The 57,671-nt window shown below is 60.4% G+C and carries 41 protein-coding genes and 3 pseudogenes (1 of these 44 running past the window's edge); 14 read left to right on the top strand and 30 right to left on the bottom strand.

Going from position 1 to position 57,671, the window contains the following annotated elements; translation table 11 throughout:
* Together B3I26_RS18165 and B3I26_RS18160 are read left to right on the top strand one after the other, a co-directional pair.
* Window positions 1-613 carry the 3' end of an amidohydrolase family protein gene (locus B3I26_RS18165; protein ID WP_296259616.1) on the top strand. Its footprint begins 722 nt before the window's first position, so only the last 613 of its 1,335 coding nucleotides appear in the window; its start codon lies beyond the left edge, outside the window; it ends in the stop codon at window positions 611-613.
* A 65-nt stretch (window positions 614-678) separates the two neighbouring features.
* The gene (locus B3I26_RS18160) at window positions 679-1,008 is read left to right on the top strand and encodes a hypothetical protein (protein WP_296259615.1); all 330 of its coding nucleotides are present in this window, start codon (window positions 679-681) and stop codon (window positions 1,006-1,008) included.
* Window position 1,009: 1 nt separating this feature from the next.
* Here the strand turns inward: B3I26_RS18160 and B3I26_RS18155 are convergent, their stop codons facing one another.
* Complete coding sequence (locus tag B3I26_RS18155; RefSeq protein ID WP_296259613.1) at window positions 1,010-1,642, bottom strand: cysteine hydrolase family protein; 633 nt, start codon at window positions 1,640-1,642, stop codon at window positions 1,010-1,012.
* A 114-nt stretch (window positions 1,643-1,756) separates the two neighbouring features.
* Here B3I26_RS18155 and B3I26_RS18150 point away from each other — a divergent pair, with 114 nt between their 5' ends.
* A complete protein-coding gene (locus B3I26_RS18150; RefSeq protein ID WP_296259611.1) occupies window positions 1,757-4,069 on the top strand; it encodes an acyl-CoA dehydrogenase in 2,313 nt (770 codons plus the stop codon).
* Between the two features lie 171 nt (window positions 4,070-4,240).
* On the opposite strand, the pseudogene B3I26_RS18145 reads toward B3I26_RS18150, so the two are convergent.
* From B3I26_RS18145 to B3I26_RS18100, 10 genes and pseudogenes are all read right to left on the bottom strand, one after another.
* Window positions 4,241-4,564: pseudogene (locus tag B3I26_RS18145) on the bottom strand (DHCW motif cupin fold protein).
* A gap of 161 nt (window positions 4,565-4,725) precedes the next feature.
* Entirely contained in the window at window positions 4,726-7,221 is a 2,496-nt protein-coding gene (locus B3I26_RS18140; protein WP_296259610.1) for a phosphoketolase family protein, read from the bottom strand.
* A gap of 39 nt (window positions 7,222-7,260) precedes the next feature.
* Window positions 7,261-8,511 (bottom strand): acetate/propionate family kinase, encoded by a 1,251-nt coding sequence (locus tag B3I26_RS18135; RefSeq protein WP_296259609.1) that lies wholly within the window; start codon window positions 8,509-8,511, stop codon window positions 7,261-7,263.
* A 46-nt stretch (window positions 8,512-8,557) separates the two neighbouring features.
* On the bottom strand, window positions 8,558-9,595 hold the full coding sequence (locus B3I26_RS18130) for a zinc-dependent alcohol dehydrogenase family protein (RefSeq protein WP_296259608.1): 1,038 nt from the start codon (window positions 9,593-9,595) through the stop codon (window positions 8,558-8,560).
* 115 nt (window positions 9,596-9,710) lie between these two features.
* Window positions 9,711-10,742, bottom strand: coding sequence for a DUF4105 domain-containing protein (locus B3I26_RS18125; protein ID WP_296259607.1), 1,032 nt, complete (start codon window positions 10,740-10,742; stop codon window positions 9,711-9,713).
* Complete coding sequence (locus tag B3I26_RS18120) at window positions 10,739-11,125, bottom strand: hypothetical protein (protein ID WP_296259606.1); 387 nt, start codon at window positions 11,123-11,125, stop codon at window positions 10,739-10,741. Before B3I26_RS18120 ends, B3I26_RS18125 begins: the two co-directional genes overlap by 4 nt.
* Window positions 11,080-12,618, bottom strand: coding sequence for an esterase/lipase family protein (locus B3I26_RS18115; RefSeq protein WP_296259605.1), 1,539 nt, complete (start codon window positions 12,616-12,618; stop codon window positions 11,080-11,082). The genes B3I26_RS18120 and B3I26_RS18115 overlap by 46 nt, the downstream gene beginning before the upstream one ends.
* 128 nt (window positions 12,619-12,746) lie before the next feature.
* Complete coding sequence (locus B3I26_RS18110) at window positions 12,747-13,871, bottom strand: ABC-2 transporter permease (protein ID WP_296259603.1); 1,125 nt, start codon at window positions 13,869-13,871, stop codon at window positions 12,747-12,749.
* Window position 13,872: 1 nt separating this feature from the next.
* The gene (rbbA, locus tag B3I26_RS18105) at window positions 13,873-16,629 is read right to left on the bottom strand and encodes a ribosome-associated ATPase/putative transporter RbbA (RefSeq protein ID WP_296259601.1); all 2,757 of its coding nucleotides are present in this window, start codon (window positions 16,627-16,629) and stop codon (window positions 13,873-13,875) included.
* Window positions 16,626-17,696 carry an HlyD family secretion protein gene (locus B3I26_RS18100; protein ID WP_296259599.1) on the bottom strand — a complete coding sequence of 357 codons (1,071 nt, stop codon included), beginning with the start codon at window positions 17,694-17,696 and terminating at the stop codon, window positions 16,626-16,628. Before B3I26_RS18100 ends, rbbA begins: the two co-directional genes overlap by 4 nt.
* Window positions 17,697-18,016: 320 nt before the next feature.
* On the opposite strand from B3I26_RS18100, the gene B3I26_RS18095 reads away from it, so the two are divergent.
* The gene (locus tag B3I26_RS18095; protein WP_296259597.1) at window positions 18,017-18,655 is read left to right on the top strand and encodes a TetR/AcrR family transcriptional regulator; all 639 of its coding nucleotides are present in this window, start codon (window positions 18,017-18,019) and stop codon (window positions 18,653-18,655) included.
* A gap of 38 nt (window positions 18,656-18,693) precedes the next feature.
* Here B3I26_RS18095 and B3I26_RS18090 read toward each other — a convergent pair whose 3' ends face one another.
* Window positions 18,694-19,356 carry a TetR/AcrR family transcriptional regulator gene (locus B3I26_RS18090; RefSeq protein WP_296259596.1) on the bottom strand — a complete coding sequence of 221 codons (663 nt, stop codon included), beginning with the start codon at window positions 19,354-19,356 and terminating at the stop codon, window positions 18,694-18,696.
* A gap of 191 nt (window positions 19,357-19,547) precedes the next feature.
* On the opposite strand from B3I26_RS18090, the gene B3I26_RS18085 reads away from it, so the two are divergent.
* The 4 genes from B3I26_RS18085 (at window position 19,548) to B3I26_RS18070 (ending at window position 26,478) form a co-directional block, all read left to right on the top strand.
* Window positions 19,548-21,146 (top strand): MFS transporter, encoded by a 1,599-nt coding sequence (locus tag B3I26_RS18085; protein WP_296259594.1) that lies wholly within the window; start codon window positions 19,548-19,550, stop codon window positions 21,144-21,146.
* Between the two features lie 5 nt (window positions 21,147-21,151).
* A complete protein-coding gene (locus B3I26_RS18080) occupies window positions 21,152-22,303 on the top strand; it encodes an HlyD family secretion protein (RefSeq protein ID WP_296259593.1) in 1,152 nt (383 codons plus the stop codon).
* Window positions 22,300-23,724, top strand: a complete 1,425-nt coding sequence (locus tag B3I26_RS18075) for an efflux transporter outer membrane subunit (RefSeq protein ID WP_296259592.1) — start codon at window positions 22,300-22,302, stop codon at window positions 23,722-23,724. The genes B3I26_RS18080 and B3I26_RS18075 overlap by 4 nt, the downstream gene beginning before the upstream one ends.
* Window positions 23,725-24,096: 372 nt before the next feature.
* A complete protein-coding gene (locus B3I26_RS18070; RefSeq protein WP_296259591.1) occupies window positions 24,097-26,478 on the top strand; it encodes a TonB-dependent siderophore receptor in 2,382 nt (793 codons plus the stop codon).
* 39 nt (window positions 26,479-26,517) lie between these two features.
* Here the strand turns inward: B3I26_RS18070 and B3I26_RS18065 are convergent, their stop codons facing one another.
* Both B3I26_RS18065 and B3I26_RS18060 read right to left on the bottom strand, forming a co-directional pair.
* Window positions 26,518-28,920 carry a membrane-bound PQQ-dependent dehydrogenase, glucose/quinate/shikimate family gene (locus B3I26_RS18065; protein ID WP_296259590.1) on the bottom strand — a complete coding sequence of 801 codons (2,403 nt, stop codon included), beginning with the start codon at window positions 28,918-28,920 and terminating at the stop codon, window positions 26,518-26,520.
* 327 nt (window positions 28,921-29,247) lie between these two features.
* Entirely contained in the window at window positions 29,248-30,762 is a 1,515-nt protein-coding gene (locus B3I26_RS18060; protein ID WP_296259589.1) for an MFS transporter, read from the bottom strand.
* 387 nt (window positions 30,763-31,149) lie between these two features.
* On the opposite strand from B3I26_RS18060, the gene B3I26_RS18055 reads away from it, so the two are divergent.
* Both B3I26_RS18055 and B3I26_RS18050 read left to right on the top strand, forming a co-directional pair.
* On the top strand, window positions 31,150-31,668 hold the full coding sequence (locus tag B3I26_RS18055; RefSeq protein ID WP_296259588.1) for a MarR family winged helix-turn-helix transcriptional regulator: 519 nt from the start codon (window positions 31,150-31,152) through the stop codon (window positions 31,666-31,668).
* Window positions 31,668-32,879 carry an FAD-dependent monooxygenase gene (locus B3I26_RS18050; protein WP_296259586.1) on the top strand — a complete coding sequence of 404 codons (1,212 nt, stop codon included), beginning with the start codon at window positions 31,668-31,670 and terminating at the stop codon, window positions 32,877-32,879. The genes B3I26_RS18055 and B3I26_RS18050 overlap by 1 nt, the downstream gene beginning before the upstream one ends.
* A 76-nt stretch (window positions 32,880-32,955) precedes the next feature.
* Here B3I26_RS18050 and B3I26_RS18045 read toward each other — a convergent pair whose 3' ends face one another.
* A complete protein-coding gene (locus tag B3I26_RS18045) occupies window positions 32,956-33,954 on the bottom strand; it encodes an NAD(P)H-quinone oxidoreductase (RefSeq protein ID WP_296259585.1) in 999 nt (332 codons plus the stop codon).
* A 289-nt stretch (window positions 33,955-34,243) separates the two neighbouring features.
* Between B3I26_RS18045 and B3I26_RS28925 the strand changes: the two genes are divergently transcribed.
* The 3 genes and pseudogenes from B3I26_RS28925 to B3I26_RS28915 all read left to right on the top strand — a co-directional run bounded on the left by B3I26_RS28925 (window position 34,244) and on the right by B3I26_RS28915 (window position 36,133).
* Window positions 34,244-34,486 (top strand): hypothetical protein, encoded by a 243-nt coding sequence (locus tag B3I26_RS28925; RefSeq protein WP_409521986.1) that lies wholly within the window; start codon window positions 34,244-34,246, stop codon window positions 34,484-34,486.
* Between the two features lie 48 nt (window positions 34,487-34,534).
* Window positions 34,535-35,278 (top strand): annotated as a pseudogene (locus B3I26_RS28920) (HAMP domain-containing protein); the annotation flags it as partial.
* 15 nt (window positions 35,279-35,293) lie between these two features.
* Window positions 35,294-36,133, top strand: coding sequence for a methyl-accepting chemotaxis protein (locus tag B3I26_RS28915; protein ID WP_414707635.1), 840 nt, complete (start codon window positions 35,294-35,296; stop codon window positions 36,131-36,133).
* A 74-nt stretch (window positions 36,134-36,207) separates the two neighbouring features.
* Here B3I26_RS28915 and B3I26_RS18035 read toward each other — a convergent pair whose 3' ends face one another.
* The 15 genes from B3I26_RS18035 to B3I26_RS17965 form a co-directional block, all read right to left on the bottom strand.
* Window positions 36,208-36,561 (bottom strand): gamma-glutamylcyclotransferase family protein, encoded by a 354-nt coding sequence (locus tag B3I26_RS18035; protein ID WP_296259584.1) that lies wholly within the window; start codon window positions 36,559-36,561, stop codon window positions 36,208-36,210.
* Between the two features lie 142 nt (window positions 36,562-36,703).
* Entirely contained in the window at window positions 36,704-38,305 is a 1,602-nt protein-coding gene (locus tag B3I26_RS18030) for an ABC transporter ATP-binding protein (protein ID WP_296259582.1), read from the bottom strand.
* Between the two features lie 31 nt (window positions 38,306-38,336).
* A complete protein-coding gene (locus B3I26_RS18025) occupies window positions 38,337-39,359 on the bottom strand; it encodes an ABC transporter permease (protein WP_296259580.1) in 1,023 nt (340 codons plus the stop codon).
* Entirely contained in the window at window positions 39,359-40,423 is a 1,065-nt protein-coding gene (locus B3I26_RS18020) for a microcin C ABC transporter permease YejB (protein ID WP_296259579.1), read from the bottom strand. Before B3I26_RS18020 ends, B3I26_RS18025 begins: the two co-directional genes overlap by 1 nt.
* A complete protein-coding gene (locus B3I26_RS18015; protein WP_409521987.1) occupies window positions 40,410-42,263 on the bottom strand; it encodes an extracellular solute-binding protein in 1,854 nt (617 codons plus the stop codon). Before B3I26_RS18015 ends, B3I26_RS18020 begins: the two co-directional genes overlap by 14 nt.
* A 73-nt stretch (window positions 42,264-42,336) precedes the next feature.
* Window positions 42,337-45,249, bottom strand: a complete 2,913-nt coding sequence (locus tag B3I26_RS18010) for a TonB-dependent receptor (protein ID WP_296259577.1) — start codon at window positions 45,247-45,249, stop codon at window positions 42,337-42,339.
* Window positions 45,250-45,409: 160 nt separating this feature from the next.
* A complete protein-coding gene (locus B3I26_RS18005; protein WP_296259575.1) occupies window positions 45,410-48,367 on the bottom strand; it encodes a TonB-dependent receptor in 2,958 nt (985 codons plus the stop codon).
* Window positions 48,368-48,610: 243 nt separating this feature from the next.
* Window positions 48,611-49,564 (bottom strand): FecR domain-containing protein, encoded by a 954-nt coding sequence (locus B3I26_RS18000; RefSeq protein ID WP_296259574.1) that lies wholly within the window; start codon window positions 49,562-49,564, stop codon window positions 48,611-48,613.
* Window positions 49,561-50,073, bottom strand: a complete 513-nt coding sequence (locus tag B3I26_RS17995; RefSeq protein WP_296259572.1) for a sigma-70 family RNA polymerase sigma factor — start codon at window positions 50,071-50,073, stop codon at window positions 49,561-49,563. The genes B3I26_RS18000 and B3I26_RS17995 overlap by 4 nt, the downstream gene beginning before the upstream one ends.
* 270 nt (window positions 50,074-50,343) lie before the next feature.
* The gene (locus tag B3I26_RS17990) at window positions 50,344-50,883 is read right to left on the bottom strand and encodes an HIT family protein (protein WP_296259570.1); all 540 of its coding nucleotides are present in this window, start codon (window positions 50,881-50,883) and stop codon (window positions 50,344-50,346) included.
* An 87-nt stretch (window positions 50,884-50,970) separates the two neighbouring features.
* The gene (locus B3I26_RS17985; RefSeq protein ID WP_296259569.1) at window positions 50,971-52,569 is read right to left on the bottom strand and encodes a GNAT family N-acetyltransferase; all 1,599 of its coding nucleotides are present in this window, start codon (window positions 52,567-52,569) and stop codon (window positions 50,971-50,973) included.
* A gap of 250 nt (window positions 52,570-52,819) precedes the next feature.
* A complete protein-coding gene (locus B3I26_RS17980; RefSeq protein WP_296259568.1) occupies window positions 52,820-53,410 on the bottom strand; it encodes an AAA family ATPase in 591 nt (196 codons plus the stop codon).
* A 316-nt stretch (window positions 53,411-53,726) separates the two neighbouring features.
* A complete protein-coding gene (locus B3I26_RS17975) occupies window positions 53,727-53,942 on the bottom strand; it encodes a hypothetical protein (protein ID WP_296259567.1) in 216 nt (71 codons plus the stop codon).
* A 10-nt stretch (window positions 53,943-53,952) separates the two neighbouring features.
* Complete coding sequence (locus B3I26_RS17970) at window positions 53,953-54,552, bottom strand: histidine phosphatase family protein (protein ID WP_296259565.1); 600 nt, start codon at window positions 54,550-54,552, stop codon at window positions 53,953-53,955.
* A 66-nt stretch (window positions 54,553-54,618) separates the two neighbouring features.
* The gene (locus B3I26_RS17965; protein ID WP_296259564.1) at window positions 54,619-56,727 is read right to left on the bottom strand and encodes a TonB-dependent receptor family protein; all 2,109 of its coding nucleotides are present in this window, start codon (window positions 56,725-56,727) and stop codon (window positions 54,619-54,621) included.
* A gap of 623 nt (window positions 56,728-57,350) precedes the next feature.
* Between B3I26_RS17965 and B3I26_RS17960 the strand changes: the two are divergent.
* A pseudogene (locus tag B3I26_RS17960) lies at window positions 57,351-57,671 on the top strand (energy transducer TonB); the annotation flags it as partial.

Raw genomic sequence — 57,671 nt, 5'->3', positions numbered from 1 at the left:
CAATTCAGCTGCAGACTGGCTGCACCTCAAGGCGTTACAACGCTACCCTGACCTGAAGATCGCGTTGTCCGAAGGCGGGATTGGCTGGATTCCTTACTTCCTCGAACGCGCCGATTTCGTGCATGAGCATCACAAGGCCTGGACCTATGCCGATTTTGGCAAGAAAAAGCCAAGTGAAGTGTTCCGCGAGCACTTCCTGACCTGCTTCATCGATGATCGATTCGGCATCAAGAACCTGGAAGAAATCGGCGAAGACAACGTTGCCTATGAGTGTGACTATCCGCACTCGGACACGATCTGGCCGGAGTCGGCAGACATGCTGGTCAAATCGCTGCAGGGCCTGTCTGAAAGCGCCATCGACAAAATTACCCATGCCAATGCCCTGCGCCTTTATAACTTCGACGCCTTCGGCATGATGGGTGGACGCGAGAATTGCACCGTCAGCGCACTGCGCAAACAGGCGACACACGTCGACACCCGCGAAAAATCCTATGGCGGCCCGGCACCGCTGGCAGAGGGCGAGACCCGTCGCAGCGTAACCTCCGGGGACATCATCGCGATGTTCACCAAGGTCTCTCAGGACGATGGCAAGCTCACCGCGGAAAACGTCTGAGGCTGCTCGCTAAAGGAGCCGCAATCAAACGCGGCTCCTTCGATTTTTCGCTGTTGGAGGCTGACATGCTTTACGACTATCAGCGTCATCTGGCGCAATGCAAATCAAAAAAGACACCACCGACTCCCTTGACGCCCGAACAAGCGCAACAACTGATTCGACTTCTGGAAAATCCTCCAGCGTTTGAAGAACCGACACTGCTCGAACTCTTCGAGCGGCACATCCACGGCAACCCGCAAAGCGAAGCACATGCACGCCACTTTTTATTCGCTGTGATCAACGGCGTCTCGGCTTGCAACTTGATCGGCCCTGCGCGCGCCCGCCGTTTGCTTGACAACCTGTCTGAACCTGCAGATCAATCAGGCACTGGCGAGGGCGTGCATAAACAGTCATAGGTTATGAAGTGGTGCCGGATCGCGCTTCCAGGGTAGCGATTAGCGTCTGGCTGTCCGTCAAAGTGCTGTAGAGCGGCAGTTGGTTTTTCACGATGAAGTCGTGAGTTTCCGCGCTCGCGCCGGCTATACAATCCACCGGAATCACAACCTGATAACCCAGATCAGACCCGCATAGCGCCGTGCCGGAAATCGCCACGTTGGTGGATACACCCACCGGCACCAGCGTTTTCACACCCATGTGACGCAGCATCGCATCCAGCTCCGTTCCGTGAAATCCCACAAGGCTAAAGCTTCGAGCGTGCACGACGTCCCCCGGATGAGGTCGCATCTGGCCGGCAGGCTCGACGTCCGCCGAGCCTTCCAGCATTCGCGCCTGGCGCATGGATCGGACGATGATCGCGCTGGTTTCAGGCACGTCGATATAGCCCGCCTTGTGAACCACATGCAGATGGATGACAGGCAGCCCGGCAGCCCTGAACGATTGTGCCAGTCGACTGATGCGACCCAGGATGTCTCGTTGCTGAACCTGCTCGACAAGCCCCGGAAAAGCGCTCAGTTCCGGGTCGATCACACCCCGCTGGCATTCACTGATCAGCAACGCCGGTCGCCTCTCCTGATCGAACCCCCTCACCATATATTTTTCCCCTCGTCAGGCGTCCATGATGGACGCTGGTAGCCCGATTAAAAACAATTGCAAGAACACTATAGCTGACATACTGTCAGCTAAATACGTTTTCTTTCGAGGGATATGATGGCGACCGAATTGGATGGATCTCTGATTACGATGCTGCGCGATTCCGCACAAGACGTGCTGCAACATCATTCTTTGTCTAGGTTGCGCGGCTGGATTGCAAAGCCTCGTCCGGTCGATATGTCCGTGTGGAAGGCAATAAGCGACATGGGCTGGACCGGTCTGATGCTGCCCGAGGCCCTCGGCGGCAGTGGGCTGGACGTGCGCTACGCCTGCGAACTCTGCGAGATCATGGGCCAGCATCTGCTGTGTGAGCCGTTTATCGCGTGCAGCGTGATGCCCTCAGTCGTTATCGGATATCTGCCGCAAGAGGATGCGTGCCTACTGTCCGAGGTTCTGAGGTCAGGTGAACGTTTGATCGCCCTGGCCTGGCAGGAAATGCCTGGACAGGTCGATACCTTGCCTTGCGGCGCTGAGTTGAAGAATGGACGTCTGTATGGCCGGAAAGTCTTTGTCGTCGGGTATGAAGCGTCGTCGATCCTGCTGGTATCGGCAACGGAGAATGGCCAACCCGTGTGGGTAACGTTAGAAGCCAACGCCCCTGGCGTGTCTGTCCGGCACTACGCCGTGGGCAACGGCAAACAGACTGACATTACATTCAGCGGCGCTCCGATGCTCTGCGCGACGCCGCTGCTCAAAGGGGATGCCGCTTTGACGGCATGGCAGGAATGCCTCGCCGTCGGCCGGATTACACAAGCAGCGTACTCGAATGGACAAACCACTGGCTGCCTGCAGAAAACCCTCGATTATGTGTCTGAGCGCAAGCAGTTCTCCCGGCCCATCGGCGCTTTTCAGAGCGTCCAGCATCGCTGTGTGGACATGAGCATAGGGCAGCACCTGGGGGACGCCGGTTGGCGCCACGCGGCGCAACAGCATGTTCAATCACCGCTCACAGCCATGACCGAATCAGCGATCAGCGCGGCCAAAGCGCGTAATGCTCAGGTAGCTCTCGACACGGCCCGGTTAGCGGTGCAGCTCCATGGCGCGATGGGCTTTGCGGAAGAGTCGAACATCGGCCTGTATCTGCGCGCTGCAATCAGCGACAGTGCCTGGCTGGGGTCCGTCTGGGCCCATCGTCGGAGATTCGTCTCGCGGCGCGAACACCTTGTCACGCCCATTCCGGCCGCTGAACCATTCGCCACCGAAGACCCGAGAGACTGGAGCGACACCTATTTTCGCGCACGCCTGCGAGCCTGGCTGGTGGATCACTACCCCGCCTCCTTACGTCAGGATGACCGACGCCCGTTCCTGCGTCTGCGCGGCGAAGACCAGGTGAACTGGCTCCGGTGCCTGCTACAGCACGGTTGGCGTGCCCCGGCTTGGCCCAGAGAATATGGCGGCATGGGTATTTCTTTCGCCAAGCAAATGATCTATCAGCAGGAAATGGAGCGAGCCGGTGTGGCACGCATCATCGATAATGGCGAAACCCAGCTTGGCCCAACGATCATCAAATACGGTACTCAAGCGCAGAAAGACTGGTACCTGCCGCGTATCCTCTCCTGCGACGACATGTGGTGCCAGGGATATTCAGAGCCGGGCGCGGGCTCGGACCTCGCCAGCCTGGGGACTCGCGCGCGCCGGGCGGGAGACGAATTCGTCGTCGATGGCCAGAAAATCTGGAGCACTCACGCCAAAGACTGCAGCCATATTTATGCTCTCGTGCGCACTGGCACCTTCGAACGCAAGCAGCAAGGCATCAGTTTTTTGCTGATCGACCTCAACAGTCCCGGCGTGACGATTCGTCCCATAGCCAATATCGCGGGAGAAGACGAGTTTTGCGAAGTTTTTTTCGACAGTGTTCGTGTTCCCGTCACCCAACTGGTCGGACCTTTGGATGAGGGGTGGTCCATCGCCAAATCGCTACTGGGTCATGAACGAATCTGGCTTGGTAGCCCTGCAATGGCTCTGCGAGCACTGGACCTGAGCGAGCGACTGGTCGCCGCGCTGGCCTTGCAAAATGATGCCGGGATCACCGACCGGCTCGCGATCCTGCAAGTCGATATGCACGACTACCTGCGGTTATATAACAGCATTTGTGATCAGGTCAGCCAGAACGGGCGGGACCCTGGGCCAAGCGTGTCGATGCTCAAGGTTTACGTAGGTGAGTTACTGCAAAGGGTGACCGAGTTCTGCATCGAGATTGCCGATGAGGCGGGGGCAGTCGTCGGCGATACCAACATCTGCGGGATCGCCACCGATTTGCACTGGATGCGGATGATGAGCCTACCGGTGACGATCTACGCGGGGGCCAATGAGGTCCAGCGGGACATCCTCGCCCGTACCATTCTTGGCATGCCATCGATCAGATAACCTGCGCGTAAGCCTTCGTTTCACGCGGGAAGCATATGACGCTGGAACGGGTTGACGCTTGTTGTCGCTAGCCGCAAAACCGCGATTGCCCGCTCGCATATGAGGCCGCTTGCTTGAGGCTGCTAACCACAAACGAATGGTGGGACATGTTATGCGGGTGCGCGGCCAGGATTAGTCCACAATGAACAACTTCGCCCCAGAGCTGGTGAATGACCGATGTCCCTCGGCGTTATTCCCGACCTGATAACGCATGCCCGGCGATAACATGAACTGACGACCATCTTCCATTTCGGTATGCAACTGCCCCTCAAGGCAAACCAGGATGTGCCCCCTCCAAAACCGATGATTGGCAAAATACCCAAGGCTGTACCGACCAGCCGCGCACGGGTTGAAGCGAGTGGGCAGTTACGCCGCTGAGCTGTGCCTGTCCGCCTGCGCCACCGGCTCTATCGTCGCCCAATCGAGGGTACCGAATGGGATTGCAGCAAGATCCACGGTCGTTCTCCCGAAACCCGATAAATGCAAACCGTCTCCGAGCGACGATGTGAGGCGATGGACACAGAGGGCTCGCATTTATGGGATACACGTGCCGCGCAAATCGAAGACCAGTGGCCGCGCCCTCCTCCTAGCGACCACTTATGCCGGCCGGTTCGCCGTTAGGCATCCGTGAACGTCTGCCCGCGCGCCTGGCCCTTGGCCAACGGCGGCGGGGACTGCGGTTGCGTGAAGTCGGCGGTCCAGTGCCAATTGCGAATCTCTGGCATGTCTTCGAAATGTTCGCGGATATACGTGTGGTGCCGGCGCAGCTGGTCTTCGAAGTAGCTCATCGCGTCCAGGCTGCTGGAACGTAATCGCGGCACGTGTGACAACGCATCGATGGCAAGCTGATAACGGCTCATGTTGTTCAGCACGACCATGTCGAACGGCGTGGTCGTGGTCCCACGATCAGAGAACCCGCGTACGTGAAAACGCGCTTCGTTCGCGCGCCCATGCACCATGGAGTGAATTACCCAGGTGGAACCATGGAAGGCAAACATCACCGGCACCTCGCGGGTGAACAGCGCTTCGAACGAAACGTGGTCCATGCCGTGAGGACGGTCGTCGGGGCTGGCCAGGATACTCAAATCGACCACGTTCACCAGGCGAACACGAATACCGGGTACGTGTTTCTGTAGCAACCAGGAGGCCGCGACCGCTTCGGTGGTTGGCACATCTCCGGCGCAGGCGAGCACGATATCCGGCTCTGCCCCGCCATCGTTGGTGGCGAAATCCCAGACCGATGCGCCCTGCGAGCAATGCTTGAGGGCCTGATCGAAATTCAGCCACTGGAAATCCGGTTGCTTGCCACAGGTGACCACGTTCACGTAATTGCGACTGCGCAAACAGTGGTCGAAAACGTTAACCAGGCAGTTGGAATCCGGCGGGTAATACACGCGCACCACGTCAGAGCGGCGTTGCAGCACATTGTCGACGAAACCGGTCGATTGGTGGCTGAAACCGTTGTGGTCATTGCGCCATGCATGACTGGTCAAGAGGATGTTGAGCGAGGCCAACGGCCGCCGCCAGGCGAAATCGCGGCATTGTTGCAGCCATTTGGCGTGCTGCGTAACCATGGAGTCGACCACTTGCGCAAAGGCTTCGTACGTCGACCACATGCCGTGGCGGCCCGTCAGCAAATAGCCTTCTAGCCAGCCTTCGCACAGGTGCTCGCTGAGCACTTCCATGACCCGACCGTCGCGGGCCAGATGGTCGTCGATGTCCAGCAATGGGCCTGCGGCGGTTCGCTGGGTGGCTTCGAACACTGCATTCAGGCGGTTGGAATTGGTTTCGTCGGGGCCGAAGAGTCGGAAATTATGCGGGTTGGCGCGAATGACATCGCGTAAATATTCACCCAGCTTGCGCGGCGCTTCGGCGATCACTTCGCCAGGGCCCGGAACGTGCAGGCCATAGTCGGCGAAATTGGGCAGGTCCAGCGCCGTGAGCAGTCGACCGCCATTGACGTAAGGAACCGCACCGAGACGTAGCTGCGCAGGAGGCGTCAAGGCCTGCAGTTCAGCGACCAGGCTGCCTTTGTCGTCAAACAGCTTATCCGGCTGGTAGCTGCGCATCCATGCTTCCAGCTGCGCCAGATGATCGGGGTTCTGCACGACGTTAGCCAAGGGCACCTGATGCGCGCGGAAGGTGCCTTCCACCGGCAGGCCATCGACCACCTTAGGGCCGGTCCAGCCTTTGGGGCTGCGCAGGATGATCATCGGCCAACGCTGGGCAGAGGTATCGCCCTGCTCCCGGGCCTGCTGTTGGATCTGCCGGCCCTTTGCATACGCCGCGTCCAGGGCTGCGGCAAAGCGCTGATGCATGCCAGGCACGTCATCCCCGGCGACAATCAGCGGCTCGTACCCGCGCCCACGGTAGAGATCAATCAGGTCGGCATCGGTGGTCCGCGCCTCAACCGTGGGGCCGGATATCTTGTAGCCATTGAGGTGCAGGATCGGCAGGACCGCTCCGTCGCGACGCGGGTCCAGGAAGCGCACGCTCTTCCAGCTGCCTTCCAGCGGACAGGTTTCGGCCTCGCCGTCACCAATCACGCATGCCACCCACAGGTCGGGGTTATCGAAGACCGCACCGAACGCGTGCACCAGGGAGTAGCCCAGTTCGCCCCCCTCATGCAACGAGTTGGGCGTATGCGGGCCACAATGGCTGGGCACCCCACCGGGCGTCGAGAAACTGCGGAAGAAGCGCAGCATGCCGGGCTCGTCCGGGGTGATGTCCGGATGCACGTCGCTGTAGGTCCCTTCCAGCCACGCACACGCGTTGAGCGTCGGCCCGCCGTGGCCCGGCCCCGAGATGTAAACCATCGATACCCGCTGTTCGCTGATCAGCCGGTTCAGGTGCACATAGATAAAGTTCTGCCCTGCCGATGTGCCCCAGTGCCCCAGCAGCCGTGGCTTGATGTGCTCGGCTTGCAGAGGCTCACGCAACAGCGGATTGGCCTTGAGGTAGATCTGCCCGACACACAGATAGTTGGCGGCTTGCCAATATCGGTGCATCCGGTCGAGCAAGTCGGTCGACAACGGGCCGTCTGCCACGGGCGTTTGCGGGCTGACTGGGCTTGCGTTATCGGCGCTGGAAAATGCGGGATTGAAAGTGTACATAGCGACTCCACGAAAAGGTGACGATGGAAAGGACCCGGCTCAGGCCGGGAATTCATGGTCAATCGGGGTGACTGGCGAGCACGGTCTTGGTAGAAGCTTTAAGGTGTGTCGCGCAATGACCCGATCTTCATCGGTGGGGATCATCCAGGCCCTGACTGGGCTGCGCGCTGACGAAAGACGCGAAGCGGATGACTGGTTAGCCGCTTCGTCAAATTCCAGCCCCAGCCAGGCGCAACCGCGCATGATCGCGGCGCGCACCGGGGCTGCGTGTTCACCAGTGCCGCCAGTGAACACCAAGGCGTCCAGGCCACCCAGTACGGCGGCGAAGCTGCCTATCTCCCGCACCACGTTGTGAACATACAGCGACACCGCTTCATGGGCCGCTGCGTGATCGCTGGCCAGCAAGGTGCGCATGTCGCTGGAAATGCCGCCTGACACACCCAGCAGACCACACTCGTGATACAGCAAGTGTTCGAGCGCTTGCGCGGACATCCCGCGCTCGCGCATCAGGTACAGCAGGATGCCAGGATCAAGATGGCCGGGGCGGCTGCCCATCAGCAACCCGTCCAGCGTCGTGAAGCCCATGCTGGTGGCGCGACTGCGCCCGGTGTGCAAGGCGCACAGGCTGGCGCCATTACCCAGATGCGCGACGATGGTTCGTCCCGCTGCAGCGGCAGGGTCGTATTGGCCCAGCACGCCAGCGATGTACTCGTAGGAAAGCCCATGAAAACCGTAACGACGCACGCCGTCCTCGGTCATTTGGCGAGGCAGGCCATACAGGGTTTCAAGGGGGTCGAGCGTGTGATGAAAAGCGGTGTCGAAACAGGCCACCTGGGGTAATCCGGGGTGCCTGGAGGCCAGAAAGCGAATCGGCGCCATGCACAGCGGCTGATGCAGCGGCGCGATAGGCGTCAGCGCTTGCAGTTCGGCCAGCAGGGTCCCATCGACCAGAGCGGCAACGTCTCGACGCGAGCCCCCATGCACCACACGGTGTCCGGCTGCGATCAGCGGCCCCCCGGTGTGCGCCTCGATCCAAGGCAGCAAATGCTCAAGGGGGTCGCTGTCTTCCGCCGGGAGTGGCCAGTGCTCCTCGATAACCTGGCCCTGTGCGTCGGTAAACGCCAGGACCGACTGCCCTGCCCGCCATTCCACACTACCCTGCCCCAGCGCCACTGGCTCACCCCGTTCAATGGCGATAGCGTGATACAGCGAGAATTTCAGGCTGGAGGAACCAGCGTTGAGCACCAATAACGAACCGTTGATCTGGGCGGGTGAAGTCGGGGTTGCCATTCACAGCTCCTGGTATCCGGGGTGGGCACGCTTGTTGGCTCACGTCTTACTGGCTGAGGATCACCTTCATTGCTTTCTCCTGAGCCGCATTGCCGAAAATCTCGTACGCCTGAAGGATGTCATCAAGGGCAAAGCGATGAGTGATCAACTGACGTGCATCGATCTTGCCGGCCTGCACGGTCTTGATCAGCATTGGAGTGGTATTGGTGTTGACCAGCCCGGTGGAGATGTTGATGTTTTGAATCCACAGCTTCTCCAGATGCAGCTCGACACTCTTGCCATGCACCCCGACGTTGGCAATGTTGCCACCGGGCGCGATCACCGCCTGGCAGGTATCGAACGACGCCGGAATACCCACCGCCTCGATGGCAACGTCCACACCTACGCCATCGGTCAATTCAAAGATACGCTCAATGGCATTCTCGGTCTTGATGTCGATCACGTCAGTGGCGCCAAAGCGCTTGGCCACCTCAAGTCGATTGCTGTCACCGTCGACCACGATCAGCGTAGCCGGTGAATAGAACTGGGCGGTCAGCAACGCAGCCATGCCTACCGGCCCGGCGCCGACGATGACCACGCTGTCGCCAGGCTTGACCTTGCCGGCAAGCACGCCGATTTCGAAGCCGGTCGGCAGGATATCGCTGAGCATCACCAGCGCTTGCTCGTCCGCCCCGGCTGGAACCGGATAAAGGCTATTGTCGGCATGCGGGATGCGTACGTATTCTGCCTGAGTGCCGTCGATCAGATGGCCCAGGATCCAGCCGCCGTCAGCGCAGTGGGAATACATCTGTCGGCGGCAATTGGGACAGCTGCCGCAGGACGTGACGCAGGAGATCAGCACGTGATCGCCAGGCTTGAAATTGCGTACAGCCGATCCTACCGTTTCGACGATACCAACCCCCTCATGACCCAGTGTCCGGCCCGGCGTCACGGCAGGGACATCGCCCTTGAGAATGTGCAGGTCAGTGCCGCATATCGTCGTGTGCAACAGGCGAATGACGGCATCAGTGGGTTTGTCGATGAGCGGGACGGGCTTGTCGGTCCAGACTTTAACGCCTGGGCCTTGATAGACGAGGGCTTTCACATTCTCTTCCTTTATCCGATGGGACATCAGTATGGGATGCACGTGCTGGACCGGTGGCCTTCTTCGAGGCGCTGATTATTCCCTGACCCGCAGAGTGAAGGCTGGACCGATTAAATCATCGACCGTTGAATAAATCAAAGCCTGACCAACCCGGTACGCCCTCGCGAATGCGCGCAGAAAAAGCCTTGCCGGATTGCGACTGGGCACGCTCGGTAATTCGACCTGCATCACGCAACGCCTGAAGCGAATAACCTGGCTGCAAGCCCCCGGCATCATAAACGTAGCCCGGCAGGTAACCGGTCAGAAGCAAACGGTAGTCCATCGGCAGGCCTGTGACGATGGCGTTCATCATGTCGAAGACAATGCTGGTGCAGTTGGCGGTGACGGTGTTGTAAAAGCGCGGGTGATTCAACAAATCATTGGTCTGTTCAACATAGGACAACAACAAAGCCTTGCGAGCAGAGGCCGATAATGCCACGCGATAGAGATAATCGTCCTCGTCGCGCACATTGGTTCTAACCCGCAGCGCATCACGCTCATCAGTCGCCAGGATGCTGACTTCATACTGTTTGAAAAAACCGGCGATCGCAGAATAACTCTCGCCTTTTTCTTTGCGCGTTTCGACGCTGAATAAAAGAAACCGACCGTCATCGAAACCGAACGACACCATGACGTGAGCGATAGCGGGCATGCCCCAGTACGACGTGATCAGGTCCACCGAAGCCAGGTGATCCAGGTCGTACTCACGTGTCTCCCACCGTATCTGGTAATCGTCATCCGTGTGCCACTCGAAATTGCGCACATTGCGAAGGGTGAGCTGGTTGCCGTTGATTTCCCCTGAGGTCATTTGCGCAACGTCATCGGCCCAGATGCGCGCGTTCGACGGTGTGAGCGTGCTCCACCATACGCCGATACCGGCCAGGAGTACGGCGTAACCGAGAATGGCGCGCAAGGGCCGTGCGCTCCACGTCAGAAGGACCAGACCCACGCCGCATAAGCACCAGACAAAGACAGCTGCATGATTGGCCCACGGCGGCAGCGCAAGGCGATAACTCAGTGCCAATGCGCCCCAGGCGAGCAACACGCCACCTGTCACGGTTCCCAGGCCGCGCAGAAGTGTGCCGATAACCTTGCTGGCGAGGCTCATGGTTGACTCCCTGTCGGCGCTTGCAGATCGTGAAGATGCTGCTGGAGAATTCGCCGGATCTCGATAATCGCCTGCGGTGTGTCCTGAACACTGTGCCCGGAGGGCACTATTTTTTCCGATTCGGCACCCGCCAGATGACTACTGCCGTAGGGCACTACCCCATCATCGGACAGGGTCAGTGCAAGGGACGGCGTGTGATTACCGATAATGCTGTGATAGCGGACCTGAGGTGAGATGGGCAGGTCTGCGACTGCCATGACGAACGGATCGCGGTTGCTCAAGTTGTCGATGCTGTTTAATGGCCGGGCCACGGCCGCAGAGGACGCGCTGCCTGGCACTACCAGCAACTGCGCGAGCTGCTTGAACCGGTCGAGCACCGACACCGGCAACGCACCAACCCGGCAGCCCAGCGCGAAACACGGTTCTCGGCAAAGGGCGTTCCCCGGTGCGGCGCGGCGACGAAAACCGCGCGGCTGACCTGCGGCAAAGGATTGAATTGCAAATACGGGTCAAGGTGGTTTCGCGCGGCCGCCAACTGTTGATTATTCATCTTGTACCTGGCGAGCAAGGTGTCGCGTATCCCGGCCCCGGAAGTCGACACCATTAGACGGGACAGCACACCGCCCATGCTATGCCCCACCAGGACCACATCGTGACTGGCCCGTGCGGTTTGATCGGGATCGAAGTGCTGCAGCGTCTGTTCGATGACCTTTCGGATCGTGGCGTTGTTCAAGGCCAGCGGCAGGTTGGTCGGATAGTACAGCTGCCAGACCTGGTAGTTGCGCCTGAGGTTTTCGTCACCGAGCACCTCATTGGCAACGTTGATCCAGGCCTCGGGACTGCTCGCCAGACCGTGCAACATGATCACCACATGACGGTTGGGATCATAGGGCTGCAACAGATACAGATGAGGCTTTTTCAGGACTTCACCCCTGCCTACCAGCGTCAACAACGACTGGCGGGCAAATCCGGAGCGCGCAAGCCACAGACCATAGCCCGAGGTAAAGTTTGCCGCCAACGGTGTTTCGTTGCCGGCAAGCGTGACAGCGTCCTGACGATAGGGGTCATAGGCCAGCACTTCGACTTCGTCGGTGGCGAGTACTTGCTCAAGGGTTTGGCCGGGAAAGCGCGCAACGGCAGTCAGGGCCGGAAAAGGCGTCTCGCTCCAGGGCTGTTCATCGCTATCGCTGTCAACCACCTTTTTCGCCGTCACCGCAACCAGCTCGGCACCGATTCCGTCACGGCGATACTGGTTGCGCAGGCCAGCAAAGGACAGGGATGAGGCCGGAATGAGTGCCTGAGGCAACGAACGCGCGTTGGCCAGACGCACATTCTCCATGCGCCCGAACACTGTCCAGCGACCTGTTCGCAGTCGGAAGTTTGCGTGGCCGTCCTCGGCCTTCGGCGGGTGCCCCCGATACCGTTCGAACAACTCGCCGAGCGCTTGCTGAACGGAGAAATTGTAGTAATCGCGGACTTGGGACTGGCGATCTTCCAATGCTCGCTGACTCGGTGTTCTTGCGGTCATGAACAGGTAGGCGTAGGCATAACGCGCGCTTTCCAGAAATGCGTCGGTACGCTGTTCGGCAGTCAATGGACCGTGGGCATGCTGAGCCTCTTGCAGCCACAATTCAGACAGCGTGGCAAGCCGCTGTTCCTCGCCCAACCCGGTGTTATTACGCACCTGTTCACGACAGTCCTGTGGCGCCTCTTCGCAGTGTGTTTCTTCGACACCCGCAACCTGCAACGCGGTGCGCGCGGCTGCGCTGAGTTGCCCAGACGTCAACACGTCGCCGCGCCGAAGCGCGAGATAATCGCGATTATCAATGGTGTTGACCTTAACCCCGGCACAACCTGCGACACCCGCCACCAGCATGATCAATATGGCGCCTTGGCAAGCGCAAGAGGTCCCCTTCAACTGATGCAACGACACAAAAACCCCTGACCGATGAAAAATGACAACTTCACAACTTCACAACCTGCCCGCCTGAGTGGACAGCGTTATCACGCCATCTGACTGATCGTTTTACGAAAGCGCGACAGCGAAATCACAAACAGGGCCGAGCCGATGACGAGCAGCGTCAGGAACGTCGGCCACACCACCATCACCCCTGCCCCGCGATAAAGAATCGCCTGACTGAGCTCCACGAAGTGGGTGGTCGGCGCGACCAGCATAATGTTCTGCACCAGTTCGGGCATGCTTTCGCGCGGCGTGCTGCCGCCGGAGAGCATCTGCAGCGGCAGCAGCACCAGGATCATCAACATGCCGAACTGCGGCATGCTGCGTGCCAGCGTCGCGAGAAATATCCCCATGGACGTGGTCGCGAACAGATGCAGCGCAGCGCCGGCCAGAAACAGCAGGATAGAGCCCTCGATCGGCACATGCAGCAAGCCCTGGACAATGAAGACCAGCGACAGCGCGGCCGCCGTCAGCACCACCAGCCCCATGGACCAGACCTTGACCAGCATGATTTCCCGAGGGGTCACCGGCATCACCAACAGGTGTTCGATAGTCCCGTGTTCACGCTCGCGAATCAGCGCCGCGCCAGTCAGCACGATGGACAGCATGGTCACGTTGTCGATGATCTGCATCAACGCGCCAAACCAGGCGTGCTCAAGGGAGGGATTGAAACGCATGCGGGTCACCAGCTCGACAGGCAGGGCTTGGGCGCCGCGGTATCGCTGCACAAATTCAGTGATTTCGTCATTGACCATCTGCTGGATATAGCCGCTGCCGGTAAACGCCTGGGACATGCGCGTCGCATCGACGTTGAGCTGGATTTCCGTTACCCGGTTCGCCAGCACATCGCGTTGGAAATTCGGCGGAATGGTCAGCGTGAAGGTGTAGTCACCCGCGTCCAGACCCGCATCCACCTGCTCCAGAGAGATCATCATCGGCGTGGTGAATTGCGGTGGGAAGAACGCCGAAGCGATGCGCCCGGATAGCGGCGACTGGTCTTCGTCGACAATAGCGATGGGTGCCATGTGCAGCACGTCCGGCTGGGCCGTTGCGGCGGTGTAGACCGAAAAGGTGAAGGTATAGATGATCAGCACCAGCATCGTCGGATCGCGGGCCAGGCTCCACAGTTCCTTGATGCCCAGCCGGTAGATATTCTTGAGCGATTGCATGTCAGCGATCCTGTTTCTTGAGCAGCGCAACCGTCAGCATCAGAATCAACGGCACGGCGGCCAACAGCGGCCAGAACTCGTTACGCAGGTCGTCGAACCCCAGGGATTTACCGAACACGCCGCGGCTGATATTGAGCATGTGCGTCGCCGGATACAGCTCACCGACGAATCGGGCTGCGCCTTCCAGCGAGGACACCGGGTTGAGCAGCCCGGCGAACTGGATCGCAGGGATCATGGTGCCGATCATGGTAAAAAACATCGCCGCGATCTGGCTGCTGGTCAGGGTCGATGCCAGCAGGCCGATGCCGGTGGCGATGACGTTATAAATCAACGCAGCCAGCAGCAAGGTCATGAAACTGCCTTTGACCGGTACATCGAACAGCGTCACCGCCATCAAGGTCATCAGCAAAAAGTTGATCATTGCCAATGCCACGTACGGCAGCTGTTTACCCAACAGGAACTCGGTCCGCGTCACCGGCGTGACGTATAGATTGATGATCGAGCCCAACTCCTTTTCCCGCACCACCGACAGCGCGGTGAGCATGGCGGGCAGCATGAGCAGCAGCAAGGGGATGATCGCCGGAACCATGGCAGGCAAGCTCTTTACATCCGGGTTGTAGCGAAAGCGGGTCTGGATGCTGAATGAACTGTCGGTGCTGGCAGCCCCCAGGCGATGCAACGCCTGATCCTGCAACCAGGTCTGGTGCATGCCCTGGACGTAGCCGAGTATGGTTTCGGCCCTGGACGGCATGGCGCCGTCGATCCACGCCGCTATCTGCACCGGCGCGCCCCTTTGCAGGTCGCGAGCAAAACCCGGCGGTATCTCGATGGCCAGGGTGATCTTCGAACTGCGCATGCGCTGGTCCAGATCCTCGTAACCGGCCAATGGCGGCATCTCCTTGAAATACCGCGAGCCGGAAAGGTTAAGCGCGTAGTTGCGGCTCAGCTCTGTCTGGTCGTGGTCCAGCACCGCGTAACTGAGGTTTTCCACGTCCATGCTAAGACCAAAACCCATCACCAGCATCAACACCAGTGACCCGATCAGCGCCAGCGTGGCGCGCACGGGGTCACGTTGCAGCTCCAGGGCTTCGCGCCACAGGTAACTGAACATGCGATTGAAGCTGAACCTGGGTTCGCCCGCTGAACCGGAAGGCTTGAGCTCGATTGCGGGTGAAGGCGTCTCGCTCGGCGCTTCGTCGGGCTTGCCGGCAGCCTCTTGCAGGTAAGCGATGAAGGCCTGTTCCAGCGAACTTGCGCCCCGCTGCTCAACGATATGTGCAGGGGTGTCGCTGACCAGAACCCTGCCTGCGTGCATAAGCGAAATGCGGTCGCAGCGCTCAGCCTCATTCATGAAGTGGGTGGAGATAAAGATGGTCACGCGATCACGTCGCGACAGCTCGATCAGCAAGTTCCAGAAGCCATCGCGGGCGATGGGATCGACGCCAGAGGTCGGTTCATCGAGGATCAGCAGCTCGGGCCGGTGTACCGTCGCCACCGCCAGGGACAGACGCTGACGAATCCCCAGCGGCAGGCTTTCCGGGAGACTCTCCAGCACATCGGCAAGATTGAAGCGCTCGGCAAGTTCGTTGATCCGCGGGCTGATCTGTTGTTCCGGCATCTGAAACAGCTGCGCATGCAACACCAGGTTTTGCCTAACGGTCAGCTCGCTGTAAAGGGAAAACGCCTGGGACATGTAACCCACCCTGCGCCGGGTCCCGATGTCGTCGGGGTCGACTTCGCGCCCAAACAGGCTGGCGGTGCCCTCACTGGCCGGCAAAAGGCCGGTCAGCAGCTTCATGGTGGTGGATTTGCCGCAGCCGTTGGAACCAAGAAAGCCGAAGATTTCCCCACGACGAATGCGGAAACTGACGTGATCCACTGCCACGAAATCACCGAAGCGGATGGTCAGGTCCCGGGCTTCGATGGCGATCTGCGGTTCAGCGACATCCTCCAGCGGGTCGATATGCACCGGTTGGTGACCACGGCGCTTTTCCTCCGGCAGCAAGGCGATGAAGGCTGCCTCCAGATCGTGGGACCCGGTGCTGGTCAGCAGCTGCGCAGGCGACCCTGTGGCCAGGACCTTGCCAGCGTCCATCGCCACCAGCCAGTCGAAACGCTGCGCTTCATCCATGTAGGCGGTGGCAACGATGACACTCATGCCCGCCCGTTGCTGCCTTATGCTGCCGATCAGGTCCCAAAACTGAGCCCGCGCCAGAGGGTCCACGCCAGTGGTGGGCTCGTCCAGAATCAGCAGGTCAGGGTCGTGAATCAATGCGCAGCACAGGCCCAGTTTCTGTTTCATGCCGCCGGACAATTTGCCGGCGGGCCGGGTCAGAAACGAGAACAGCCCGGTGCTGCGGGTCAGATCATCGATACGACGGCGGCGCTCGGCAGCGTCATGGCCAAACAGGCGGGCGAAGAACTGCAGGTTTTCTTCGACCGACAGGGTCGGGTAGAGATTCTTGCCCAAGCCCTGTGGCATGTAGGCAATCCGCGGGCAGACCCGATTGCGGTGGCTGACCTGACGCATATCGCCGCCCAGCACGCTCACCTGCCCTTGCTGTATCGCTCTGGCGCCGGCCAGCAGCGACAACAGGCTGGATTTGCCCACACCGTCCGGGCCGATCAGCCCGACCATCCTGCCCGCGGGGATCTCCAGCGTGACGCCGGCCAGTGCCTCGGTTTTTCCATAGGCCAGCACCACGTCCGTGACGCTGGCAACGCCAGGCAACGATTGGCTTCGGGCTTGGTCGGTCATTTGGAGACTTTCACCGCCAGCTCAGCCGGCCACTCCGTTTGCGGGTCAAGCTTGACCCAGGCCACGCCGGGCAGCCCGGTCTTGATCTGTGTGAGGTTGCGCAGCAAAAGGTCGCGGTCTATCTGCGCCTTGACCCGGAACATCAGCTTCTGACGTTCGCTGGCGGTCTCAACGGTCTTTGGCGTGAATTGCGCAACGCTGGCCACGAACGAAACCTGGGCCGGTATCACGTACTGCGGTGCCGCATCGAGAATGATACGGATATCGCTGCCCAGCGCGACGCGTCCGGCCACACTTTCCGGGAGAAAAAACGTCAGGTACACATCGGAAAGATCCACCAGATTGAGCACCTTGCCGCCCGCCGCCAGCACTTCGCCAGGCTGGGCAACTCGGTATTGGACGCGGCCGGCGCGTGGCGCGACCAACTGACTGTCATTGATGTCGGCCTCCACGCGAGCAATCGTGGCCAGGCTTGCGGTCACTGCCGATTGCGCACCGACGACCTGGGCCTGTGTCGCTTCAATATACGCCTGGGCAGCCGCGACCTGAGCTTGAGCGGCCTTGAGCGTCGCTTCCGCGCTGCGTACGTTGGCGCGATCGTCATCATATTGCTGGGTCGACAGGGCACCTTCGCGGGAGAGCATTTCGGAGCGCCTCAATCGGCGCTTCATCGCATCGAGCTCACTTTCCCGTTGAGCGACCAGCGCTTCGGCGGCCAGTTTGTCACTGCGACGCACCATCACCTGCGCTTTGACGCCCAACTCTGTGTTGATGGCCTGCTGGTGCTGCGCCGCGGCTTCATCGCGCTGGGCCGTCAGCGTCTGGATTTGCATGTTCGCCAGCTTCTGCCCGCGCTCGACGAAGTCGCCCTCCTGAACCAGGATGTCATCTATCCGCCCGGCAAGTTTGGTCGAGACATCCACCTCGGTGGCTTCGATACGCCCATTCCCGCTGACGAACCCATCGCCGAATCCGGCGGGATTCAAGGCTTTCCAGATAAACCAGCCTGCAACCAACGCAATGACGACAGCCAAAGGCACAAACAGCTTACTACCGGTTACTTTCATGAAAATGACCTTGGTCAGTGGGCTTTACGATCAGCTCAGGCGTCCGCCAATCACGGTCAATGCCACCGGGCTGTGGAGCATGACAACACGTCCGGGGCCTATCGAGACACCGATGTGCAGTGACGAATCCGGGTCGCAGTGGCTGGCTTTTCCTGAAACGACAGCGCCTGAACCTTACCGGCGGGCCGCCCGAAAGTGAGACGCCCACGAGGGCGAATGCTAGGATTAGCCCAACATGAACATTAATTCATCGAGCGTTGATTAAAGCGTCGCTTAGCCAACCATGTCAACCAATCGTCTGGACCAGGTCAATCCCACCCATGCCCAATGAGCCCACCAAACGCCGCGGCAGGCCGCCAAAAGCCGAAGAGGTCAAACCCGACGTCATCCTCCAGGCAGCCCTGAAGTGCTTCGCTATGCACGGGTTCGAAGGCGCCAGCCTGCGCCGTATCGCTACCGCGTCAAATGTCGATGTGGCGTTGATCGCGCATCGCCATGGCGCAAAGCTGGAGCTTTGGAAGGCGGTGGTCGATGACATCGCCAGCAAGTTTGTGCTGAAACTCAGTCGATCTCGCAGTCCCGCCGAGTTAGCTGGCGCATCGTCTATGGACCGACTTCAACTGGCGATCGACCAGATGATCGATTTCTCGGCCCAATCGCCGGAAATGGCCATGTTCGTGATAAAGGAAATCGCTCAGCGCGATGAGCGATTCCAGTATGTTTACGAGCGTCTGATCAGGCCCGCGCAGCAAGTCCTGTTGCCTACGGTCGAGTGCGCCATCGCCGAGGGTTATCTTAAAGACGTTGATCCCGAGTTGTTTTTCTACAATGTCTCGGGTGCGGTGGCGCTGACCGTATCGATGCGCTCGCTGCTCGGGGAGTTCGACGGTGATGCACTCAGCTCTGAGCACTTCCTGCGCGGCATGAAGGCGCTGTGGCGATCACTGCTTGCGCAGTGAACCGGGAACACAGGCCGCCAAGGCAACCCATCCACCCCTCACGGCGCGGTCGCGCAGACAGCCTCTGCGACCCCGTGCATTCCCTCCAGCGCTCGCAGGTAAGCGGTCAACGCCCGGGGTAGCTCCTCGATCAGGATCCGCCTGGACACTGCGCTGTTTTCCTGCGCGATCTGAAAGGCGCCAATGGGCAGCCCAATCAATGCCAGCACATACGTCTGGCGTGCCTCATCGCTGGCTACAGGCAACCGCAGTTGCAGCACTCTTGCGTAAATGCCTTCGATGCGCAGGCGCAGATCGGGGTTGCTCAAACGATCCGCACCATCGAGCGGATAAATCAGTGACACCAGGTCCCGATGCTGCTCGGTGTATTGCAGCACTGGAAGAATGAGCCGGGCAATCACGCCTTCTGCGCTCTGCGCGACCCAGACACTGTCCTCAATGTCCATCAACTCGTTCGCAATGAGCGCGAGCGACTGGATGTGGCGCTCGCCCAATGCTTCCAGAACCCGCTGTTTGTCCGAGAAGAAATGGTAAAGCGAGCCGATCGAGGTGCCGGCTTCTCGGGCAATGCCGTGCATCGTCACCTGAGCGGCGCCTTCGAGCACGATCAGGCGCGCGCACGCGTCCAATATCGCTGACACCCGTTCACGGCCACGGGCTTGCTGAGGGGAACGTGATGAAGAGGGTTTCTTGTCTGTCATGAGAAGGGATCAGGATTCGGCCGCACATTATGACCGATTGGGTATTCCCGTAAATGAACTAATACTCGACTCACCCGTCTAGTATCGCGCAAACTGAACGGCACTTTCGCCTTAACGGTTTATCGAGATGACTGCGATTGGCTGAGTACCTTGCACCGACGCCCAACTGGGAAGCGCATGAACGGCCTTCGATGCCCGGCTCTCCTTCTACCCCCGATCACACACCGCGCGTGCGGCTGGCTTACGCCCTCGTTGCGGTATTGCTGGGCATCACCGGCGGGCTGGGCAACGCGCTGATCAGCGCTAACCTCGCCAATATCCAGGGGCACCTGGGTTTGACACCTTCCGAGGCCGCCTGGCTGCCAGCCGCTTACTTGATGGTCAACATCTCAACGGCGCTGCTGCTGGTTAAGTTCCGCCAGCAATATGGTCTGCGCCGCTTCGCCGAAATTGGCCTGCTCTCGTATGTCGTGCTCACGGTTGCCCATGTATTCATCGATGGCTTCACGATGGCAATATTTGTCCGGGCCGCCAGCGGATTTGCCGGGGCAACCGTCAGCACGTTGGCGGTGATGTACATGCTGCAGGCTTTTAAAAAGGCTGAGATGGGCAGAGCGCTGGTCTTGGGCATCGGCATCTCTCAGTTGGCCACTCCACTGGCGTGGTTGATTTCCCCCGCGTTGCTAGACATGGGCGAGTGGCATCGCCTGTATGTCTTCGAGGCGGGCTTGGCGCTGTGCTGCCTGGCCGCCGTCGTGTCGCTCAAACTGCCGCCCGGTGTGCAGATCAAGGCCTTCGAGCCGCTGGATTTTCTGACCTTCTTTCTGCTCGCCCCGGCGCTGGGCCTGTTTGCCGCGGTGCTGACCCAGGGACGCGTGCAGTGGTGGAACACGCAAACCTGGATTGGCTACGCGCTGATCGCCGCCATTGTCTTGCTGACCGTGGCCGTTATGATCGAGCACCGACGCAAGAATCCGTTGCTGCAAACCCGCTGGCTGGCGTCGCTGGACACGATACGCTTCGCCATGGGTGCGCTGATGTTGCGCTTTATCCTGTCCGAACAAACCTATGGCGCGGTTGGCTTGTTGCAGAACCTGGGCATGGCGGCGGACCAATTGCAGCCCTTGTATGCAGTGATGCTCGCCGGGCTGGTGGCGGGGATACTCGTCAGTGCCCTTACGTTTAGCGAAAAAGCTGCCATACCGCAGATTCTCGCCTCTATCGTGCTGGTCGCAGTCGGCAGTTTCATGGACGCCGATGCCACCAACCTGACACGTCCACACACCATGTTTCTCAGTCAATTCCTGTTGTCGGTGGCGGCCGGGATGTTCATGGGGCCACTGTTGCTGATCGGCGTCATGAGTGCGCTGAAGAACGGGCCCCATTACATGGTCAGTTTCGCTGTGTTGTTCTCGCTCACGCAAAGCATCGGGGGGTTGGCAGGGCCAGCAGCCTTAGGCTCGTTTCAGGTGCTTCGGGAAAAGTTTCACTCCAGCCAGATCAACGGGCACATCGACCCCACCAACTCGGTCATCGCGCAGCGCCTGCAGATTCAGGGACAGATTTATGCCGCCACTCAGACCGATCCTGCTCTGCGCAACGCCCAAGGCATTGCCCAGCTAAGCCAGGCCGCCACCCGGGAAGCCAACGTACTGGCATTCAATGACGTCTTCCGCGTATTGGGCGTGCTGACCGTCAGTTTCCTGTATTGGTCCTTGGTGCACACCGTTCGCGCTGCGCGCAAAGCGACACCGCCGCCCCCCGCCACTCCCTCCTCTGCAGTTGTGTGACTTTAATGAGCCAGACCGATCCAGAAAAAAACATCAACACCCCAGCCTCTCCCAGCGTTGCAGCCGATGCAGGTGGCGCCGCGGCAGGTCCGCCGAAAATCATCAAATCCAGCCGTGCGACGCTCTGGCTGATGGCAGGCGTGGCGGCCGTCGGCATCGTGCTGGTCTTGTATGCCTGGCAGTTCTGGCCGTTCAACAGCGCGGTCATGACCACGGAAAACGCCTATGTCCGGGGACAGATCACCGTCATGGCGCCGCAGGTCAATGGTTACGTCGCCCAGGTTCTTGTGCGGGACTTCGAGGTGGTCAAGCAGGGGCAGGTGCTGATACAGATCGACGATCGCATTTATCAGCAGCGGGTCGAGCAAGCGGCCGCCGATCTTGATGCGCGCAAAGCGGACCTGGATAACTCGCTGCAAACCCAGGCCTCGGATCAGGCGACGCTGGCCTCAAGGCAAGCTGAGCTGTTTTCAGTCGAGGCCGAGTCCGATCGTGCAAAAGCCGACGAAGCGCGGGTCAACGAACTCGCCTCCAGAGGTTCGGTGTCTATCCGCGAACGTGACCAGATCCGGGCGACCGCTCGCAGTGCTGGCGCCAATGTAAAGAAAGCCCGAGCGGCAATCGACATCGCCAGGGAAACGGTGAAATCCACCCAGGTTTCGCGAGGCGTGTTGCAGGCTGCCGTCAGAAGCGCGCAAGCGGCCCTGCACCTGGCGCAGATCGATCTGGAAAACACCCGTATCCGCGCCCCGCGTGACGGTGTACTCAGTGAAGTATCGGTGCGGCTGGGGCAATACGTCAGCGCGGGTTCGCAGTTGCTGTATCTGGTGCCCGAGCAGCTTTGGGTGGTGGCCAATTACAAGGAAACCCAGGTTAACGGCATGCTGGCGGGACAAACCGTCACCCTGGACGTGGACGCGCTGGATGGCGCCCGCCTGACCGGGCGCGTGGAGCGATTCGCGCCAGCCACCGGTTCCGAATTCAGCGTTCTGCGGCCCGACAACGCCACCGGCAACTTCACCAAGGTCGCACAGCGCATCCCCGTCAGGATCGCACTCGATGCCAATCAACCGATGGCCCGACGGCTCAGGCCCGGCATGTCGGTCGTCGCCCATGTCGATACAGCCAGTGCGGGCGACGAAGGCAGCGCGCCATGAGCTCGTCAACTTGCTGCCCATGGCAACCTCTGATGCTCGCAACACTGGTGGCGTTGGCGGGTTGCGCGCCTACCAAGGCGCCGATACCTACGCAGGCCAAGGTCTTCGCCCCTTCGCAATGGCGAGGCCAGGCGCAGGCGCAGGCGCCGATCTCTGCACAGTGGTGGCGAGCATTCAACGACCCGGCCCTCAGCCAGCTGGTCGATGAGGCGCTGCTGCACAACACCGACGTCCTGACATCAGTGGCCCTGGTCGAAGAGGCGCGCCAGCAAATCGGCCTGACCCATTCTGCGCTATTGCCCACCCTTGATGGGTCGTTGGGCGCGCAGACGACGCGCAATTTGGGCGTGACCGGCATTACTCACTCCCGATCGATACAACCGGAAATCCAGGTGGCCTATGAGCTGGACCTTTGGGGCCGCCTGCGCAACCTGGACAAGGCGGCTCGGTTGCAATACCAGGCCACCCGGACAGACCTGGACAACGTTCATTTGTCCGTCGCCAGTACCGTGGCGCGCGCTTACATTACCCTGCTGTCGCTGGACACCCAGCTAAAGGTCACGCGCGATACGGCTGCGTCGCGACGTGATGCACTGATGGTCGCCCAGGACCGGTCCAACGAAGGCTATACCTCACAGCTGGAGCTGACCCAGGCGCAGTCGGAGTACGAATCGGCCCAGCAGATGATTCCGCAACTTGAGCAATCGATACGCCAGCAGGAAAACGCCATCCGCTTGCTGACAGGCACACTGCCCGGCTACGTATCCCGAGGCCGCCTGTTTCAGAACATCGCGCCTCCAACAGTGCCAGGGATGCTGCCGTCAGAGCTGTTGCGACGCCGCCCGGACATTCAACAAGCGGAGCTGATGGTGGCAGCGTCGGATCTTAGCCTGGAGGCACGTCGCGATGAGTACCTGCCGCAAGTGCAACTGTCGGCAGGCTTCGGGCGCCTCTATGTCAACGCGCTGGACTTCGACCCGGTCAAGGTGTGGGATCTGGGCGTCAGCGTGCTGGCGCCGATTTACAGTGGCGGACGCCTTGAAGCGCAGGTTGGCGTAGCAACGGCGCAGCGTGACCAGGCCGCTTACAACTATCGCGCCGTCGCGCTCAAGGCATTCGGCGAGGTCGAAAATTCGCTGTCGGCAGTCAAGCGTTTTGAAGAGCAGATCGAACGGATACGCACGCGGATAAACACGCTGAGCCGTTCATTGGACATCGCCCAGGACCGTTATCAGGGCGGTTACTCTTCCTATCTGGAAGTGCTCGACGCCCAGCGCAATCTGTTCAACACCGAGTTGGCCGCCATTCAGGTCAGGGAAAGTCAGCTCAACAACGTCATTTCGCTGTACCAGGCCCTGGGTGGAGGCTGGCCGGGGGTAGAGCCGGGCCAGCCCATGGTCATGGCGACAGGGGAAAAGTGACGCCCATGACAGGCTGACGCGGCTTCAGCCAACCCCACATCCGCCAACCGAGAGCGGATGCCATGGGCACATATCCCGGTGGCGCTCTGCGCGCTTACTCTCCCCCCTCGGGTATCGACTCAACCCGGCGCACGCCTTGCCTGCGCCGGTACGCCCAAGCAAAGACGCCAATTCGTCCGACGCCCACCTCCGTAGCAATCAGAAACATATAGCGATCGCAAACAAATATCGTTTGATAATGGTTTGCGTTTACTAAATTGTAAGAAAATTGTTACGATCGCCGTCCCCCGGCACAGGCCCCGCGATAGACCCCTTGCCGTTGGGGTAACCGTCTGGTCATCGCTGTCGCGCGTCCCGCTTAGGAATTGCATGATGTTTCGTCCGTTTTCGCCTTCGTTGATCGGCCTCATGGCAATCGGTCTGCCGGTTGTAGTGCTGGCTGCACCTGTTCAACTGAATCTGCCTGCGCAAGCGCTGGCCACCTCCTTGATGCAACTGGGTCAGGCCAGCGGGATGCAGGTCGCTTTCGACGCGTCACAGGTGGCTGGCAAGCAGGCGCCGGCCGTCAAGGGATATCTGGAACCGGTCCAGGCGCTTGAGCGGTTGCTTGCGGGCAGCGGCTTGAGCACCCAGCTGCAGGGCAATGGCGCGCGGGTGTTTCAGGCTGGCGGCAGCATTGGCGACGGCGCCATGACGCTTGGCGAGATCAACATCGATTCGCAAAGCAGTGGCATCGCGGGGCTCGCCACCACGGAGGGCAGCGCGTCCTACACCACCGGCTCGATGAGCACCGCCACCAAGCTGCCGCTGTCGATCCGCCAAACGCCACAATCGGTGAGCGTCATCACCCGTCAGCGCATCGATGATCAGGGCATGAACGATCTCAACGATGTAGTCAAATACGCGCCCGGCATCACGCTGCGCAAGTTCGGTTCGGACCGCCAGCAGTTTCTCGCACGCGGCTTTCCCATCGACAACCTGATGTATGACGGGCTGCCGACCATTGTCAGCAGCTTCACGCTGGATACCATTTCCGGCGCAGACCTGGCGCTTTACGATCGGGTAGAAGTAGTGCGCGGCGCAACGGGCTTGATGACCGGCGCAGGCAGTCCTTCGGCGACACTGAACCTGGTGCGCAAGCGCCCGACGGCCACGCCACAGGTCAGTGTGACCACCAGCGCTGGCAGTTGGGACCGTTACCGCACCGAAGTCGATGCGTCCAACAAGCTCAACGAATCCGGCACCCTGCGTGGCCGGGTAGTGGCGGCCTACGAACAAGGCAACAGCTTCGTCGATGAACGCGACAAGCAACGCCAGACATTTTACGGCGTGTTCGAAGCCGACCTGAGCGACGCCACCACCTGGACCGTCGGCGCCTCGAAGCAGCGCGATGACGCGACCTCCGACTGGGGCAGCCTGCCCGCCGGGCCGAACGGCGAAAACCTGCACCTGCCCCGCTCCACCTTCCTCAGCAACGACTGGGCGTACTGGGATCGGGACAACGTCAGCGTCTTCACCGACCTGACCCACCACTTCGACAACGGCTGGAGCGGCAAGCTGGCCGCGGCGCGAATCTGGGCCGAGTCGGACATGTTCTCCAGCTACCTGACGGCGGCAGGTACCGGGTATGGCCAGGCCTCCGGCCAATACGACACCACCGACGTGCAGACCAACCTGGACGGTTCGCTTTCCGGCCCGTTCCAGCTGTTTGGCCGGGAGCATGACTTGATGCTCGGCGTGAGCCGCCGCGAAGAGAAGTTCGACCAGACCGGCGGCTTTTACGGCTCCACGCCCGTCAACATCTACCGCTTTGACCCGCACATCATTCCCAAGCCGGACCTCACCACCCGCACCGGCTACATGAATAAGAACACCGCCACCGAAGACGGGATATACGCAGCGGCACGCTTTAACCCCATCGATCCGCTGCACATCATCGTCGGCGGCCGGATCAGTTGGTACGACTACAAGAACCGTTCGGCCAGCACCGGCGATTACAAAGTCACGCAAGAAGTGACGCCGTACGCTGGCGTCATTTTTGACCTGAACGACACCTACTCGGTCTACGCCAGCTATACGGAGATTTTCAAACCGCAAAACCAGCAGGATATCGGCGGCGCGATTCTTGATCCAATGACGGGCGAGAGCTACGAGGTGGGTGTCAAGGGCGAGTACTTCGACGGCGGCCTGAACGCCTCGCTGGCGGTGTTTGACATGACCCAGGAAAACCGCGCCTACGCGATTCCCAATCCGCCCGCCACCTGCCAGCAGCAAAACCGCACCTGTTACGAGGCTGCCGGTGAGGTGCGCAGCCGCGGTATCGATGCCGAACTGACAGGCGCCCTGACGCCGGACTGGCAGTTTTCCGCGGCCTATACCTTGCTGCTCAGTCAATACGTCAAGGACCGCACCTTCGAGAAGGGCAACCTGTTCGCCCCCAACCAGCCCAAGCACCTGTTCAAGGCCGCAACTACGTACCACCTGCCGGGCAGCTTGAACAAAATGCGCGTGGGTGCCGACGTCATGGCCCAGAGCGAGACCTACAATCGGGTGGGCAAAGGTCACTCGCTACAAGATTCATACGCGGTCGTCGGGCTGATGGCCGGATACCGCTTCGACGAGCATTGGGATGCGCGAGTCAACCTGAACAACCTGCTTGACGAGAAGTACTGGCAGGGCATTCCGACGGCTACCGGCAGCGGTGTATACGGCGATCCGCGCAACGTGATGTTCTCGCTGAAGTGGTCGCTGTAACCAGCGATCGCCGACCCCTTCAACGAGAGGCAAAGAACGTCAGTGGCTTGCCGCCGGCAACGCAAAGGCTTCGACATAGTCGCCCGACTGGGTCTGCAGCCCGCCATGGCCGCCGGCCGCGATCACCACATACTGGCGGCCATCCTTGCCCATGTACGTCATGGGCGTCGCCTGCCCGCCTGCCGGCAGCCGGGCACGCCAGATTTCGCTGCCGTCCTGGGCATCGAAGGCACGCAGGTAGTTATCAGCTGTGGCGCCCATGAAAATCAGCCCTGAACGGGTGGTGATGTTGCCGCCAATGTTGAAGATCCCCGTGGAAAACGGCAGGTTAGCGTGCAGGCCCAGCGGCCCCATGTCACGCGTGGTGCCCACGTCATGTTTCCAGACCAGCGAGCGAGTACCCAGGTCGACAGCCGCCAACTGGCCCCACGGCGGCGCTTTGCAGGGCGCACCGAGAATGCCCAGCCACGGATCGACCTTGACCACGTAGGGCGTACCGTACTGCGGATTGATCGCAAACTCTTTGGGCCGTGGTGGTTGCCCGGTTCCGTCCCAGGGTTCGACCAGCCCTTTGGCCTCGGCATCGGCACGTTTGAATGTCTGCGCAATGAACGGGATGTAGCTCAGGTTGGCGTATAAACGCCGCCTTTGCGGATCGACCGATGCGCCGTGCCAGTCGATGACGCCATCGAACGCCGGGTAGACCAGGGTTTTCTGGCTCAGGGAAAACGGCGTGAACGCGCCCTTGTAATCCAGCTGGCGAAACTCGATCCGGCACAGCATCTGGTCGATCGGCGTCACGCCCCAGGTGTCCTTTTCTTCGATCTGCGGCGGCGCGAACGACGGCATGCCCACCGAATAAGGCTGCGTCGCTGAAGGATGATCGTCCTCCAGCCCGCCTTGCGGTGCCGGCTTTTCTTGCACCTGGGCGATCGGCTTGCCGGTCTCCCGGTTGAGCAGGAACAGCTCGCCACGCTTGGTGGTTTGTACCAGGGCAGGCACCGGCGCGCCATTGCTGTCTTGCAGGTCTACCAAGGTCGGGCCAATAGGCACGTCCATGTCCCATAAGTCATGGTGCAGGGTCTGGAAGGTCCAGCGCAGTTCGCCGGTTTCGATGCTAAGCGCTACCACAGAGCTTGAGTATTGTTCATCGAATGGCCGACGATGAGCGCCGTAGTAATCCGGCACCGCATTGCCGGTTGGCAGGTAGACCAACCCGCGCTCGACATCGGCGGTGTACACGCCCCATGCGTTAGGCGTACCCGCAGTGAAAGTCTCGTCCGGGCCGGGGTGCGCCACCGGGTCGCCCGGGCGACCGACATCCCAGGCCCAGACGATTTTGCCGGTCACAGGATCGAATGCGCGCACGGCGCCGGAAGGTTCGTTGGTTTTCTGCCCGTCGTAGATCCAGCCGCCCAGAATGACCCGGTTGCCAGCCACCAGCGGAGGTGAGGTCACGAAGTGAAACCCCTTGGGCACATTACCCAGATATTGGCGCAGCGAGACAAACCCCTGATCGCCGAAATCCGCGCAAGGCTTGCCCGTGCTCGCATCGAGCGCCACCAGACGCGCGTCAGCCACCGGGGCAATGATGCGCTGGCTGCACTCCCCTCCTGCGCCCTGATCGCTTGGCATCTGATAGAACGCCACACCGCGACAGGCCAGGTACGCGTTATTGGACGTTTCAGGCTTGGGGTCGAAGCGCCAGCGCTCCTGGCCGGAGACCGCATCCAGCGCAATCACCTGGCTGTGGGGCGTGCAGATATAGAGCGTCTCGCCGATTTTGATTGGGGTGACTTCAAAGTTAAATTCGTAGCCATTCTTGTTTTCGCCGGAGCGCGCCACGTCACCTGTACGGTACTCCCAAGCGGGCTGCAACCCAGAGACGTTCTGCCGATCGATCTGGCTCAGCGGCGACCAACGCTCGCCACGGGCGGTGCGACCGTAATAGTTCCAGTCGTTGTCGCTGACCGATTGATCGGTCGAGGCCCCCAGCATTGCTGCCTCTGCCTGCGGCTTGGGGTAGGCATGGGCAAAGAACAGGCCGCCTACCAATGCAAAGCCCACCAGCGGCATGACGACATTGCCCACCGAGGAAATGTGCGCACCCTCCCCCAACCTGCGCCGCACCCGCGGCATCAGCAGATACAGGCCCAGCAGCGTCGGCAGCATAAGGCGTGGCTCCAGCGCCCAGACGTTCAGCCCACCTTCGCTGATTGCCCATATCAACGTGCCCAGCCATAGCGCGCCATACAGCCACAATGACCAGCGTTGCCCTTTGATCAGGCCCAGCCCGACCAGCACCAGCCCGGCGCCGGCGATCGCGTAGTACGCACTGCCATGAAGAATGGCCAGCCTGATTCCTCCGCCCAGCAAGATCAACCCGGCCAAGGCCACTAACACGCCGGAAGCCACCGGTGTGGCTCGATTGAATACTTTCATGTCTCCCCCAACGCCCAAAGGCGTAAACCCGCTGTCGGTAGCATCTTCTGAAACGCAATCCTGTGGACTCTTCGCGTCACGATACAGTTCGGCGTTTCAATCAATGCTTGCTTTCTGCCGATATTTGCTCAGGCGTGGGGGCGGTCGATTTTCTCAGTGAGCAAGTCGGGTCGAGAATACGGCCCTGCTGCAGGGGCCAGCCCTGCAGCCGCCGCCGGCATTCGCTCACTGCAGGCCTTGAAGACGCTGGCTGACGGCACATGCCTGCCCAGTACACCCATCCCGAGGGGCGCGAGTCGCCCGCCGTGACTGCCGTCGCCCTAATTATTATTTCGGTTCTTCTGCGTGTGCCCAGCGGTAATCCAGACGCGGCGCACGGATTTTGACCCGGCGCTTGATCTTGATCAGTATCGGCTCATGCACTGGCTCGGGATCGCGCAGGAACGCGGTCATCACCGCACTCAACGCATACAGGCCACAGAACGCCCAGACCACCCCTTCCAACCCGAAACGGTCATGGAAGATCGCCACCACGGCCGGCCCGACCCAGGTCGATGCGCCAGCGCCCAGGCTTAGCACCGACAGCGCGGCCGCCTTGTTTTGCGGTGCCAAGGCCGGCGCCAGCGCCGAGAGCGGCACGAAGCACGCCAGCGTAAGGCCGTAAAACGCGCCAAACACCGAGGCGATCAGGAAGTTGTCCGGGTACATCTGCGGCATGAAAAAGAACAGCGGCGTGCTGATCATACTGCCCACGGCGCCCAGCCAGAGAATGGTATTGCGGTAACCGATCCGGGTGCTGATCACGCTGGACGTGAGGTTGCCAATGATGTTGAACACGAAGACGATCGTCAGTAGACGCAGCCACTGTTCCAGGGTGAACCCCACGGTGTGCATAAAGAATCCAGGCATGACGACCAGAAAGCCGAACATGGACGAGGTGTTGATCACCCGCACCAGGCCTGCCAGCGACACCTTCGGACGCGACCACATGATGGTGATGTTCTTGGCCATCGACACCATCGGTTTTTCGCCCTCGGGTGCCAGGCGACGCATGCCCGCTGCATCACGCATGCCGAGCAGACCGACAGCGCCGCCGACCAACACCAGCGCAAAGGACAGCCAGAACGTTTGCAGCGCGCCAATGAGGGGAATGCTCACGCTTGCCACCAACGAGCCCAGGGTGGGCAAGCCTGCCGCGTAAGCGACCCAGAACCAGCCGACGGCCATGCCCATCTTGCGGGGCGGCGTGGCGGCGGCAATCCATACCAGGAAACCGTAGGCGAAAAGTGGATAACCGAATCCGCGTAGACCGTAGGTCAGCAGAATCATCGGGTAGCTGAGTTTTTGCAGACCGTAGACGAGAAACAGCACCTCGAACACGCTCCAGATGATCAGCCCCAGCAACATCACCCGTTTGGGGCCCCAAAGGTTGGAGAGCGCACCGGCCAGCCAGGACGATATCCCGACAGTGACACCGTACAGGGTGAACACCATGGCGATTTCATCGCCGGGCATGCCACGTTGGCTGAGGAAGGGGGAAAGGTATCCAAGCTCGACGCCGTCGCCGATCATAAAGATCAGCAAGCCAACGAAGCCCCAGAACAGCGGGTAAGGGATGCCGATTTTGTCGCACAGACGGGCGAGTGAAGTGTTCGGAGTGGATTGATCGCTCAATGGTCCGGTCCTTTTTTGCAGCACGGCGCTTGGGCGCGCCGAATGAATGGCCTCTATGAGGTTCAAGGGCAGGTAGATCGCGCGAACAGTCGCCTTGGAGGCGGTAGCGGCGAGCACGGTCAGGGTGTAGCAGGTTGATTCATGGGATGGCTGCCATCTGCGCGTCATCCATGTTTGCCTGGATTTACGCGTTGAAAGCCTTTTCTTTTATGCCAGCTGAAACGCTTCAGCACAACCCCGGCGAGACGCTGCCCTGCGACAACGTGCCCGGTTGTCATGGCCTTGACGCACGCATCGCGGGGCTGACAGCGGTCGCAAACCGGTAAGAAAAAATCACTTGTTCGCCCTCACCGCACACGGACTCAGGTTCAAACCGGGCTGCAATCCATGGGGAAAGGACCAGCCGCCCGGGTCTATTGGCAATTGCTGTACACCTGCATCACACCGCATGCGCTGACGATTTCACAGCGAAACGATAAAACTAGCTAAGCGAGTTAGCTATTTGTTACTGTGCGCGCTCAGCACCCAGCCACTGGATCATGCGCAGAAACCTTGATGAAGACGCCCTCCTCTGCACCCTTTTCAGCCGAAGACCCCCGCCGGCTACAGATCGCCAGCGATGCCGTCGGTCAACAGTTGCAACAGATATCCATCCTGACGCGCAAGGCTGCTGGCGTCTTGTGCACAGTGCTGGGCATCAACCAGACCGACATGGCGGCATTGGAACACCTGATCACCGACGGCCCTTTGCCACCCACCGAGCTGGCAGCACGCCTGTCCATCACCACCGCTGGCATCACCCAGGTGGTCGACCGCCTGGAACGCGCCGGGCATGTGATTCGCGAGCGCCAGATGAACGACAAACGTCGGGTGCTGGTCTGCCCAGTGCAGGCTTCCGTGGCTCGGGCCTATCGGCATATGGCGCCGATGCTGGAGGCCCTGGGCGCCGTGCTGAATGCGCTCGATGGCGAAGACCGCGCGGTGGTGCAGCGGTTTCTCGGTCAGGTGATCGACGTGTATCGCGCCACTTTGCCGTGCGACACCAACCCTACCCTCGCAAACCAGGACGTGTGATGAAAGCGCAAAACATTCTTGTCACCGGCGCCAGCATCGCAGGCCCGGCGATAGCCTATTGGTTGTCCCGGTCAGGCAGCACTGTCACGGTGGTGGAAAAAGCACCGGCTTTTCGCGACGGTGGGCAGACCATCGACGTTCGCGGCGCCGGGCGTACCGTCATCCAGCGCATGGGGCTGGAAGACCGCGTGCGGGCAAACACCACCGATGAACGGGGCATCGCCTTCGTTGATCGGAGCAACCGGACCAAGGCGTTCATCGGGGTGCAGGCCTTCGACGGCGAAGGACCGATTGCCGAACTGGAGATCCTGCGCGGTGAACTCGCCAAGCTGCTGATCCAACACAGCCAAGAGCGAGTGACCTACCGCTTCGGGGACAGCATTGAAGCCATCGTGGACGATGGTCAGCAGGTTCATGTGCGATTCGAATGCGGTGATACGCAGGATTACGATCTGGTGATCGTGGCCGAGGGGATCGGTTCGTCAACCCGCAACAAGGTCTTTGGCAACGAAGTCCAGCGCCGCTCCCTGGATCTCTACACCGCTTACTTCACCCTCCCGCGGCAGCCCAGCGACGGGGACTGCATGCGCTGGTACAACATCCCAGGCGGGCGCTGTGTCTGCTTGCGCCCGGACAACCTGGGCAGCACCCGCGCGCTGCTGTCTTTTCAACAGCCCCCCAGCGGCTACGAAAAACTGGCGCAGGACCAACAGAAAGCACTGCTTAAGCGCATCTTTGCCGATGCTGGCTGGGAAACCGCCCGCGTCCTCGCCGCGCTGGATCACACCACCGACCTCTACCTGGAAGCAGTCGGACAGGTCAAGCTGCCGCGCTGGTCGAAGGGGCGTATCGCGTTGGTGGGCGACGCCGCCTATTGCGCCTCTCCCATCAGTGGCATGGGTACCAGCCTGGGGCTGAGCGGAGCCTACGTGCTGGCCGGAGAACTGCTCCGTCACGACGACCATGCCCGCGCCTTCGCTGCTTATGAACAACTGATGCGACCTTACGTGACTCAGGCACAGAAAGTACCCAAATTCGCACCTAGACTGGCGTCGCCGCACTCGCGCTTCGGTATCGGGCTCGGCCATGCCGTGCTAAGGCTGGCCACCGCGCCGGGGTTCAAGCGCTTGCTCGGCACGTTCCTTTCCCCCAACGCTGACGCCATCACCCTGCCTGATTATGAGGCGCTGCAGCAGACACGGGCCGGATGATTGCCTCGCGTCATCAATGCGCGCCTGAGGCAGCGCGAAGGCCCGGCTCAGGGTGCGTTCGCTTATCTGCGCACCTTCACACGACATTCAGCACGATTTTGCCGATGTGCTCGCCCTCCTCCATTCGTTGATGCGCGCTGCTCGCTTCGGCTAGCGGGAACACCCGGTCAATAATGGGCAGGCATTGCCCCTGGGCGAGCAACGGCCAGACATTGGCTTTCACCGCCCGGGCGATTTCGGCCTTCTCGGCTGCGCTGCGCGAACGCATCATCGAGCCTGTCACCGAGGCCTGTTTGTCTATCAGCGCCGGCAAGCTGAAGTCCTTGACCGAGCTGCCGCCGAGAAAACCGATGATCACCAATCGACCACGGCGTGCGAGGGAGGCCACGTTGCCCTGGAAATAGCTGCCGCCCATGATGTCGAGAATCACATCGACGCCCTTGTCCTCGGTTCGCTGGGCAATGACCTGGGAAAAATCAGCGTCGCGATAGTTGATCGCTTGCGCACCCAGCGCACGAATCTGCGCGCATTTTTGCTCGCTGCCCGCGGTCGCGAAAGCGTTGATCCCCAGCGCCTTGCACAGCATCAAGGCCGTGGTGCCGATACCACTGGTGCCACCGTGGATCAGCACGGTTTCGCCCTTGCTGGCCCGGCCCAGCTCGAACAGATTGGCCCAGACGGTAAAGAAGGTTTCCGGTATCGCAGCTGCCTGCAGCATGTCCACGCCGGCAGGAACCGGCAACGCTTGGGACGCCGGTACCACGCAATACTCGGCATACCCTCCGCCATTGGTCAGCGCACAGACCTTCTCGCCGAGCTGAAAGCCAGTGACCGCTGAACCGAGTGCGACGATCTCACCGGCCACCTCCAGGCCCGGCACCGGACTCATCCCGGGCTTCATCGGATATTTACCCGTGCGCTGGATCACGTCAGGACGGTTGATGCCCGCCGCGTGAACCTTGATCAGCAACTGATGGTCATCAGGCCTTGGCACATCGGTCTCGGCCAGCTTTAACACGTGGGGGCCGCCGGGTTCGGTGATCTGGATGTAGTTCATGTGGTCGGGCAAATTCATGTCGCACCTCTTCAAAAATGGCAGTACAGGCTGTGACAGCAGCCTGCCCCAGGCATTCAGCACCGTGCCTTGAACGTGTTGCTTTCCCGCACGCTCTGATGGCAAGCGCAGCGATGCCGACACCACCCAGGCCAATCATGCGCAAGCAATGACCGACGGTCGGGAAGCGCACGGGATGTGCCTGATTTCACGACACATCCACTGGACCGGCCGCGACTTGAGCCGATATCACGCTCAAGCGTATGCATAAAACGCGCTTACCCGAATCAGCCACGCGGATCTTCAGGCCATGACCAGATCATTGAAATTCAGCCACAAAATCCTTTTGGCAGCTTCCCTCGTCGTCATCGCAGCCTTCACCCTGTTCACGCTTTACAACGACTACTTGCAGCGGCACGCAACGGCAAGCCAGCTCAAGCAAGGGCTGGGCGAGACCAGTGAAGGCACTGCGGGCAACATCCAGAGCTGGTTGTCAGGAAGGATTCTACTGGTCGAGAGCATCGCCGAGACGCTCGCAACCGCGCCCGATTAAGAGGCGCGCGCCCAGGCGCTGAAACAAAAGACCCTGCTGGGCACCTTCATGAGCGTCTACCTGGGCCAGGGTGACGGCGCATTCACCATGCAGCCACCGGAAGACATGCCTGCCGGCTACGACCCACGCACGCGGCCCTGGTACAAGGATGCCGTGACGGCCGGCAAGACCACCCTGACCGAGCCGTATCTGGATGCCGTGACCAAGGGGCTGATCGTCACCATCGCCACACCCGCCAAGGACATCACCGGCCAGCAGGGTGTGGTCGGTGGCGACCTGAGCCTGGACACGCTGGTGAAAATGATCAGCTCGCTACGCGTACAGGGCAACGGCTACGCCTTTTTGGTCGATGACAGCGGGCGGATTCTGGTGCACCCGGACACGTCCCTGGTGATGAAAACCCTGGCACAGGTGTACCCCACCGACACACCCAGACTGTCGACCGAAATCAGTGAAAGCACGCTGGCCGGCAAGACCCAGATCCTGACCTTTGCTCGGGTCAACGGCCTGCCCTCGGTCAACTGGTACGTCGGCGTTGCCGTGGACAAGACCCAGGCGTACGCCCTGCTGAGCGACTTCCGTACCTCGGCGGTCGTGGCGACAGTGATCGCCGTGGTGTCGATCATCATCCTGATGGGCATGTTGCTGAGCGTACTGCTGCGCCCCCTGAACCTGATGGGCAAAGCCATGCACGACATTGCCGCAGGCGAAGGGGACCTGACCAAGCGCCTGACGATCCAAAGCCAGGATGAATTCGGCTACCTGGGTAATGGCTTCAATCTGTTCGTCGAGCGGATTCACCAGTCAATGCGTGAAGTTGCCTCTTCCACCGTGCAGCTCAACGAAGTCGCGCTCCGCGTCGTCAGCGCCTCCAACTCCTCGATGCTCAACTCCGATCAACAGGCCAACCGTACCAACAGCGTGGCGGCGGCCATCAACCAACTGGGAGCTGCGGCGCAGGAGATCGCCCAGAATGCCGCCCGTGCTTCGGGCCATTCCAGCGACGCCCGCAGCCTTGCCGCCGATGGGCAGGAGGTGGTCAGCCAGAACATTCAGGCGATGAACCGCCTCTCCACAAGGATCAGCAGCGCCAGCGGGCAGATCGAACTGCTCAATACCAAGACCGCCAACATCGGTCAGATTCTCGAAGTCATCACCGGCATTTCCCAGCAAACCAACCTGCTGGCCCTTAATGCCGCCATCGAAGCCGCCCGTGCCGGTGAAGCAGGTCGCGGGTTTGCCGTGGTCGCTGACGAAGTGCGCAGCCTGGCCCACCGCACTCAGGAGTCGTCAAGCCAGGTACAGAAGATGATCGAGGAGCTGCAGCTCGGTGCACGCGAAGCGGTGGCGATCATGAACGAGAGTCAGCGTGAGAGCGGTGAAAGCGTGAGCATCGCTAATCGCGCCGGCGGCAGCCTGGAGAGCGTGACGGCGCGCATCGGCGAAATCGACGGCATGAACCAGTCGGTCGCGACGGCGACCGAAGAGCAAACCGCAGTCGTGGAGGCCATCAACGTGGACATCACCGAGATCAATACTTTGAACCAGGAAGGTGTGGAAAACCTCAACGCGACCCTGCGCGCCTGTACTGACCTGGAGCAGCAGTCATCGCGTTTGAAACAACTGGTGGGCAGCTTCCGCATCTGATGGCCGAGGCCGCACCCGGTCAAAGGTGCGGCCACTCGCAACGGTGGCGGGTCGGCCACCGCAGCCCAGCGCGGCTAGGCCTTCACGTACACCCACGCGCTGCGGCCAGAAGACAGCGTCACGCGTACCCGCTGGTAGTCCGACACTTCATAGGCATCCGCTGCCGCCAATTCCTGCTCGGTGATCTGAAAGACCGTGCCTGCAACACTGTCCGCAGCATCGGAACCGGGACTGACAATCGGGTGATGCGTCTTGCCGCTGACGCTGAGTACATCGGGGTCGGTAATCTCCACCCAGGATTGTTTATAGCCTGTCATCCGGTCAGCGTCGCCGGCCAGTTCCCTGCCAAATTGAGCCAGCTGCACGGCCTTGTCCTGCAAGGTGCCATAGGAAAACAGCAGCACCGCAGATGTTGGAGATTGATTCATCGTCTGTCCTGAAAGTGATCTGTAAGCCAGCGACGAGCGTTTCATTCGCCTCGCGCTGTGATGAGGACTATATAGCGATCGCTGCACTGCAGACAGCGGGCCATGCGTATGCAGCGTATGCGCCGCCGGCCAACTTACCTCATCAGCCTATGCTGCCTGCCTTGGGCGCAGGGGACTCAACGAACGACGCCACCAGCAGATCCTGGGTATATGGATGCTGCGCCGATGCGAACAGTTGCTCGGTAGCGCCCGTTTCCACGACGACGCCGTCCTTGATCACCATCAGGTCGTGGGCCAGTGCGCGGACCACTGCCAGATCGTGGCTGATGAACAGGTAGGTGAAGCCATGCTCGTCCTGCAAACGTCGCAACAGGCTGACCACCTGTTTTTGCACAGTCCTGTCCAGCGCTGACGTCGGTTCATCGAGCAGAATCAGTTCGGGCTTGAGCACCAACGCCCTGGCGATGGCGATCCGTTGCCGCTGACCGCCCGAGAACTCGTGCGGGTAACGGTGCCGGGTTTGCGGGTCCAGGCCCACTTCGTGCAGCGCCGTGATGACTTCGGCCTCGCGTTGCCCGGTGTCGAGATCGGTGTGCACGCGCAAGCCTTCTTCCAGAACCTGCTGCACGCTCATGCGCGGACTCAGGCTGCCATAAGGGTCCTGGAACACCACCTGCATCTTGCGGCGCCAGGGGCGCAGGGCGCTGCCATTGAGCCGATCCAGTGATTGCCCGTCGTAGCGAATGCTGCCCTGTGCATCGATCAGACGCACAATTGCCTGCCCCAGCGTCGATTTGCCAGAGCCGGACTCACCAACGATGCCCAGCGTCTTGCCGCGTTGCAGGCGCAGCGCGATGCCATCGACCGCCTTGATCGGCGGTTTGCGTCGCAACAAACCGCCCTGCGAGAACCAGACTCGCAAGTCATCCACCTCCAGCAGGTTTTCGCTCCTAGTCCGTGGCAGTGCATGCCCGTCCGGCTCGGCCTGCAGAAGCTCACGCGTGTAGGCATGCCCAGGTGCGGCAAAAAGCGCTGAGCATTCGGCCGTCTCGACGATGACACCGCCGCGCATCACCGCCACGCGCTGCGCGATGCTGCGCACTACGTTCAGATCATGGCTGATCAGCAACAGTGCCATCCCCAAACGCTTCTGCAGGTTTTTGAGCAGGGTCAGGATGCGTCGCTGCACGGTCACGTCGAGCGCGGTGGTGGGTTCGTCGGCGATCAGCAACACGGGCTCGCAGGCCAGCGCCATGGCGATCATCACCCGTTGCCGCTGGCCCCCGGACAGCTGATGCGGATAAGCGTTGAGACGTTGCTCCGGCTGCTGGATACCGACCAGCTCCAGCAACTCAAGAACGCGCCTGCGTGCCGCTGCACGAGCCAAACCCTTGTGCAGGGCCAGGGTCTCTGCCAGCTGTCGCTCCACCGTATACAGCGGATTGAGCGAGGTCATGGGCTCCTGGAAGATCATGGCGATACGGTCACCGCGAATCTGCTGCAAGCGCAGCGGGGTGGCGCCGAGCAGTTCTTCACCCTGAAAGCGGATGCTGCCTGCGCTGTTCGTTACATGGGCTGGCAGCAATTGCAGAATCGAATGCGCCGTCACCGACTTGCCCGAGCCCGACTCCCCCACCAGCGCCAGGCACTCACCGGCGCGAATATCCAGGTCGATGCCGCGAACAGCCTTGTGCCCGCCGAACGCGACCTTGAGGTCGCGGATTTCAATCAATGCTTCACTCACTTCGGTTTTCCTGTGCGGATCATGGGCGGCGTCACAATCGAGGGTCAAAGGCATCACGGCAGGCTTCGCCGATGAACACCAGCAACGACAGAATCAGCGCCAACGAAAAAAATGCAGTCAGCGCCAGCCAGGGCGCCTGAAGGTTGTTCTTGCCCTGGCTGATCAGTTCACCGAGGGAGGCCGTACCCAGTGGCATGCCGAAACCAAGGAAATCCAGTGCAGTGAGCGTAGAAATTGCCCCGGTCAGAATGAACGGCAGATAGCTCAGCGTTGCAGTCATCGCATTGGGCAGGATGTGCCGCAGCATCACATGAAAGTCACCCACGCCCAGCGCCTTGGCGGCCTTGACGTATTCCAGGTTGCGCCCGCGCAGAAACTCGGCGCGCACCACGTCCACCAGCGTCAACCAGGAAAACAGCGCCATGATGCCCAGCAACCACCAGAAGCTGGGCTCGACAAAGCCCGAGAGGATGATCAGCAGGTACAGCACTGGCAGGCCAGCCCAAACCTCCAGCACACGCTGCCCCAGCAGGTCGACCCAGCCGGCGTAGTACCCCTGCAAGGCACCGGCGAGGATCCCGATCAAGGTGCTGACCAGCGTCAACGCCAGGGCGAAAAGCAATGAGACCCGTGTGCCGAAAATTACCCGGGCCAGCACATCGCGGGCCTGATCGTCCGTGCCCAGCCAGTCCTGCGCGGAGGGCGGCGTCGGTGAGGGCGTGCTCAGGTCGTAGTTGACGGTGTCGTAACTGAACGGTATCGGCGCAAACAGCAGCCAGCCACCCTGCCCTTCGATCAGCTCTCGCACGTAGCTGTCGCGGTAGTCGGGCTGGAACGGCAGTGCACCGCCGAAATTCTGCTCGGTGTAACGCTCCACGGCCGGGAAATACAACGAGCCCTTGTAGCCGATGACCAAAGGTTTGTCGTTGGCGATCAGCTCGCCGCCCAGGCACAGGATGAACAGGCCAAGAAAAAGGCACAAAGACCACCACCCTCGCCGATTACGCCGAAAGTGCAGCCAGCGACGGCGGGTGGGCGCAGAAAGTACGAACATCAGTTTGTCCTCGCCGAAAAATCCAGCCGCGGATCGAGCAGCTGATAGCAGAGATCACCCAGCAATTTGATCACCAGCCCGAACAGCGTGAAGATGAACAGCGTGCCGAACACCACCGGATAATCCCGCGACACGGCAGCCTCGTAACTCAGCCGCCCCAACCCGTCGAGGGAGAAGATCACCTCGATCAGCAATGAACCCCCGAACAGCATGGCGATCAGCGCCTGGGGCAAACCTGCCACGATCAGCAGCATGGCGTTGCGGAACACGTGGCGACGCAGCACCTGCTTTTCGTTGAAGCCCTTGGCCCTGGCGGTGATGACGTATTGGCGGCTGATTTCGTCAAGAAAGCTGTTCTTGGTGAGGATGGTCAGCGTCGCAAAGCTGCCGATCACCAGCGCCAGCACGGGCAGAACCAAGTGCCAGAAGTAGTCGACGACCTTGCCGGCCCAGCTCAGCTCGGCAAAATTCTCGGACACCAGCCCGCGCACCGGAAACCAGTCGAGCAGACTGCCCCCGCCAAACACCACGATCAGCAGCAGCGCGAACAGAAAGGCGGGCAAGGCATGGCCGACGATGATCGCGGCACTGCTCCAGACATCGAAACGACTGCCATGGCGCACCGCTTTGCGTATCCCCAGCGGAATCGACACCAGGTAGCTGATCAGCGTGGCCCAGAAGCCGAGCGACAGCGTGACCGGCATTTTGTCGAGGATCAGGTCAGTGACCTTGGCCCCGCGGAAAAAACTGTCGCCGAAATCCAGCCGCGCATAGTTGTTGAGCATCAGCCACAGGCGTTCGCCAATGGGTTTGTCGAAACCGTACTGACGCTCGATATCGGCGAGCAGCACCGGGTCCAGCCCGCGCACCGTTCGGGAGCCCTGCCCGACCGTCTCAGCGCTCGTTCCGGACAGCGACGCCTGATTGCCGATGCCCTGGAGGCGCGCGATGGCCTGTTCGACCGGGCCACCGGGCGCTGCCTGCACGATGAAAAAGTTGACCAGCAAAATACACAGCAAGGTCGGCAGAATCAGCAGCAAGCGCCGCACGCTATAGGCCAGCATGGGTGTTTACCTCGGTCTTTTCGCGCATCTGCACGGTGGTCAATGGTGTCTTGCTGATTTCCCACCAGGTGTCGATGCCGACATCGTTCAGGGGCGCGACGGGCGGACGTGCGAAGCGGTTCCACCAGACCGATGACGACCCGGGCGGGTAGTAATTGGGGATCCAGTAGTAGCCCCACTGCAGGACGCGATCCAGGGCGTGGGCGTAGCGCATCATCGTCGGGCGGTCGTTGGCCCGTACCAGACCGTCGATCAACCTGTCCACCGCCGGGTTTTTCAGTGACATGTAATTGTTGGAGCCCGGATCGTCCGCTCCTTCTGAGCCAAAGAAGTTGGTCAGTTCACGCCCCGGCGACGGGCTGACCGGATAGCCGTTGACGATCATGTCGTAGTCCCGGGCGCGTACGCGGTTAGCGTATTGCGCCGAGTCGATCATGCGAATCTCGAAGCCGATACCGATCTGTGCCAGATTGCGCTTGTACGGCAACAGCAGGCGCTCGAAGCCCTTCTGATTGCTGAGGAAGGTGAAGCGCAGCGGCTCACCCCGGGCATTGACCAACCGGTCGCCCTGAGGCTTCCAGCCAGCCTGTTCAAGCAGTTTCAATGCCTGCAACTGCTGGGGGCGAACGTGACCGCTGCCGTCGGTCTCCGGCGCTTGGTAAACCTGGTCGAACACCGCGTCGGGGATGCTGCCGCGCAGCGGCTCCAGAATCGCCCGCTCCTGTGCATCAGGCAGCGCAGTGGCCGCCAGCTCGCTGCGGGAAAAGAAACTGCGCTGACGCAGGTACATGCCATGCATCATCTGCCGGTTGCTCCAGTTGAAATCCCAGAGCAGGCTCAGCGCCTCTCGCACGCGGCGGTCCTGAAACAGCGGCTTTTTCAGGTTGAAGACGAACCCCTGAGTACCCTGCACCGCGTGGGGTGCCAGGTGCTCACGTTGCAGGCGACCATCGCTCAACGCGTCCCCGCCATAGCCGATCATGAAACTGGTCGCCGAAAACTCCCGATTGAAGTCATAGCCCTGCGCACGCAGCAGCTGCCTGGACACGTCGGTGTCGCCAAAGAACTCCAGGCGCAGGGTGTCGAAGTTATACAGGCCGCGGCTCACGGCAAGGTCGCGGCCCCACCAGTCCTTGACCCGCTCGAAGGTCACGCTGCGCCCGTTGTCCACCGCGCTGATCCGGTAAGGACCGCTGCCCAGCGGCGCCTCGAAACCGCCGCCGTTGGCAAAGTGACGCTCGCGCCACCAATGTTCCGGCAGCACCGGCAGCGAGGCGATGTCCAGCGGCAAGGTACGGTTATCGGCGGTTTTGAAGGTGAACCGAACCTGACTCGCAGACTCCACCAGCACCTGATCGACATCGGCGAAACGCTGACGATAGCTGAGGCTGCCCTGGGTTCTCAGCAGCTCGAAGGTGAAGCGCACATCTTGCGCGGTGATGAATTTGCCATCCGCGAAACGCGCGTTCGGGTTGAGATAAAAACGCAGCCAGCTGCGGTCCGGTGCCAGCTCCATGGCCTGCGCCACCAGGCCATACACCGTGTAGGGTTCATCCTGCGAGCGATAGGCAAGCGGGCTGTAAAGCCAGCCTTGAATCTGGGTCACCCCGGTGCCTTTGTCGACATAGGGGATCAAATGATCGAACTGGCCGTCTTCCATCGAAGAACGGCGAAAGCTCCCACCCTTCGGCGCGTCGGGATTCACGTAATCAAAGTGCCTGAAGTTCTCAGGGTATTTCGGCGCCTCACCGTAGACCGTCAAGGCGTGAACAGGCCGCGCCATTGGCGAAGACGACCAGCAGGCCGACAGAACGGCGAACAGCATCAATCGATACAGCATTGAAACAAGACTCCTCTGCGGCAGCACGCAACGCGCGAAGTGTCAGCGCCCTCGCAAGCGCTGACGCAGGTCATCAGAAGTTGTAGGAAAGACGGGTGTACAGCGTGCGTCCGAAGGGGTCCGAATAGCGTGGGTCGTAGCCGCTCTGGAAGGTCGAGGTCTGGTTGCTGAACGGTGGCTCACGGTCGAACAGGTTCTGCACGCCCACAGTGACCTGCGCGGTCTGGCGCCAGGTGTACGTGCCGGCCAGGTCCCAGACGTTCCATGAGCCGACCTTGCCGTGGGTGGAGCGATCGTCGTCGTTGTAGCCACTGAGGAAACGGTTGGTCAGCGTCGCGCCCAATGGGCCCTTGGCCCAGGTGCCATTGAGGTTGTGGCGCCAGCGCGTGACCGCACCGGCTGAGGAAAAGGTGCCGCCGCGGTAGTCGCCCAGCTTGTCGATGTACGCGCCGCCCAGGTCTTGCTGATAGTCGTAGCGGGTGACGTAGGTGCCTTGCAGATTGGTGCCGAACTGGCCCAGCGCGGTTTCGGGGAAGCGGTAGTCGAAGCTTACATCCACGCCGCTGGTCTTGACCTTGCCCAGGTTGGCCAGCCCCGTGATGATGTGATCGATCGAGCCATCGGGCTTGCGCACGATGCGATCCGGGTACAGGTCCGGCTGTTCGAACACAGCGTTTTCGGGAAATTCGGAGATCTGGTTGGCGATCTTGATCCACCAGAAGTCCAGCCCCAGGGACAGGTTGTTGACCGGCTGATAGACAAAACCAAGGGTAACGTTGCGCGCGGTCTCAGGCTTGAGGTCGGTGTTGCCGCCGGTCTGGTTGAAAAACTGCTGCGAACAGTCGCGGTTGGCGATCCCGCCGTTGGCTGGCGAGCCACCGCTGCACAGGCGCGGGTCGTTGTAGTTGGCAACGGTGAAGCCGGTCGAGACCGGGTTGTACAACTCGTAAAGCGACGGCGCGCGGAAGCCTTCGCTGTAGGCGCCGCGAACCACCAACTGCTTGAATGGCTGGAAGCGGAACGAGTATTTCGGGTTGGTGGTGCTGCCGAAATCGCTGTATTTGTCGTGGCGCACGGCAGCGGACAGTTCGAGGCTGTCGAGCACTGGCACGTTGAGTTCGGCGTACTCGGCCTGCACCGAGCGGTCGCCAGATACCGCAGCCGCCGGATCGACGCCCAGGCTCTGGATGTTGGCATCCCAAGCGGAAAAGTCCTGGTGGAATTCTTCCTTACGGTATTCGCCGCCCAAAGCGAGGGCTGCGGGACCGGCACCGAACCAGTCGCCGATGTCGCGGCTGGCTCGCCCGTCGATACTCTTCACACGGCCAACGGCGACGCCATAATCGCCGTCGATATTGTTTGCCGCCAGCAATGCAGCGCCTGCAGCCGATTGAGCGCCAAACGGATTGATCACGCCATTGGCGATGCCGTCTGCTACGGCGCGGTCGTCCACATAACCGCTGAGGATGGTGTTGGTCACCTTGCTCTGGTTATAGCCGGCGCCGATGTTGTAATCCCAACCGGCGACCACGCCATCGAAGGTCAGCAGGATCCTTTGGTTGACGTTGTCGTCCTCATGCCTGCGGGCACCGACTTCGCTTTCTCGCCAGTTCACGTCCACCGGCTGGCCGGGATCGAGGGCAAAGTTGGCAGGCCCCGGCGTAATGCCGTTGCCGGGATAGAACGCCGTGCCGGGATTGACCTGTAACCCGGTCAGCAAGCCCGGGCCGATCTGCGTGCGGTTTTCGTTACGCGCCCAGAAGTATTCCAGACTGAGGTTGTGATCCTCCGCCAGCTTGCCGGTGGCCTTGCCGAAGAAAGAAGTCTTCTCGGTTTCGGGCACCAGGTCCAGGTAGCTCCAGACCGACTGGCGACAGATGCCGTTGCGCAGAATCAGACCCGGGCTGTTACAGCCGGACGCGGCCAGCGGGTTGGTGGCGTTCCCGCCCTGGCTCCAGTTAGCCGGTGAAGCAGTACCGGATGAGTAATCCAGCCCCCTGCCCGGCTGATAGTTGTAGGTGTAGTCGCGGTCCCTGGCTTTTAGGCTTTGCTGTTTGTCGTGGCTGATCACGCCGAAGACGTTGAAACGGTCGTTGTCCAGATCGCCGAATCCCCAGCTCCCGCTGAAGTTGCTGGTATCACCACCACCGGCATGGGTCGGCGTGCTGCCGCCTGCGGACAGCTGCCCTTCAGTGACACTCTTTTTGGTGATGAAGTTGATAACGCCGCCGATGGCGTCGGTGCCGTACAGCGCCGACGCGCCATCACGCAGCACTTCCACGCGATCGATCGCCGCGAACGGAATGGTGTTCAGGTCCACGCCCGAGCCGGCGCTGGTGCTCGTGGCGTTGTTGCTCAGGCGACGGCCGTTAAGCAGTACCAAAGTCTTGTTGGCGCCGATGCCGCGCAGGTCCGCAAATGAAGCACCGCCGCTGGTTGAACCGACAGAACGACCGCCGCCAACCGAAGACTGGTTCGCCGAAATGCGGTTGATCAACTGCTCGGTAGACGTGACACCCTGTTTTCTCAGCTCCTCGGTTCGCAGGATCGTCACCGGAACGGCGGTCTCCGCATCGACACGGCGGATAGCACTGCCGGTGACTTCAATGCGCTGTAGCTGGGGCGTGATGGACGGGCTTTCGACCCCGGCTTGCACGGTTTCGGCTGTCGTTGAAGGAGCGGCGCTCAGAACAATGTCGTTGCCCTGCTCGGTTTCCTGCACCCCAGTGCCTTGCAGGGCGAGTTGCAATGCCTGGTTAGAGCTGAGTTCGCCCTTGATCGCCGGCGCAGTGTGGCCACGGATCAGTGATTGCTCGAAGGAGATGGCCTTGCCACTCTGCTGCGAGATGCTCAGCAAGGTCTGGTCCAGCGGGCCTGCAGGAATATCGAAGCTGCTGGCACTGGCGCTGGTGGCCACCGTGGCGGCAAAAGTCAGTGCAAATGGGCTCAGCGCAAAATGGCTGGATAACGTTCTGGATGTTCGCATCGCGTCGCGGGCTCCCTGTCCTGCTGATGGGCTGGTGTATGCAGGGTTGTGCGCCGGACGCGGGATTTTTATAGAGCGCGATTAGATCGTTAACGCATGAGGTTATGCCTACCCGATGCGCGGCCTGCATCCCGCGCATCGCCTGCCGAGGCAGCAACGGTCAGCCACCGAAGTGGTAGCTCACGTCCAGCCAGACCTGCCGCCCATAGGGGTCGTAATTGCCAGTGGGATAGTAAGGCCAACCTGCGGAGTCATCCTTCTTCACCTGATTGAGCACGTTATTGACGGTCAGCCCGACACTGGCCTTGTCGTTGACCTTGTATCGCGCGCTGGCGTTGAAGGTGGTCCAGGGCGAGAGGCGCCCGTCACCGGCGGCATTGGTCACGCTGCCGTAGCGAATACCGGCCAGGGTTGTGCTCAGACGCTGGTAGTCCCAGGTAAGGCTGGCGTTGACCTTGCTGCGCCAATCGTAATTGCTGTTGCTGCTGCGCAGGTTTTGCGTCTGGGCGTCATCGGATTCCTTGTAGTAATGGGACAGCACCGTGCTGTAGCCGATCTGCGAACTAAAGGCGCCGTACTGCCCGGCGCCCCAGCGAATGTTGCTCTTGAGGTCCAGGCCGCTGACACGTTCACTGGCGGCGTTGATCGCATTGACCTGCACCCGTTGCAGCTTGTTCGGATCGACCGCAGCGGTGCTGGCATTACGCTGGATACGCGCCAGAACGTCCTGGCAGGTGCTCGCATCGAGCTGACCGTTGCGGCACTCGTTCTCCTGTTGCAACAGGCGATTGAGATCGACGGTGGTCAGCAGATCACTGATCTCGACTCGCCAGAAGTCGGCGGAGAAATCGAACTGATGCGATGGCGACCAGACGAAACCATAGGTCCAGGACTTGCCGCGTTCGGATTTCAGATCAGGGGTGCCGCTCTGGGTGTAATCGACCCGGCCACGATCACAGGCGCCATCGATGCCCTTGCTGCACCCGTAGTAGTCGACCTGGGCCGGGTCATAGCCATTGGTGTCCGCCTGATACAGGTAGTTGAGGTCGGGGGCGCGGAAGCTGGTGCCGTAACTGCCACGCACCAACAGGCTGTTGACCGGGCGCCATTCCAGGCCAAGGTTGTAGGTATTCTGCTGTTCGGTCCTGCCACTGAACTTGTACTGATCCCAACGGCCTGCCGCAGAGGCCAGCAGGGTGTCGGTTACCGGAATGCTGAATTCGCCGCCCGCCGCATAACGATCCCGCGAGCCACCGGAGTTTGAGGCCGGCGTGGTGTTGTAGAACGAGCCGTCATTGAGCTGGTCGTCGACATCGATGTGATACGACTGCCTGCCCACTTCGGCGATTCCAGCGAAACCTACCGGCCCCGCCGGCAGCTCGAACAGGTCGCCATTGACCCCGGCGCTGAAGGTTTGCGACACCGACTTGCTGCGCTGGGTCAGGTTGCCGCGAAACTGCCGCCACTGGTCTTCGGTCAGCGGCTGGTCAAGGCGCGACTCATCCGGGGCAAACACCGGGTAGCCATCCTGAGTGCCCAGTTGAGGCCCGAGGAAGTAATCTCGAATACTGCTCAGCGGGGTATAGCGTGTGGTCCGTGTGCTGGTGTATTCCGAGCGGTTGGCCGACAGCTGGTAACCCCAGTCGCTGTTGGCAAACTTGTTCTCCAGGCCGAGGGTGCCGGTCCAGGACACCTCACGCCATTTGCTGTTGTTGCTGGTCTTGCCGCCGATTTCCTCACTGGCGAACCCTCTATACCAGCGCTCCAGATTGCCGCTGTTCTGATTGATGAAATCGGGCGAGGTGAAGCTCGGGCCGCGGGTGTTGTTCTGGGTGTGATCGAAACCGAACATCAGGTCGGCGAACACCTTGCCCGTGTCACTGAAATGCCAGGTGCCCCGGGTGTAGCCGTCGTCGTTTTCCTTTTGTGCCTGCAGCGTCCAATAGCCGTTGTAGGACTGATTGGTCATGCAGCGATTACCACTGCCACCGAGTTTGCCGTTGTAGATACCGCCATAGGCGCCGCAACCCGGTCCCAAATACCCGCCGGTGTCCAGGTTGCGGCGATAGCCGACGTCCTTGGCCGCGCCATCGTTCATGAACCCACGCTGGTCTGCCCAGATCGGCTGCCGCTTGGTCAGCTCCAGCCCGAAAATCCCGTCGAAGTCGCCCCAGCTGTCGCCACCGGTAATCTGCAACCGCTGGTTGTCGCCACCACCGCGCTCGGTGTAGCCGCCCCGCAGGTTGACGTCCACGCCACTGGTCTTGTCCTTGAGGATGATGTTCACCACCCCGGCAATGGCATCGGAGCCATAGATCGCCGACGCGCCGCTGCTGAGGATCTCGATCCGGTCGATCATCATCGACGGAATGTTCGCCAGGTTGGTGAAGTTGACGCTGCCATCGTAGGCCGTCGGGTAGTCGGCGACACGGCGGCCGTTGATCAGCACCAGCGTGTGATTGGGCCCCAGGCCCCGTAGGTTGAGCGCACTGGCGGCTGGCTGAAACGTGTTGCCGTAGTCCTCGCCCTGGGTCATGCCGGTGTTCTGGGTCTGCGAGGCGATGGCGTCGTAGACATTGCGATACCCGCGAGCTTCGATTTCCTGCCCGGTGATCACGTTTACCGGCGACGGCCCTTCGACCTGTGCGCGAGGAATGCGTGAGCCGGTGACGGTAACTTTCTCCAGCGCGACATCGCCGGGGACCTTAGCGGCTGATACTTGAGCGTGAACAGCCGGTCTGACAGTGGCCGCAGGCGCAACGGCTGCCGGTTGCAGGATCCAGCCGCCAGCGGCATTTGGCGCTGCTTGCAGCCCCGTTCCACGCAGTGCCAACAGCAGCGCCTGGCCTGCTGTCAGTTGCCCTCGAATCGGCCCGCTGACCAAGCCCTGTACCAGGGTCTGCTGGAAGGAAATGGTCGAGCCGCTGTTGCGCGAAATACTCAGCAGCACCTGGTCCAGCGAGCCTTGGGCAATGTCGAAGGTCAGTGTGCGCTCGCCCACGGCCGGCGCCGCAGCCGAGGTTACAGGTTGTGCCCATGCGCTGATTGCGAAGGCGCCCACGCCAACGGCCAGGGAGAGGGTCGCCAGCGAAGGGCGACAAGAGCGTTTGAGTTGCATTGCGGTGTTCCCATCGTCGTTGTCAGTTGATGGGATTGAGCAACTGGCCAAGTCTTTTTATAGGCAGGTGTTAGGCCGTTTAGGCATGGGGTTATAACTTCGGATGTCGCGGGCTCAAGCGTCTTCAAGGGGTTCGCCGACACCCCGGCCATTGCCCATCAAGGTATCTGTGCAACGAAGGCCGGAGATTTATAGAGCGATGGGAACATTTTTTTTCGATCGTGTCCGGCGCACGCATCGCCCTTATCGCACGTCGATGTTGACCCAGTAAGGACTGTGGTAATCGATCTTCACCGGCAATGACCCGGCCAGCAATTGCAGGGCACGATCGGTATCGTCCAGCGGGAAGATCCCGCTCAAGCGCAGGTTTTCGGCTGCGGGGCTGACCCGAATAATGCCCCTGCGATAACTGCGCAACGATGCGATCAGCGCGCCCAGCGACTGGTCGCGCACCTCGAGCAGCCCTTGGGTCCATGCCGATTCAGCGCCGGTTGATGCCTGGAGTTCAAGCACCCGGTCGGCATCGAACACTGCGCGCTCCCCTGCGCGGATGACTTGCACCACGCCACTGCGGGTACGAATTTCAACCTGTGAGTGCAGCATCGAAATACCGGTCTGCCCGTCGCGCTGGTCCACCAGGAATCGGGTCCCCAATGCACGCATCTGGCCTTGAGCGGTCTGGACGATAAAGGGCCGCTGGCTGTCCTTGGCAACATCGACGAGCAGCTTGCCGTCGAGCAATTGCAGAAGGCGCCGGTCCTGATCGAACCGCTCGAGCACGTTGGTCCGCGCGTCCAGCATCAGGGCGCTGCCGTCGGCGAGGGTCAGGCTCAGGCGCTCACCGGTGCGGGTACTCAATAAACCCGGTTGTGGCCAGACATCCGTCAGCCGGGCAATGAGCCCTAACGTGGACACGGCGCCTACCAGTGACAACGCATTACGCACGAAGCGTCGACGCCCGGACGGCGCATTGAGGGTGTGCAGAAGGCTCTCCCTGGGCATGCGCCGCAGCTTGTCATTCTCCAGCACGCCGAGCCCGGCACCCATGGCCCTGAAGATTTCGGCGCGGCGCGGGTCGGAATTGCTCCACTGACGAAATGCCTGGTGCTCCTCCGGGCTGGCATGCCCGGACTGCAGCAGCGCCATCCACTGCGCTGCTTCATCGATGATCGCCTCATCGGCCGTGACCCCGTTCATGGCTGCACCATTGCCAGGTAACAGCGCTTGAACGCATCGGCCATGTATTGCTGCACCCGGCTGACCGACACCTGCAACAGCTCAGCGATCTGCATATACGTCAGACCGTCGAGCTGATGGTAAAGAAATGCAGCTTTGGCCTTGGCCGACAGGCCATCGAGCAGCCGGTCCACCTCAGCCAGGGTTTCGAGCAGCAACAATCGGTCCTCCGGTGAAGGGTGAGCCGACTGCGGCGCCTGGGCCAACGTTTCAAGGTAGGCGCGCTCAAGATCCTGACGCCGCCAGCCTTCATACATCAGGCGGCGGGCGATGGTCGTCAGCAATGCCCGGGGTTCGCGGATCGACGCAGGATCGGGCAATGCGAGCACCCGCAAAAACGTCTCCGACGCAATGTCCTGCGCGCCGTGCGGACATCCCATTGCCCGGCTCACGCGCGTGCACAGCCAGCCATAGTCACTTTTGAATATCTGACCGATCAGACCAAATTGCAGGTGCTGATTCACGCTCATCCCATGCTCCGTGTAGTGGCGGCTTTCGGGCCTTGTTATCGAGAAACGCTGACGCTCCTCCTTCTTCGTATCGGAACTGTGCCTCAACTGTTACAAAACTTGGAAGGAATAAAAAAACAGCAGTAACTGCCTAAAAGATATAAAGATTGTTGGACAATATCTGCGTAAAACCTGAATGCCAGGCGCGGCGATACCCGACATTTAGCGCCGCATTTATTGATCGTTTAAAAGGGATGGCAGACTCGCGTTCCTACGTGAGACCGCTGCCGTTCAAGGGTATGCAGCGCTCGCAAACGCCGCGCGAAGTTTTTCGATGACCTCGGCAATTGACGGGCCTTGCACCGCTGGTGGCCGGGCGCTTTCTCCGAACTCGCGCCAGATGAACAGCGTCAGCTCCGCCCCATCGGTGCCCGCTTCGGCTATCTCCGGATTGGCGAATGTTTCCAGCAGACGGTAGCGAGGGTTTTCCCAGAACAGTTTCTCGACCCAGGCGTAGACCGGGATCAAATGGAAGTGAATCGGGTAGCCCGGGGAGTGACCGTAGCGACTCACGTAAAGGCGCTCGGGGGTCAAGGTGGCTTGCAGGATCGACTGCGCACGGGCCAGCAGTTCGCCGAACTCGTGGAGTGCAGCAGCGGGCAAATCGGCAAGGGAGTCCACAGGTGCCCTGGAACCCAGAATCAAATACCCGGGTAGCGCACTGGCTAAGTGGTGATTGATGACCCAGTGCTCGGTCTCATGAATGATGAATCCACCGGGAATGTGCAGACGGCTGTCGATGACCGGCATGACGTCAGCGCCTGAAGTCATGTGAACGGAGCCGGCCTTGAGCACTGGCCGGGGTAGACAAGTCCAGGGCAATGCGCCCGGCAACTGCTTTGAATTGAAGGGCAAGCGTCATCTGGCCTCCCGCTGATAAACCACGGTATCGCACACACCATGCCGCCCTGAAACCCGCGCATCCACAAGCGTCTGCACGGGCTCGAACCCAGCCGCTTCGGCGAGTTTCTGGCTGGCGATGTTGGCCGAAGATGCTGTCAGCCGCAGGGTTTGCCCCGACAGCGCCGCCACTAATGCAAGTAGCGCCTCTTTCACCAATCCACGGTTGGCATAGGCCTCGTTCACCCAGTAGCCGATTTCGAATCCCTGATTTGGCTCGGCCTCTGGGGTGGCTCCGATACAGCCCACCAACGGCTGATCACCCTCGCGCCCGATCAGGAAGTAGCGCTTCTCGCCTGCGGGCGTGGAGAAATCGGCGCAAGCACGGTCGAGGCTTTCCTGAGTCTCTTCCAGCGTCCAGTGCGGCTTGCTCCAGATCAGGAAATCCCGGTGCAGTTCATAACTGCCGTTCAGCGCGTCCGCCAGCTTGTGTGCGAGGCCGACATCGGGCGCGATCAGGTTCAGGCGCGGCGTTTCTAGCGTTTTCGGCAAATCTGCCGGTTGTTCTATCGTTTGCACCCAGATAAATCCTTCTTCTTGTGTTGGGGGTTCGATCAAGCCATAGACGTTTTTCAATGCTTGCTCGGGCACACGCTTGTCTGCGCTGCGCCGGGCATTGCGCAAGAGCGCAAGCCCGAGGGGCGCCTTTAGGAAAAGGGCAATGACCGGCATCCCATGTCTGCGCGCGATGGCCAGTAACCTCTCCCTATGACGTCGCGCAGGCAACGCGGCATCGAACACAACCGCGCGATGACCGAGCCTGCCAAGGTTTTCAGCCACCCAACGCGATTTACCCGCGCCCTGCACGCCCATCACCAGATACACATGCGTCCCTCGTCTGGCCTTGGAAAGCGCTTCATTCAGGCAAGCGTAAGCCAACTCCCACGCCTGACGATCGCGCTCAGGGGTGAACTCCCTGCCAAACTCGGTTTCCAGGTAGTCGTCCGGGTTGATCACCCGTGGAGAGCCTGAGGCATACTCGCCAGCCTCCTTGTGCAGCGTATGGGTGCCCCTTCCAGGCTCGCGTGGCCCCAGATCCTGCCAGCCGTTGTTTTTATAAAACACCCAGGCAGGCCGGTTGTTCGGGGCGGCACTTAATCTCAGGGATTGACATCCCAGGCCACTGAGAAAACGCCAGGCGTAGGCCTCCAGCAATGCGCCCAAGCCCTGCCCTCGCTGTTCGGAAACCAGATAAAACAGATTAACGTAGCCGATCGAAATATCGCTCTTCAAGCGGTCCATCTCGATCTGGCCGATGATTTCTTCATCCCGCCAGACATGGACCAGACAGCCCGGTAATTTCGCTGCACGCTCGCGCAGCCAGATAACGTAACCCTCTGGCCCACCGTCGCTTTGATAAAAAAGCTCTGCCGAGCCGAAGGTGCACATCAGGGCGTCGATTCTGAAGCGCTGGCAAACATCGTAATGGGCATCCAGATCGACCGGCCTGAACGCAAGCGTGGGAATATGGGGAGTTTCCGTCATGGAAGTTGATGTCCTTGCGTGGCGCGCATCATGTGTCGAGCGTAATGGATGAAGGATGGTCGCCAGCCACAATGCACACTCCATGCCGAGGGATTGCACGCCTGATTTGATTGATCAGTCTTGCTATCGAGCAATAGCATGCCAGGCGCCTAAAGCCGACAACTGTTTGCACACTGCTGCCGATTCAACAGTTCAAACGGGATCGGTGCAGGCAACAATACGCGCCACAGCCTCTGTAACCTCCGACTTCTAAGCTGAACACACGTAGCGCTCCGCGGGCCGGCAGCGTGGATGCCGCGAGAATCGCCCTCTCAAGCACACATCACTTCTCAGACTGACTGGTTCTATATTCCACGCTGGCCGCTGACCGTTCCTTTGGCGGAAACCCGGCGCCAGCCGCTTCCTCGATGCTCGACAGAAACAAACGGGTCTGCCGATTGGAACGCAGGCAAACCACCCTGCACCCCGAATGCGCGGCGGCCACCAGTTGCCTCATCCTCGCTCGCGATGATTTACGGGTCGTCCACATGAAACGGAAAAACTCCGGGAGATTCCCCAGCTGCTCCGGGCAATCCTCTGGAAGATCGGGTCGAGGCCGACCTCGCAGGGCCAGCGTTCTGAGAAGCACACGCCAGAACCGGAGCGCCGACGCGCGATCGATCCATACCAGGAGATCGGCTCGAGCAATACGACTGTCCCAAGTCGCCGCATGACCGCCTTCAAAAATCCACCGATCGCCAGCCTCAACCTCCCGACAAAGACGCGTCTTCTCGTCGATGCTTCGCTCGATCCATCCAGGTTGCCAATGAATCGTATCGATGTGAATGACCGGTAGCCCGGTGAGCTTGCCCATCTCCCGAGCCAGCGTACTTTTGCCTGAACCAGGTTGACCAATAATCATGACCCGCTGCATGCAAACCTCATTGAATTACGCCAAACACTTAGTACCCGCCAGACCCGGCACCAACCCAATTATCCCAAACAACGAATCGATCTTCAGACTCGCCTGCGCTGCATCCCAGGCTCGGATATACGGCATCGTCGCGCATCAATCTACAACTCTGACTGCTGCTTCATTACAACACGCGCAAGATCCTCACCCGCCTCCTGCGCCGGCAACCCGACCACGACGTCGGCTGCCTCTCGAACGATGGACATACACCATTCTCAACAGCTGCGGGATATTCTGTGCGGACAGCCGCCACAGTCTTTACTAGCCGAGCCTCAAGTCAACAAATCGGCAGCAGATGACAGAGCGTATATAAATCCAGACCAAGCATCGGTCTCGTTTTTGCAGCTATAAGCGCCGTCCCCGAATCCTCGAGGCTCCTACCGAACTCGACGAAGTCGTCGGCGAGCAGCAGGTCGAGGAGCGATTCGTCGAGACGCACGGCATGCTCAAAGAGCCGTTCCTTGAGTTGCAGAATGTGCGTGTGCAATGTCATGACCCTTTTTTCAACCTTTTTGCAGCGGGTTCTGCCCTGGTGCAGGGTGCTGCAGAATCCGCTCGATATTGTCCAGCACCAGCCAGTGTCCATTGCCCAGTTGCCAGTCGAAGAAGTCCGAGAAATCCTGTCGGGCCAGTGCCCGGATGGTCTTGGCGACGAAGCCGTGCCCGACCAGCAACAGGTTGTGCGCGGCAGAAGCCGCGACCAACGTCGTCAAGCCCTGGTGTATCCGTGTCACCACTTGTGAAATCGACTCCCCTTGTGGCGGGCCAATGTCCCACTGACGCGTTATGTTTTGGCGCCACAGCTGAGGGTAAAACTGATGCGCCTCATCCTGGGTCAGCCCTTCGAAGACACCGACGTTGCGTTCCCGAAAGGCGTCGAGCAACTGAACGGGCATATTCAACCGGTAGTTCAGGATCTCGGCCGTCTGCCTGGCGCGCAGCAAGGGCGAGACGACGATGCTGTCGATCGAGTCGGGCAGCTCCAGGCGCAGGGCGGCAGCTTGCTCGCGTCCTGTTTCTGTCAACTCGGGGTCAAGCGCCCCTAGATAACGATGCTCGGCGTTGGCCTGAGTCTGGCCGTGACGTACGACGTACAAACGCATGAGGCGTCTCCTGACAAGGTGTTCTTTCCTGCAAGTCCGCTGTCATCGCAGCCCTGCTAAATCGAATCAGAACCGGTATGAAACGCCGGTGGTGACATTGACCGGATCGCCCGGGTAGAAGTTTGCCGAGTCCTGCCCTTTGGCATCGTAGGCAGTAGTGGATGCGGTGGCGTAGCGTTCGTTGGTCAGATTGCGCGCATCGACGAACACTTCCCACTTCCTGTTCGGCGCTTCATAACCGACTTTCGCCCCCCACAGTGTGTAGGACGGCGCACCGAGGGAGTTGGCGAAGTCCACGTAATAGCTGGACGCAGCCCGGGCATTCAACTGGGCGTAGAAGCCGCTCGGCTGACGATACTCAAGCTCGGCCTGATAGACCTGGCGCGGCAGCCCCGGCAACTCGTTGTCACCGAAGGTGGCGTCATGGCGATAATGAAAGTCGTTGTAGGTGTAGGCCTGACGCAAGGTGACCGTATCGCCGCCCTGCCCTTGCCACAACTGCGCGTTCAGACCTGCCTCGATGCCCTGGTGGATGGTCGGGCTGCCATTGGACGTCGCGACCAGTTGATCCTGGGTGGCCGTCGCCTGACGCACGACCACCGACAGCAGCTCCTTCTGAACCCATGAACGATACACCGTCAGGCTGCCATCGAAGATGCCGTGGCCACCACGGATGCCGAACTCCACCGTATTGGCCTTTTGCGGACGAACGTCGCGGATATAAGGCGTACCGGTGCTGCCCAGTTGCCAGGTGACAGGCGGGTCAATGGAGCGACTGACATTGCCGAACAGTTCGAATTCCGGCGTGAGCTGGTAGCGCAGACCAATGCGCGGTGCCGTGTCGTGCTCCTCATACTCCACGCCGTTGGGAAACGCTGTGGTGTTGACGCCGGTGGTGTATTCGATATCAGCCTTGCGCTTGATGTCGATGAATGAAAGGCCGGTGGACAGCCACAGGTTGTCGGTCAGTTGCAGCTCATTGCCCAAGGAGAACACGGTGTCCCGGGAGCCGGTGAAGCTGGCTTCCTGTTGCTTGGCCTTGGTCGCCTTGCTATGGGACTTCACGTCGGCCAGATAAGCGCGGGTAGTGCTGAAGGTCGCGGTACTGTCGCTATTGAAACCGAGAAAGGTATCGCCGGTGCGCAGATAACGCAGGGTCAGGTTGATGTCCTTGGAGCGCCAGTCCTGGGGCGTGGCCGAGTAACGCCAGCCGTTGTACAGCGGGTAATCGTTGTAGCCCAGACCGACTTCCAGTTTGGCGTTGTCATCGAAGGTGTAGGTGGTTTTACTGCCCAGCAGCGTTGTACCGTCTTTCTTGCGCCCGAAGGGCACAAGATTGCTGGTCGGGTCATGCTTGATCTGGTATTTGGTCAGCGTGTTGCCCTGGCTGAGGGTTTCTTCGCGATAACGCAGAAAGAAACGCGTCTCCAGTTTCGGGTTGAACACATAACCGAAGTTGGCAACGATCCCCTGACCGTTATTAGGGGTATTGTCCTGATAACCATCGCGTTCATTGTGTTGCAGGCTGACATAGTAGTCGGCGTTGCCCTCAACGCCACCGGTACTCAATACCTGTTTGCGATAACCGTAGCTGCCCGTTTCGAAGCGCGCGTAATTCCCCGGATCGGTCCGGCCGGTTTTGCTGACGAAGTTGATCGCCCCTCCCAACGATAAGGCCGAATAATTGAGTGCGTTGGCGCCGTACAGCACTTCCGTGTGGTCGACACCGGCCATGTCCAGCATATCTTCCTGAGTGCCGCCAGGGCCTGTCAGCGGCAGGCCGTCGAACAGAAACTTGATGCCCAGGACGTAACCTTGATAGAACGTGTTCAGGCCCGAACCACGGATCGAGATCTTGTTGGCCGATGAACCGCTGGTGGCCTGGGCGAACACACCCGGCTGTAATGCCAGCACGTCCTCGGCATTGGAGGCACGGCCTTTTTCGACTTCGTGGTTATCGATGACCGCCGTGTTTCCGGGCACTTTGGCCAGTTGCCTTTCGGCTTTTTGCGCTTCGCTGGCCGCCGTGCCAGTTACGGTAACTGTCGCCAGTTTCGGGTCTTGAGCGCTTTGCTCGGTGGGCTCCTGTGCGGCAAAGGAAGCGCCGTGGACCACCATCAACAACAGGCCCAGGCTCGAAACCGTGGCCAACGAATCAAGGCGCCGAGCGCACATATCAAACCATTGCCGTATCAAATCCCTGCTCCCGAAAGTTGAGTGTTAGTTAGAGCTTCTATTCGTACAGTCGCGCTCCAGACCCACTTAGCAGGGTTCGTGCCACAAACTTTCAACTGGTTTTTTGGTAAAAATGACCAGGATCAAGACTTCACCAAACGACACTTTGTTTTCGGTCTGTCCATTTGCCAACAGTTGATAACGATAACTTTTCCAGATCCGAAATTTAACAACGCAGCTCATAAGTTATTTCGCACTCTCACATAGCCCCTAATCAAGAAGCCAAGGTGATCGCTCCGCTGCCCTCCTCACTGAACACAGTTGGAATATTACTAAGGAGTCCGACATCAGAAATCTATATAGCTAAATCACACTTATTCATAACGGTCGTTGTTTGTACTGCAACAGCGAATTAACAAAAAAATGCACAGACTACAACGCGTTGCCGTCGTCTCGGCCAGAGGGGGCTTATTTCGCGTGCAATCAGTAATTGGTATGGCTCTTGCTCAACCGACAGCAGCTTCATGGATGTCCTTGTAAGGTCAATCCCATGAGCAATGATCACGGAAGTCCAATTCACCTGTTGTCTTGATTCCGTGTTGTTTAATCGCGAGGACTAATGAATGGCCAATGCCCAAACCGCCAATGCACGGGACGTGCTCTGGCGTCAGGCGCCGGGCGGCGAGCTGCTTGAACTGGGCCGGGTCTATCGCGGCCCTTTGGCGCTGTCGCGCTTGCAGACCACACCGCGGCGCATCCTCAGCCGCCGCGAAGCGGTGCTGCTCGGCGTCTTCGCCCTGGTGCTGCACGGTGCGGTGATCTACTGGGTCAATAGCTCGCCCACCCCAGCCCTGCCCGTGGTGCCGCCGGAAATCCCGCCGATGACCATCGAGTTCGCCCAGCCCGCGCCGCCGGTGGTCGAAACCCCGCCACCGCCGCCCGAG

It is taken from the genome of Pseudomonas sp. UBA5706 (assembly GCF_002419965.1).
Classification (GTDB): domain Bacteria; phylum Pseudomonadota; class Gammaproteobacteria; order Pseudomonadales; family Pseudomonadaceae; genus Aquipseudomonas.
This window is presented reverse-complemented; position numbering and strand designations above follow the sequence as displayed.

Excerpts from the sequence above, each read along its gene's own strand:
- B3I26_RS18160 (WP_296259615.1), top strand. The coding sequence starts at position 679 with ATGCTTTACGACTATCAGCGTCATCTGGCGCAATGCAAATCAAAAAAG.
- B3I26_RS18155 (WP_296259613.1), bottom strand. The coding sequence starts at position 1,642 with ATGGTGAGGGGGTTCGATCAGGAGAGGCGACCGGCGTTGCTGATCAGT.
- B3I26_RS18150 (WP_296259611.1), top strand. The coding sequence starts at position 1,757 with ATGATGGCGACCGAATTGGATGGATCTCTGATTACGATGCTGCGCGAT.
- B3I26_RS18140 (WP_296259610.1), bottom strand. The coding sequence starts at position 7,221 with ATGTACACTTTCAATCCCGCATTTTCCAGCGCCGATAACGCAAGCCCA.
- B3I26_RS18135 (WP_296259609.1), bottom strand. The coding sequence starts at position 8,511 with ATGGCAACCCCGACTTCACCCGCCCAGATCAACGGTTCGTTATTGGTG.
- B3I26_RS18125 (WP_296259607.1), bottom strand. The coding sequence starts at position 10,742 with ATGAGCCTCGCCAGCAAGGTTATCGGCACACTTCTGCGCGGCCTGGGA.
- B3I26_RS18115 (WP_296259605.1), bottom strand. The coding sequence starts at position 12,618 with ATGCTGGTGGCGGGTGTCGCAGGTTGTGCCGGGGTTAAGGTCAACACC.
- B3I26_RS18110 (WP_296259603.1), bottom strand. The coding sequence starts at position 13,871 with ATGCAATCGCTCAAGAATATCTACCGGCTGGGCATCAAGGAACTGTGG.
- rbbA (WP_296259601.1), bottom strand. The coding sequence starts at position 16,629 with ATGACCGACCAAGCCCGAAGCCAATCGTTGCCTGGCGTTGCCAGCGTC.
- B3I26_RS18100 (WP_296259599.1), bottom strand. The coding sequence starts at position 17,696 with ATGAAAGTAACCGGTAGTAAGCTGTTTGTGCCTTTGGCTGTCGTCATT.
- B3I26_RS18095 (WP_296259597.1), top strand. The coding sequence starts at position 18,017 with ATGCCCAATGAGCCCACCAAACGCCGCGGCAGGCCGCCAAAAGCCGAA.
- B3I26_RS18090 (WP_296259596.1), bottom strand. The coding sequence starts at position 19,356 with ATGACAGACAAGAAACCCTCTTCATCACGTTCCCCTCAGCAAGCCCGT.
- B3I26_RS18085 (WP_296259594.1), top strand. The coding sequence starts at position 19,548 with ATGCCCGGCTCTCCTTCTACCCCCGATCACACACCGCGCGTGCGGCTG.
- B3I26_RS18080 (WP_296259593.1), top strand. The coding sequence starts at position 21,152 with ATGAGCCAGACCGATCCAGAAAAAAACATCAACACCCCAGCCTCTCCC.
- B3I26_RS18075 (WP_296259592.1), top strand. The coding sequence starts at position 22,300 with ATGAGCTCGTCAACTTGCTGCCCATGGCAACCTCTGATGCTCGCAACA.
- B3I26_RS18070 (WP_296259591.1), top strand. The coding sequence starts at position 24,097 with ATGTTTCGTCCGTTTTCGCCTTCGTTGATCGGCCTCATGGCAATCGGT.
- B3I26_RS18065 (WP_296259590.1), bottom strand. The coding sequence starts at position 28,920 with ATGAAAGTATTCAATCGAGCCACACCGGTGGCTTCCGGCGTGTTAGTG.
- B3I26_RS18060 (WP_296259589.1), bottom strand. The coding sequence starts at position 30,762 with ATGACGCGCAGATGGCAGCCATCCCATGAATCAACCTGCTACACCCTG.
- B3I26_RS18055 (WP_296259588.1), top strand. The coding sequence starts at position 31,150 with ATGAAGACGCCCTCCTCTGCACCCTTTTCAGCCGAAGACCCCCGCCGG.
- B3I26_RS18050 (WP_296259586.1), top strand. The coding sequence starts at position 31,668 with ATGAAAGCGCAAAACATTCTTGTCACCGGCGCCAGCATCGCAGGCCCG.
- B3I26_RS18045 (WP_296259585.1), bottom strand. The coding sequence starts at position 33,954 with ATGAATTTGCCCGACCACATGAACTACATCCAGATCACCGAACCCGGC.
- B3I26_RS28925 (WP_409521986.1), top strand. The coding sequence starts at position 34,244 with ATGACCAGATCATTGAAATTCAGCCACAAAATCCTTTTGGCAGCTTCC.
- B3I26_RS28915 (WP_414707635.1), top strand. The coding sequence starts at position 35,294 with ATGCGTGAAGTTGCCTCTTCCACCGTGCAGCTCAACGAAGTCGCGCTC.
- B3I26_RS18035 (WP_296259584.1), bottom strand. The coding sequence starts at position 36,561 with ATGAATCAATCTCCAACATCTGCGGTGCTGCTGTTTTCCTATGGCACC.
- B3I26_RS18025 (WP_296259580.1), bottom strand. The coding sequence starts at position 39,359 with ATGTTCGTACTTTCTGCGCCCACCCGCCGTCGCTGGCTGCACTTTCGG.
- B3I26_RS18020 (WP_296259579.1), bottom strand. The coding sequence starts at position 40,423 with ATGCTGGCCTATAGCGTGCGGCGCTTGCTGCTGATTCTGCCGACCTTG.
- B3I26_RS18015 (WP_409521987.1), bottom strand. The coding sequence starts at position 42,263 with ATGCTGTATCGATTGATGCTGTTCGCCGTTCTGTCGGCCTGCTGGTCG.
- B3I26_RS18010 (WP_296259577.1), bottom strand. The coding sequence starts at position 45,249 with ATGCGAACATCCAGAACGTTATCCAGCCATTTTGCGCTGAGCCCATTT.
- B3I26_RS18005 (WP_296259575.1), bottom strand. The coding sequence starts at position 48,367 with ATGCAACTCAAACGCTCTTGTCGCCCTTCGCTGGCGACCCTCTCCCTG.
- B3I26_RS18000 (WP_296259574.1), bottom strand. The coding sequence starts at position 49,564 with ATGAACGGGGTCACGGCCGATGAGGCGATCATCGATGAAGCAGCGCAG.
- B3I26_RS17995 (WP_296259572.1), bottom strand. The coding sequence starts at position 50,073 with ATGAGCGTGAATCAGCACCTGCAATTTGGTCTGATCGGTCAGATATTC.
- B3I26_RS17990 (WP_296259570.1), bottom strand. The coding sequence starts at position 50,883 with ATGACTTCAGGCGCTGACGTCATGCCGGTCATCGACAGCCGTCTGCAC.
- B3I26_RS17980 (WP_296259568.1), bottom strand. The coding sequence starts at position 53,410 with ATGCAGCGGGTCATGATTATTGGTCAACCTGGTTCAGGCAAAAGTACG.
- B3I26_RS17975 (WP_296259567.1), bottom strand. The coding sequence starts at position 53,942 with ATGACATTGCACACGCACATTCTGCAACTCAAGGAACGGCTCTTTGAG.
- B3I26_RS17970 (WP_296259565.1), bottom strand. The coding sequence starts at position 54,552 with ATGCGTTTGTACGTCGTACGTCACGGCCAGACTCAGGCCAACGCCGAG.
- B3I26_RS17965 (WP_296259564.1), bottom strand. The coding sequence starts at position 56,727 with ATGTGCGCTCGGCGCCTTGATTCGTTGGCCACGGTTTCGAGCCTGGGC.